Consider the following 56,925-nt stretch of genomic DNA (forward strand, 5'->3'; position numbering starts at 1 on the left):
GACAGTGACGAGGCCCTCGACGCCCTCGCCATCGAACTCGACCGCGACGGGTTCTGCATCATCCTGCGTGACCTCGACCGGGTGCCCGCCCACACCCAGGCCGCGATCGCCGACCTGCTGCCCGGCCGGGAGTACGCCGGCTGGCTCGGCGTCACCACCGCCCTGCATTCGGCCGATGCCGCGTCGATGCTGTTGCCCTTCTTCGGCCACACCGTCGAGTTGCCGCCGTTGCGGCACCGCATCGAGGATCTCCACGATCTCGTACCTGCCCTGCTGCGCCAGCTCACCCGTGGACGGGAGCTCACCGTGGCCTCCGACGCCATGGCTCAGCTCAGCAAGTACGGGTGGCCCGGCAACGTGGCCGAATTGCGCCAGACGCTACGAGAGGTGGTCACCCATCAGCGTTCCGGGGTGATCGGCGTTGGCCAGCTCCCGCCACGGTGCCGGACCACGAGTCGGCACACGCTCACCCGCATCGAGGCGCTCGAACGTGATGCGATCGTGCGCAGTCTGGAGGAGAACGGCAACAGCAAAGCTGCTGCCGCACATGCGCTCGGGATCTCCCGCGCCACGATCTACCGCAAGATCAAGGAGTTCGGGATCGTCACCTGACGCCCGGCGGACATCCGAGGACCGACAGCGCGCGACGGGCCGACGGCGTCGGCGTTCACCCGCCATGAACTGCCACATCCCCGCCATGAACTGCACAAAGGCGCTACCGTCAAGGAGTGGACATCGACGATCAGCGCGCATACCTCTGTGCGGCGGCCCACCAACTCGCCTCGGCGGGCCACACGATCGGCACCGGTGGCAACCTCTCGGCCCGCGTCGGCGAACACGTGCTGGTCACCCCGTCGGGCTGCCGGCTCGATTCGGTGTCGCCCGAGCAGCTGGTGGTGGTCGATCTCGACGGGACCGTCGCCGTTCCCACGCCGTACCGCCCGACCTCCGAACTGCGCATCCACCTCGACATCTACCGCACCTCGTCGACCGCCGCGGTCGCCCACGCACACCCGATCGCATCGGTTGCCGTCGGCAACATCGTCGACGAACTCCCGGCGATCCATTACACCGCGGCCATGCTCGGGGGCTCGGTGCGCGTCGCGCCGTACGCGGTCTTCGGCAGCCCCGAACTGAGCACGGGCATCAACGAGGCACTCTTCGAACGCACCGCCGCACTGATGCGCAATCACGGTGCCATCGCCGTCGGCAGCAACATCGAAACCGCATGCGAGCACATCGAACTCCTCGAGTGGCTCTGCGAGGTCTACCTGCGATCGGTCAGCGCGGGCACCCCCGCGGTCCTCGACGAGACCCAGCTCATCGAGGTCGTGGCGACTGCCGCACGCCGCCACTACACCCCGTTCCCCGGCCGCGAGCGGTGATCGGACCGCTCCTGCGCCCGCACCATGCGTGAGGCCATCCGCGCGTAGGCCGCGCCGAGTTGCAGCGGATCACGGTGGGCACGGCTGGGAAACCAGCGACACACGTCGACACACAGCGACGAGATCGCGAGGATCACGTCGTCGGCGTCGTCGGCGAGGAACTCGCCCGCCTGAACCCCTCCGGTGATGATCGTCGTGAGAATCGCCGTCGTCTCGTGCCGTAGGTCGGCGATCGCCCGAAAGTGCTCGGGCCGCAACGCCCGCATCTCGTACTGAACCACCTTGGCCAACTGATGATGACGCGCCTGCCATTCGGCGAAGGCGGCCACCACGGCGCGCAACCGGTCCGAGTACGGTGCGGACGGTTCGTCGGCCGCCCGGATCGCGTCGTTGACCGCCTGATGGCCCTCGAGCGCGATCGAGTACAGCAACTCCTCCTTGGACCGGAAGTGCGGGTACATCGCCGCCGCGCTCATCCCGAGTCGCGCGGTGATCTGCCGGGTCGAGGTCCCCGAGTACCCGAATTCGGCGAATGCCGCAATCGCGGCAGCACGGATGCGTTGCGCCGCAGCCGATTCGGTGGCATGCACGGACGCCATCACCTCACCTCCCGGTTCCCAGGGCCCGCCGATGTTGACGACGAACCGCCACACCAGGCAGTATAAGCAAGTGCTCATAAAATGAGCGAGTGCTTGGCTGCACCCCGGACGAAATGGAGCGTCATGGCCGAACCGCTGTCCCGTCGCGACCTGGAGTTCCTGCTCTACGAATGGCTCGACGTCGAAAAGCTCACCGAGCGTCCACGTTTCGCCGAGCACTCCCGGGAGACCTTCGACGCGGTCCTCGAACTCTCCGCCGACATCGCAACCCGGCGCTACGCGCCCTACAACGCCCTCGGCGACACCCACGAGCCCTACGTCGGCGACGACGGCACCGTGATCCTGCCCGACGAGATCACCTCGGGCATCAACGAGTTCCTCAAGGCCGGGCTCGTCGCAGGCTCCTTCGACGAAGAACTCGGCGGGATGGCACTGCCGACGGTGGTGAACCGGGCGAGCGCCGCATGGTTTCAGGCAGCCAACGCCGCGATGTCGTCCTACACCTTCCTCAGCGTCGGCAACGCCAACCTGATCGCCGAATACGGCACACCCGAACAGATCGACACCTGGGTCCGACCCATCGTCGAGGGCCGCTACTTCGGCACCATGTGCCTGTCCGAACCGCAGGCCGGCTCGTCGCTCGCCGACATCACCACCAAGGCGATCCCCGCGACCGACGGCACGTACCGCGTCACCGGCACCAAGATGTGGATCTCGGCCGGCGACCACGAACTCGGCGAGAACATCGTCCACCTCGTGCTGGCCAAGACCCCCGGTGGCGGGCCCGGCGTCAAGGGCATCTCCCTGTTCATCGTGCCCAAGTATCTCCCCGACGGCACCCGCAACGACGTCGCACTCGTCGGGCTGAACCACAAGATGGGCAACCGGGCCACCACCAACTGCCTGCTCAACTTCGGCGACGGGACCCACTCCCCCGACCCCACTCCGGGAGCAGTTGCGTTCCTGGTGGGCGAAGAGCACAAGGGCCTGTCCTACATGTTCCACATGATGAACGAGGCACGCATCGGCGTCGGATTCCTCGCCACCTCACTGGGATACGCTGGTTACCTCGCATCCCTGGAATACGCCAAGGTACGCACGCAGGGCCGTCCGGTCGACCAGAAGGACCCCACCAGCAAGCCCATCCCCATCGTCGAACACGCCGACGTGAAGCGGATGTTGTTGGCGCAGAAGTCCTATGTCGAGGGATCGCTCGCGCTGGGACTGTACTGCTCCAAGCTCGTCGACCTCCAACAGACCGGCGACGACGCCGAGCAGGCCCGCGCCGGACTGCTCCTCGACGTGCTGACCCCGATCGCCAAGTCCTGGCCGTCGCAATGGTGTCTCGAGGCCAACTCCCTGGCCATCCAGGTCCTCGGCGGTTACGGGTACACACGCGAATTCCCGGTCGAGCAGTACTACCGCGACAATCGGCTGAACCCGATCCACGAAGGCGCCCACGGCATCCACGGCCTGGACCTGTTGGGACGAAAGGTCGTCATGCGTGACGGTGCGGGACTGACCCTGCTGGCCGAGACCATCGGCGACACCATCGCCAGAGCCGCGGCCGATCCGGCGCTCGCCGAATACGCCGCCGCACTGCGCACCCGACTCGACACACTCGTCGCGACCACCGTCGCCGTGTGGTCGGCAGGCGACGTGGCCGTCTCCCTGGCCAACGCGACCGCCTACCTCGAGGCCACCGGGCACATCGTCATCGCCTGGATGTGGCTCGAGCAGCTACTCGCGGTCGGCGCGTCGACCGGCGACTTCTACGACGGCAAACGCGCTGCGGCACAATACTTCTACCGATACGAACTGCCGAAGACCGGGCCGCAGTTCGAGCTGCTGGCCGCACTCGACCGCACCACCCTCGACACCGATCCGGCCTGGCTGTAGCCCACCGGCCACACACCGTCGATCCACCACGCAGTCGACCCACCATCACGAAGGAGCTCCCGAAAGTGTCCGTCCTCGATATGTTCTCCCTGACCGACAAGGTCGTCGTCGTCACCGGCGCCTCGTCAGGTCTCGGCGTCTCGTTCGCCATCGCCTTCGCCGAAGCCGGCGCCGACGTCGTCCTGGCCGCGCGCCGCACCGACCGCCTGGCCGACACCGCGGCCAAGGTCGAGGCCACCGGACGCAAGGCACTGTCGGTGACCGCCGATGTCGCCGACCCGGAGTCGTGCCAGAAAGTGATCGACGCCGCGATCGAGGCCTTCGGTCACGTCGACGTGCTGATCAACAACGCGGGTATCGGCACCGCGGTGCCGGCGACACGGGAGACGCCCGAGCAGTTCCGCAACGTCATCGACGTCAATCTCAACGGCTCGTACTGGATGGCGCAGGCGGCCGGCCGGGTCATGCAGCCGGGTAGCTCGATCATCAACATCTCGTCGATCCTGGGCATCACCACCGCCTCGCTCCCGCAGGCCGCGTACGCAGCGAGCAAGGCCGGGATCATCGGCCTCACCCGCGATCTCGCCCAGCAGTGGGGCTCCCGCAAGGGTATTCGCGTCAACGCACTGGCCCCCGGATTCTTCAAGTCCGAGATGACCGACGGCTACAAGGACGGCTACCTCGACTCACAGATACCGCGCGTCGTGCTGGGACGCACCGGTGATCCGGTGGAGCTGGCCGCGACGGCGGTCTGGTTGGCCTCCCCGGCCGGCGGCTACGTCACCGGCCAGACCCTCGCGGTCGACGGCGGCATCACCGTCACGTAGGTCCGCGTACCCATCACGTCCGGTGCGCGATTACCCGAACGAGCGAAAGGTCAAGGCAGGCAGTGCGGTACGTGGCGGTCGGTGACAGTTTCACCGAAGGAGTCGGCGACGAACCCGATGGCCCCGAGATCCCGCGCGGGTGGGCCGACCTCGTCGCCGAGGGGCTCGCCGCCGCGCACGGCGGGATCGACTACGCCAACCTTGCCGTGCGCGGCCGGCTCCTCGAACCCATCGTCACCGATCAGGTCGACGCCGCCCTGCATCTCGACCCGTTGCCGACGATGATCACCCTCAACGGCGGCGGCAACGACATGTTGCGCACCGGCGACCTCACCGGACTGGTCGAGCTCACCCGCTCCGCGGTACGCCGATGCCGTGACGCCGGAATCCGCGTCGTCCTCCTGGCCGGCGCCGACCCCTCGGATGGTCTGCCCTTCGGGTCGACCATCCGGCGCCGCGGCGAGTACCTCACCAACGAGGTCGCGACCATCGCCATCACCGAGGACGTGGAATTCATCGATGTTTTCCACGACACCGAGATCCGCCGCCCCGAATACTGGTCGCCGGATCGGTTGCATCTCAACGCGATCGGCCACCGCCGCGCCGCCGCACTGATCCTGCGTGGCCTCGGGGTGCCGACGCCGACCCCTGCTCGCCCCGAACCGCAACCGCGTCCCCCGCGCCTCGTCGCGGAGGCCGGGTTCGTTCGCGAGCACCTGTTCCCGTGGGTGATGCGACGCCTTCGCAAGCAGTCCTCCGGTGACGACCGAACCGCCAAGTATCCGGACTGGGTGTCGGTCGACCCCGCCGGCATCGGCTGAGGCGAGCACCGATCACACCATCGACGAATCCCGGCTCGCGTCCGGCGACCGCGCGTCGTCGAGTGCCGCCGCGCGGAAATCCCGGGAGAAATCGATCCCCCGCATCTGCGCGAGGTATTGACTGGCGAACCCCGGATACATGGTGGCGTTGAATCCGTCGTCGGTGAGATACCAACTGCGGCAACCGGAATTCCAGGTGGTGCTCTCCAGGCGTTTCTGGATCGACCGGTTGTAGGCATCTTGGGCGGGCCGGTGCACGTCGAGCAACCGCAATCCGCGGTCGACGATCAGCGAGATGGCGGTGACGATCGCATCGATCTGTGCCTCCATGTACACCAGCGCCGAATTGTGCCCCGGGCCGGAGTTCGGGCCGAAGGTGAAATAGAGATTCGGATACCCCGACACCGCGATCGACTTGTACGCGTATGCGCCACCGGACCATTCGTCGGCCAGCACACGACCGCCACGACCGCGGATCGGGATCGGCGATCCCTGCTTGGACACCTCGAACCCGGTCGCGAACACCAGTGCGTCGAACCGTCGCTCGATCCCCTCCACGGTCCGCACGCCGTGTTCGCAGATCCGCGCGATCGGCCACGTCACCAGGGTGCAGTTGTCGGCTTGCAGTGCGGGATAGTAGTCACTGGTCATCAGCAGCCGCTTACAGCCGGCCCGGAAATCCGGGGTGAGCTGTCGCCGCATCCACGGATCACGCACCTGGGCAACGAGATTGATTTTCGCCACCCCTTCGATGATCCGGGTGAACGGCGTGTTCCACACGGCGCCGAGCGCCACCGACTCGTGCCCGAGGTACCAGAGTTGACGTGCCAGCCCCTGCGAATACGGCACCCTCCGATATACCCGTCTGGTCAACGAGGAGATCCGACGATCGGCTCGCGGCAGCACCCACCCGGGAGTGCGCTGGAACACCGTGACGTCGGCACCGGCGCGCACCAACTCCGGGATCAGTTGCACCGCACTGGCACCGGTGCCGATCACCCCGACCTTCTTACCGGCGAACTCGTAGTCGTGGTCCCACGCCGCAGAGTGCATCCGGTGACCGGTGTACTCGTCGATACCCGGGATCGAGGGATATCCGGGTGTGGAGAGCGGGCCGGAGGCGACGACCACCGCGCGTGTGCGGAGCGACTCCCGATCGGCCAGATCGACGCGCCACGTGCCGCTCTCCTCGTCGAACTCCAGCCCGGTCACCAGATGCGAATACCGGATGAACCGTTCGAGATTGTGGTCGGCGATCATCCGCGCGATGTACGCCAGGATCTCCTCACTTCCCGAATAGGTGTGTGACCATTCGGGATTGGGTGCGAAGGAATACGAGTAGAGCCGCGACGGGATGTCACAGGCCGCCCCGGGGTAGACGTTGTCGCGCCACGTTCCGCCCGGTCGGACGTCGCGTTCGCAGATGATGAAGTCATCGCGCCCCTGCTGCAGGAGCCGGATTGCGGTGCCGATACCGGCGAACCCGGCCCCGATGATGACGGTGGTGGCATCGAGACCGGCGGCATCGGGAGCAGGCGTGTGCGAATCCTCGTGCACGGCGCTCATGCGATCGGCTCGTAGGTCAGTTCCTTCGACCAACTCGGCTGTGACCGAAGGAGAAAGCGCGGGTAGCGGTCGGTCAGCGTGACCATCGCATCGGCGAAGTAGTGATAAGGACTGTCGCGGTTGATGACCCAGCCGGCGTGGTACTTGAGCACCTGGTAGGTGAGCAGCCGGGTGCCGCGCCCCCGGTCGCCGTTCTTGCGGAACCGTTTGATCGCGTCGTAGAGCCGATCCTCCGAGAGTCCCATGTCGACGATGTTGTCGCGCATCTTGTTCAGCAGGGGCACGTACATCAGGGCACCGATGATGAGTCCCGGCGAGGCCACGGTGCCGACGGTTTGGACCAGCAGGGTGCGCAGGCGGGCGTTGCCGATCATGTCGAGTGCGTGGAAGTCGACGGCGAGATGTCGCGACTCGTCGGCGTTGATCTTGCGGAATGCGGCATGGCAGATCGGATCCTCGACCTCCTCGAGGAGGAACTTCAGCAGGGCTCCGTCGAGGGCGACCTCCAACATCGGGATGACCGTGCCCAACACCGACAGTGACATGCGGTCGGCGAAGGTGTCGAGCCATTCGATGGCCAGGCGGATGTTGACATTCGGCTCGGGGACCTCGTCGTCCTCGAGCATCCCCCACCGCCGCATCAGCGCAAGCTCGGCGTTGGCGTGCTTCTGCTCCTCGGCGTGAAAGTAGCGATAGATCTCCGCGAGCGTCTCGTCGGGCGCCTTCTTCGCCAACGCCGCGAACCCGCGGGCGCCCACATTCTCGATCCACACGAGATCGGCCATGAACGCCTTGAGCTTCGGCTTCTGCTCCTCGGTGATCAACTCGGCACCGGGAGCATCCCAGTCGATGTCGGCCAGTGCCCACTGGCGATCCTTGATGGTCGCCAGCATGTCCTCGAGAACTATCGGCATGTCACACTCCTTCTTCGATTCGCGGTTGTGCAGCAACGGTTTCCGCATCAGACGCCAGGCTGTTGTGCTCGGGTACCCCCGGCTCGAGTATCTCCGGGTCCACGGCAGCGATCGCCGGGGCCAGACGATGCAGCAGACCCGCTCCGAGGGTGTAGGTCCGCGGGAACAGTCGCTTCATCAGCCAGATGGCCCTGGCGTCGAGTTGGGGTACCACGTACAGCCGTCCCCGGTCGTTGGCGTCGAGGGTCGCCCGCGCGACCTGTTCTGCCGACCGCCCGGAGTATCGCATCAGGGTTTGCGCGAGTTTCATCGCGTCACCGGTGATCCGACCGTCCACGGCGACATTGGTTTTCACGAAGGTCGGGCACAGCACGGTTACCGCGAGGTCCGTGCCCGACAACTCCGCGGCAATGGTCTCCGAAAGTGCCAGCACCCCCGCCTTGCCGACGTTGTAGGCGCCCATCCCCGGCGCCGCGGAGAACGCGGCGGCCGAGGCGACGTTGATGAGACCACCCCGGCCGGCCGAGCGCAGTTGGGGCAGAAAGAGTTCCGACCCGAGCACCATTCCGCGCAGGTTGATGTCGAGGGCCCAGGTCCAGTCATCGAGGCCGATGCTGCCGACGCAGCGCCCGCCGATGCCGACGCCGGCGTTGTTGATCATCAACGTGGTCGGGCCATCGAGCAGATCCGGTGCGCGGCCGGCGAGGGTGCGCATGTCGTCGATCTCGGCGACGTCGCAGAACAGCGCAATGCCCTCCCCGCGCCCACCCGCGTCGATCATGGCGACCGTCTCCTCGGCCCGGTCGATGTCGATGTCGGCACAGACGATGCGGCCACCACGGCGCGCGAGTTCGAGAGCGAAAGCGCGCCCGATGCCGCTACCCGCGCCGGTGACGACGGCGCGTGCACCCTGTGATCGTCGAGATGTCATGTCGTGGCATACCTTTCCGTATCAGCGTGTTCGGTATCAGCGTGTGCCGTCGCAGCGTTCGTCGCCGCAGCTTTGCCACCCGGTTCCGGGCACTCGGTGATGAACCGTGCGGCCGCCGCCAGGGCGGGGCCGGCTTCCGGGATCATCGTCGGCAGTGCCTGGAAGACGTGCATCTGTCCGGGCCAGATCTGCAGTTCACTGTCCCCACCGGCGTCGGAGATCATCCGGTGCGCGGCACGTGCATCGCCGAGGAGCATCTCTGCCCCGCCGACCTGGATCAGTGTGCGAGGCAGGTCGTCGGCGCGATCGAGTGCCGGCGCGAGGCGAGGCAGGTCGGCCGGATGGCCCCTGGTGTAGTGATCGACCAGACGCTGCGCGGCGACGGCCGAGATCAATGGATCGGGCCCGGTGTCGCGTTCCTGCCGGCGGGCCAGTTCTAGAGTGAGATCGACCAGCGGCGACATCAGTACCATCGCGCGCGGCTGTGCACGCCGGTGTCGCACATTCTCGGCGAGCAGATCCAGGAGGAGATGGCCGCCTGCCGAATCACCTGCGACTGTGATGTTCTCGGGCCGATAGCCGATGTTCTGCAGCCAGGCGTAGGCGGCCTCGACGTCGTCGGCGGCAGCAGGAAAGACGTGCTCGGGGGCGAGTCGGTAGTCGACACTGAACACCGGCATCCCGGTGAGATGCGCGAGTCGGGCAACGAGTCCGCGATGCGTGCGCGCCGAGCAGATCGCATACGCACTGCCGTGGACGTAGAGGATGACGCGCCGGGACTTCTCCGATCCCGGGGCATACACCCACTCTCCGCGGAAGCTGCCGGTGGACAGGGCATCGACGCGGACCCGATAGGGCGGCGGTGACCCGAGCAGCATGGCCGTGGCGACGATGGCACGGGAGACATGTACCGCGAGGACACCGCCGGGCAGGACGTCGGCGAACGGCCGCAACGTGCGTCGGGTCAGCCACGCCGCACACCGCGACTGTCGTGAGGTGCGAATCACACTACCGATGGCATCACCCATGATGCCATTTGTCAATGGCACATTGATCAATGTTGCAAATACTTCGGCGCTGCTGCCCAACCGGCCCCCGTGTCGGCGTGTGTCCACTCGCCGGGTGGCCGCGCACGACGTAGACTCGGACGTCCTGGCAATCGTTTCCATTAATCGGTCAACTCATCGAGTTGAGCGCGAAAGGACCGAGATGGCACTACACGGCTTCCTGACCAAGGCCGGATCGACGGTCGCGACCGGCCTCGTCGGCGCCGTCGCATACGACGTCGCCCGCAAGGCCATCGCCAAGGCACCCCTACGGCAGGGCGCCGTGGTGGTCACCTCCTGGGGCCTGGTGGGTACCCGAAAAGCCGAAGCCATCGCCGAGGACGCGCGCCTGCGGACCGCCGACATCGTGGCCGAGGCGAAGGACCGTATCGGCGAGGAAGCCAGTCCCCCGGGAACAGCCGAGCCGCACGACCACGATCACTGACGCCCGCCGTGCAAGAAACTGTGCGGTCCGACGCCGCGGGTCGTCTCCGTCTGGTCGTCGAGGCGCTGCGCGGAACGTCGGCGGCACGCGCGGTCGCCGTCGAGGATGCTGTGATCGCGGTGGCCGGGGTTCGTGCCGTGCACGTGTATCCACGCACCGGCTCGGTCGTCGTCTGGTATCGCCGGAACACCGACCGTGGCGCCATCGATCGCGCGATCGCCGCCGGGCGGGACACCGATCTCACGACGGTCACCCGGGCCGCGCCGCATTCGGCCGACGTCACCAATTCCGACATCCTGCGGATGGGTATCGGCGCGGGCGCCCTGATCCTTCTGGGGTTGCGGCGCTACGGATTCCGACGACCACCGATGCTCGGACCCGCGTCGCGCACGGTCGCCACCGGCATCACCATCTTCTCCGGCTATCCATTCCTCAAGGGCGCCTTGCGTTCACTGCGCGGCGGCCGGGCGGGTACCGATGCGCTCGTGTCGGCGGCGACCGTGGCAAGCCTGTTGTTGCGGGAGAACGTCGTCGCGCTGACCGTCCTGTGGTTGCTCAACATCGGTGAATTCCTTCAGGATCTGACGCTGCGCCGCACCCGACGAGCGATCTCGGATCTGTTGCGCGGCAACGCCGACACCGCATGGCTGCGGCTCGAAAACGGCACCGAGGTCTCGGTGCCCGTCGATTCGCTGGCGGTCGGCGACGTCATCGTCGTCCACGATCATGTCGCCGTGCCGGTCGACGGGACGGTGCTCGAGGGCGAGGCGGTGATCGACCAGTCCGCGCTGACCGGCGAGAACCTGCCCGTCACCGCACAGGTCGGCGCCCACGTGCACGCGGGCTCGGTGGTGGTCAGCAGGCGGTTGGTGATCACCACCTCGGCGGTCGGCGCCGACACCGCCATCGGTCGGATCATCGCCCGGGTCGAGGAAGCCCAGCACGATCGGGCGCCCATCCAGACTGTCGGCGAACAGTTCTCGGGCCGCTTCGTCCCGGCCTCGTTCCTGCTGTCGGCGGCCACCCTGCTCGTCACACGCGATCTGCGCCGCGCCATGACCATGCTGCTCGTCGCGTGCCCCTGCGCGGTCGGGTTGTCGACACCCACCGCGATCAGCGGCGCCATCGGCAACGGTGCCCGCCGCGGAATCCTGATCAAGGGCGGCTCGCATCTCGAGGCGGCCGGCCGCATCACCGCCATGGTCTTCGACAAGACCGGCACACTGACGACCGGCCGTCCGGTGGTGACCAACGTGATCTCCTTCCACCCCGACTGGTCTCCCGAGGACGTCCTGGCCCATGCGGCGAGTTCGGAGATCCACTCGCGACATCCGTTGGCGCAAGCGGTGATCCGGTCGACGACCGAGCGCCGGATCGAGATCCCCACCCACGCCGAGTGCGAGGTCATCGTGGGTCTCGGCATGCGTACCTTCGCCGCCGACGGCCGCGTCCTGTTGCTGGGCAGCCCCGCCCTGTTCGCTCGACACGAGGTGGCACTGTCCACCGACGCGATCGAGTGGGTGGACAAGCTCCGCAACGAGTGCGAGACACCACTGTTGCTCGCCGTCGACGGCACCCTCGTCGGCCTGGTGAGTCTGCGCGATGAGGTTCGCCCCGAGGCACGCGAGGTGCTCGATGGGTTGCGAGCCAAGGGAATCGAGCGGATCGCCATGCTCACCGGCGATCACCCGGCCACCGCTGCGGCGATCGCCGGCGAACTCGGCATCGACGACTGGCGGGCCGAGGTGCTTCCGGAGGACAAACTCGCCGCGGTCCGCGAGCTGCAGTCCGAAGGTCATCTGGTGGCGATGATCGGTGACGGGGTCAACGACGCACCCGCACTGGCCGCCGCCGACATCGGCATCGCGATGGGCTTGGCCGGCACCGACGTGGCCGTCGAGACCGCCGACATCGCCCTGGCCGCAGACGATCTGCGCATGCTGTTGGCGGTGGGCGACCTGGGCGAGCACACCCTGCAGGTGATCAAGCAGAACTACGGGATGTCGATCGCCGTCAACGCGATCGGGCTGATCGTCGGCGCCGGTGGCGCGCTGTCCCCGGTGGTGGCGGCCATCCTGCACAACGCGTCGTCGGTGGCCGTGGTGGCCAACAGTTCTCGTCTCATCCGCTATCAGGTGGACCAGTCGGGTGCGGAGAAATCCGACACGCACTGCTGCGTTGATGGCGGCGCGCCGATCGGGCGCGCACCGATCACGGGTTCGGCGGGAGGTGCTCGAGTAACCGGTCGATGAAGGCGACCTGCGCCGGATTGAGCTTGCGGCGTGCGTCGTCGGGTGAAAACCATTCCGCACGGTCGATCTCCGGGAAAGCCTGGGTCTTCCCGGACCGCGGCGGCCACGGCATCTCGAAGGTGTTGCTGGTGACGACGGAGACGTCGAGGTCACCGTCGATCGCGAAGGCGACGACCCGTTTACCGCTCTTGAGCCGCACCTCACCGAGCTCGATGACCTCACCATCGGGGGCCGTCTGACCGATCTCCTCGGCGAATTCGCGACGGGCGGCGACGAGGAGTTCCTCACCGTCCTCGACGAGTCCCTTCGGGATCGACCACGCTCCGTCGTCCTTGCGCGCCCACAACGGTCCACCCGGATGGGCGAGCAGGACCTCGACGCCGAGTGCCGTGTTCCGATGGATCAGTAACCCGGCGCTGAGCTGGGGAGTGCGTGCTGCCACATCGATATATTCTGCCGGAAACACCGTCGACACACGATCGCGTCGAATCAGAAATCTCGGACTCGTAGACAGTGTTCATGACGGTTCTCGACACCATCAAGCGCGGCCGTGACGCCGACCATCCGGTCGACGACATCCCGCCGCTGACCAAGCTCTTCCCGCTCGGACTGCAACACGTCATGGCGATGTACGCCGGTGCCGTGGCGGTGCCGCTCATCGTCGGCGGCGCGATGGTCGGCGCCGGTCAGATGCGTTCCGACGAGATCGTCCACCTGATCACCGCCGACCTGTTCGTCGCCGGCATCGCCACATTGCTGCAGGCAGTCGGGTTCTGGCGGTTCGGGGTGCGCCTGCCCCTGATGCAGGGCGTCACGTTTGCCGCGGTTGGGCCGATGATCACGATCGGGCTCAACCACGGCATCACCGCGATCTACGGTTCGGTGATCGCCTGCGGCGTGTTCATGATCCTGGTGGCGCCGATCGTCGGTCGGCTGATCAGATTCTTTCCACCATTGGTCACCGGCACGATCATCCTCATCATCGGGGTGTCGCTGATGAGCGTGGCCGCCGGATGGTTCGGCGGCGGCACCAACAAGGGCGAGGACTTCGGCGCACCCAAGTCGATCGCCTTCGGATTCGGCACCCTGCTGTTGATCATCCTGCTCGAGCGGTTCGCGCCGGCAGCGATCAAGCGGGTGTCGGTGCTCGTCGGACTCATCCTCGGCACGCTGATCTCGATCCCCTTCGGCATGACCGATTGGAGTGGCGTCGGGCAGAGTTCCTGGATCGCTGTACCGCAGCCGTTCTATTTCGGTGTGCCGAGCTTCGACGTCAGCTCCATCATCGCGATGATCATCGTCGCCCTGGTGATCATGACCGAGACCACCGGCGACATCGTGGCCGTCGGCGAGATCGTCGACAAGAAGATCACCCCGCGCAAGCTCGCCGACGGCATGCGGGCCGACGGCGTGGGCACCGTCCTGGGCGGGATCTTCAACACCTTCCCCTACACGGCATTCGCGCAGAACGTCGGCCTGGTGGCGATCACGGGCGTCAAGACCCGACACGTCGCGACATGTGCGGGGGCGATCCTGGTGGTCCTCGGCCTGCTCCCGAAAATGGCCGCGATCATCGAGGGCATCCCCCAGCCCGTCCTCGGCGGCGCGGGTGTCGCGCTGTTCGGCATGGTCGCCGCAAGTGGTGTCCGCACCCTGAGCCGGGTCAAGTTCAACAACACCAACATCCTGGTGGTCGCCATCTCGGTAGGCGTCGCGATGTTGAGCGAGGCGAGCCTGTCGTACACCAACGACAACGGCGAGACCGTGTCGCTCGACCTGTATCACCAATTCCCGGACTGGTTCCAGACGATCTTCCACTCCGGGATCTCCGCGGGCGCCATCACCGCAATCCTGTTGAACCTCTTACTCAATTGGCGCAGCACCTCACCCGATCCGGTGGATTATCACAACACCGGCGAGATCGAGGTGGTCGACGCCGACGGCCTCTCCGGCTCCGACGCACCGCGGTACGGCGCCTTCGATCCGCGGGATGCGCTCGCCGCCGCCGACCCCGACACCGACCCGGCGACGCTACGTGTACTCGCCGAGCACGACGCCGGTCTCCACCGGTTCATCGTCACCAATCCCTCGGCGCCGCAGGAACTGTGCGAGTGGATTCGCGCCCAAGGCGATCCGAAGGTCACCGCACTACTCGACCGGTGGGACGACAAGACGGGCGGGAAGTTCTCCGCTCGGAGCTAGTGCCACCCACACTGGGCCGCTTCATTCCCTTCGGTGTCGCATTGCGGCGATGTCTGTCTGTTGATACCTTTCGCTTCGATAACGTTGCAGTGCACAACAATCGGCAATACGGGGTAATTCGGACATTTCGACATAGGGGGAGTGATGGCTCCGGGGCCACAACGAGAGTTGCATGCAAGCATGCCCGATCTTCTACGTGCAGGTCAGCACATCTCCGATGTCAGCACCGGAGTATCGGACGCAAGTGATCCGACGTGCACCCTGCCGGCGATGCCCGGGTCGACTTCGGACACGGCCGTTGTGCATCTGATGGACGCGGCGAAGAACTCCAAGCAAGTCGTCGCCGGACGGCTGGAGGCCATCGCCGAGGCGGTAGGCGGCACTGGCATCGTCTTCATCGCGGGCGAAGAACAAGGCGAACACGCGTTGGCAGGACTGGGAGACTTCAACCAACCCCTCGCCAGGTAGAGGGCTCACGCACACCACTCATGAGCTATCCCACTCTGCCCCAGCTTCTGCAGGCCCAGCCGGATGACTACCAACAGGCGACGATCTACAAAAGGTTCCGTGGGAGTTCAGCCTCGACGGATATCCCCACTACCAATTGCCCAATTACAACCAGCTCACCGCGCTCACCGACCTCATGCACAAAGGTAGCCCAGCATTACGCGTCAATACCGACATCGACCGCGGAATGCTGAAGCAACTCTCCGAGCTGTCTGCCCTGAATTCCCAAGGGGGCGGGCTGGAGAACGTCACCGTGACCGATGACAACGACCAGATCGTGACAATGCATGATCTCAACGCGAATCTGAACGGAATGCTCGACGTCGCCACGATCGACCATCCGGCAGTGACGGATTTCCTCACCGGCAACAACATGGGAGCAACGGTCACAGCCGGCGGCACGTACGATCCGAATTCTCACTTTCTGGCACTCGCGACCCACCATTTCGACCCCGGCGAGAATGGTGTGGAGCGCATGTTCGACTGGATTGGTCCGAACGCCGGCACACCAGGACACGAAGGCGACCTGGCCGCGATCGCCGCCAATGCCTACGCACACCGCTTGGCCGACAACTCCCTCGCACTATCGTTGGACACCAACGGGTCCGGTCCTGGTCATCCGACCTTGGGAAGTATCAACCCTGAGCTCAACCAAACCCTGACCAAGAACATCATTCCGTATCTCGGAGCACTGAATGGGGTCCCTGACACCGGCATCCACACCTGGGCAGTCCAAAACTTCGGGTTCGACGACATCACGCAGATGGAAGGGATGATCAAGGCCCTGGAGTCCGATCCGACGTCGGGATTCGCGATCAACCACGCCGGAGCGGAGTGGGAGAATTACATGACAGCGCTTTATGGTGCGCATGGGGGTGACCCCTCGTACGCCGCGGCGGCGGGCCGCTTTCATCAGATGTTCAACGATGCAGATCACGACTTCGTGCAGGCGAACAAAGATCAGGGCACCTGGGATCGGATTGTCCAGTACAACCAGGACAGTGCGGCGTGGGACTCCAGTAAGGCTCTCGTCAGCGCCGGATTCAAGTTTCTCCCTCCCCCGTTCGACGCGGTTGGCCCGGTACTCATCGACCTCGCGAATCCGGAAGTCAAGCTCGACGGTCTCGGAATCGCCAACGATCCCTCAGAGATCCCCAGCAACCCGACGACCGACGCGATCTCGGCTGCGAACAGTTACTACAACACGGATACGAATGGCCTGTATCAGCAATATGACGTTGCCACTGGCTACTTTGCGGCACACGGTGTCCCCGACGATCCCCGGTGGAACCAATTCCTCGCCAGCGACGGCCAATTGTCGTGGTCCTCAATTCGGGCCGACTCAAGAAAGTTCAGTACTCTGGTCGATACCCTTCCCGTCACCGACTCCTGGAACAATTCCATGGACGGCTACGGCAGCGGTGCTCGCGCGGGCGCGAACATCAATCCAAAGGCACTTCCCGCACCCGGGACCGACCCCACGCGGCGCCCCGGATGACGCGCCGCAGACTCGCTCGAAGAGCGGCGCTATTGACGATAATCGCGTCTACTTTCCTGGCGGCATGCGCGAGCCCCTCGGATCCGACGGTAACGAGTTCTCAAGTTTCTCCGAGTCGCGTCACCGACGGCTATCAACGCCCACCCAACGTCGCCTGGACAAACAACTGGAACCCCAGCCCGGCCACCGACCTCATGAGCGCCGACGCCACCTTCCTCCGCGCCTACGAAGAAGCCCAAGACATCGCCATCATGAGCGGATACACCGCAAGCGGCGCCTACCCAGGCTTCGCCACCGCCGACCGCAGCGACAAGAATCCCCGCCTCTACGTCGGCGGCCCCAACCCCGGCATCTACCGCGGATTCGCCACCCGAACCGTCCTATCACTCACCGATGTCACCCCGGAGACACGCACAGCCACAATCTGCGTCGCCCTGAGCATCAACCCCATCAACAAACTGTCCCTCAGTTACGGCATCGACACCGTCACCTACCGCCATACCGGAACACCGCCACCCACCAACCAACACGGCATCCGCCAAGCACCGACCGGCAACGTCTTCGGCGACTGGTACGCCACCGACGACGACATCGGCGTCTCCAACTCCGACCCGACATGCACCCACGAACCCGTCAACCAGCAAGCCACCCCCACCCCCGGCTGGCCCGAATACGGTGTCTGACACCACCATGGCTCATCGCAAACGAACGCTGACCACCACACTGACTCCCCTGATCGTGCTCACCGCCTTATCCTTATCGGCCACCGTGTTATCAGCCTGTGCCACAACACCATCCAGAAACACGCACGCATCGTCCACCACGACCAGCCCGCAATCGGCCGACGGCTATCAACGCCCACCCAACGTCGCCTGGACAAACAACTGGAACCCCAGCCCGGCCACCGACCTCATGAGCGCCGACGCCACCTTCCTCCGCGCCTACGAAGAAGCCCAAGTTATAGCAGCACTGAGCGGGTATACCGCGTCCAGGTCCTACGTCGGTTTCACCGTCGCGGACCGCACCATCAAGAATCCCCGTCTGTACGAGCACGGCGTTAAGGAATGGACATATACCGGATTTGCCACCCGCACCATCCTCACTCTCAGCGCGCCCACTGCTGACACTCGAGTCGCCACAATCTGCGTGGCCCTGAGCATCAACCCACTCAACAAAGTGTCCCTCAGTTACGGCACCGACACCATCACCTACCGCCATACCGGAACACCGCCACCCACCAACCAACACGGCACCCGCCAAGCACCGACCGGCAACGTCTTCGGCGACTGGTACGCCACCGACGACGACATCGGCGTCTCCAACTCCGACCCGACATGCACCCACGAACCCGTCAACCAACAGGCCACCCCCACCCCCGGCTGGCCCGAATACGGCGTCTGACACACCATGGCTCATCGCAAACGAACGCTGACCACCACACTGACTCCCCTGATCGTGCTCACCGCCTTATCCTTATCGGCCACCGTGTTATCAGCCTGTGCCACAACACCATCCAGAAACACGCACGCATCGTCCACCACGACCAGCCCGCAATCGGCCGACGGCTATCAACGCCCACCCAACGTCGCCTGGACCGAGAACTGGAACCCCAGCCCGGCCACCGACCTCATGAGCGCCGACGCCACCTTCCTCCGCGCCTACGAAGAAGCCCAACAAATCGCCATCGTCAGCGGATACACCGCAACCGGCGCCTACCCAGGCTTCGCCACCGCCGACCGCAGCAAGAAAAATCCCCGCCTCTACGTCGGCGGCCCCAACCCCGGCATCTACCGCGGATTCGCCACCCAAACCGTCCTATCACTCACCGATGTCACCCCAGAGACACGCACAGCCACAATCTGCGTCGCCCTGAGCATCAACCCCATCAACAAACTGTCCATCAGCTATGACATCGACACCATCACCTACCGCCACACCGGAACACCGCCACCCACCAACCAACACGGCACCCGCCAAGCACCGACCGGCAACGTCTTCGGCGACTGGTACGCCACCGACGACGACATCGACGTCTTCACCACCGACCCGACATGCACCCACGAACCCGTCAACCAGCAAGCCACCCCCACCCCCGGCTGGCCCGAACGCGGTGTCTGACTGTGGTTCCCCCGGAATCGTGGAGGACTCCTCTATGCGGCTTCGGGCTCGGTGACTGCGGTGTTCTCGTAGTCGACCGGACTCATCATCCCGATCGCGCTGTGGCGACGCTGGTGATTGTAGAAGCCGTAGCACCACTCCAACACGACCGCCTGCGCCTCCATGATAGTATGGAACTCGTTGCGTGACAACACTTCCCACTCCAAAGAAGAGAAGAATGCCTCCGCTGCGGCGTTGTCGAAACACGATCCGACCCGGCCCATCGACTGCCGGATACCCATCTTCTGGCACAGCCTGGTGAACCGTCTCGCGGTGTACGTCGACCCACGATCGGTGTGGAAAATCAGCTTCTGCGCATCGTCATCACGCCATATCGCCTGCATACCGCCCCGCGTGGCGACCCCCATCTCGATCGCCGCACACGCCAACGCTGCATCCGGGTGACGACTGGTGGCCGCCCCCAGCAGGCGGCGACTGTAGAGGTCGATGACCGTGGCCAGATACAGCTTGCCCGCCGCGGTCGGGATCTCGGTGATGTCGCCGACCCACCGCTGATCGGGGCACTGTGCGGTGAAATCGCGACCCAACAAATCGGGGAACTTCGGGGCGGTCTTGTCCTGACGGGTCAGCCCGTTGCGCCGGCGGATCCGCCGCGCGACCAGGCCCTGACGACACATCGAATCAGCGACAGTCTTCTCGGTCACCGTCCACCCGTCAGCACGCAGATCCGCATGCAGGCGCGGTGACCCGTGCAGGCCGCGGGCCTTGTCGAACGCCACCGCCACGGCCCGGTCGATGGTGTCCCGGCGATAGTCGCGGGTGGTGTGCAAACCCGTTGCCGCACCCGGCGATTGGGTCCGCTTATGCCATTTGTAGAACCACGCCTCGCTGACCCCGAGCAGCCGGCAGGACACCGCGTGTGGCACCCGATAGTTGGTCCTCTGGTCGGCGATAAAGCGTGCCACGCTCACTTCGTCGCCTCCTTCACCCACAGGACCACTGATCGCTTGAGGACATCACGCTCCATGCGCAGCTCGGCGACCTCGTCACGCAACCGTTTGAGCTCAGCAGCGTCATCAACGGTCAGCTCGCCGCGGCCCTCCCGCTCGGCGCGCGCCCGGTTGACCCAGTTACCCAAGGTGCCCTCGTTGACCCCCAGGTCTCGAGCGACCTGGGCGATCGGCTTACCTGTCTCCTCGACGATCCGGACCGCCCCATCACGAAACTCCCGGTCGTACTTCTTCCGCTTCTCTGGCATCGTGCTCCTCATTATCGATGCCTCTACGGTTCGGGGGGAACCTCAGACAACCATGCCCGCATCCTTCAGCGATCCCTTCGAGTCATTTGCCTCTCCGGAGATGAGGGCCGAACGAGCCCGAAATTCAGCGCGTCTCGACGAGCGTCTGCACCAGCGCGCCGATGAACTCCGCGCCGCGGGCGAGGAAAAACCTCGGACCTCGCGTACCCCGACGGACGGAAGCAACGCGGCCTCGGACGACTTCGAGCGCTTCTGCGCCGACCCGGACGCTCGTCTCGCCGAGTTTCGTCGCCGGGTCGACAGTGCGATCGACGCAGAGCTCGACGCCGATGCCCATGCGCGCGCATTCGGCATCGGCGAGCAGCGACGCCACATCATCGTCGAGCAGGAGCGAGCCACGTTCCTCGATCAGTTGCGACGCTTCATCCGTACTCATCCCGATGCGCAGTGGGTGGAACCAGCGTGACGCCGGCAATCCGGCGCCACGTGTGAGCCACGGCCGTATCGTTGTCCCATGAACAGCCCACAGCCCGAAGAACTCGACGACCCGGACATCCCGCACGACTACCCGCACGAATCCGCCTTCGCCTTCGGAGACGCCGAGCCGATCGGTGAGACCGATCGCATCGCCCGGGAGAAGGCGATCTACGAGGCGGGCCGTCATGGCAACGACCTCAACCGCGGTCACGCGCTCGGCGGGTCGGACGGCACCACCGAAGGCCAGTGATCCGAGCGCACCGGACCCGCGACGCGCCGGGCGTATTGTCCTGTCCGACCGATCGGTAGCGGTGTAGACACAAGGCATGGAGGTCCTCAGTAGTCGCGTCGTGCTCCGTTCACGAGACCCGGAATCGTTGCAGCATTTCTACCGTCATCAGCTGCGTCTCGCCGTTGCGCGGGAGTACCCGGGCGGCATCGTCTTTTACGCCGGTAACGGCCTGATCGAGGTTCCCGGGCACATGAGTTCCGATCTCGACACCACCATCGAACCGTCGGGCGCACTGTGGCTGCAGGTACGCGACGTCTCGGCCGCCGAACGTGAACTGCGGTCGGCGCACGTCACGATCGAGCGCGAACCGCTCACCGAGCCGTGGGGCCTGATCGAGATGCATGTGCGCGACACCGACGGCCGGCTACTCATCATCGTCGAGGTCCCGCCGACGCACCCCCTGCGTCTGGACAACCGCTGACCGGGACGGGACCGGACGTGGCAGGCCCCATGACAGACTGGACCGCATGAGCACGTGGAATGCGCCCGTCGTGTCGGGGCCGGTGAACGCGACCGTGGACCTGCCCGGGTCCAAGTCGATCACCAATCGGGCGTTGCTGCTCGCCGCGCTCGCCGACGGCCCGTCGACCCTCACCGGCACACTACGAAGCCGCGACACCAATCTCATGCTCGCCGCTCTGACCGGACTGGGCATCGGCATCCGTGTCGACGCCGCCGACCCGACGACGGTCTCCATCGAACCGCGACCCATGCACGGCACCGACGTCTATTGCGGGCTCGCAGGCACCGTCATGCGATTCCTGCCGCCGATGGCGGCGTTGGCGTCGGGACCTGTCGACTTCGACGGCGATCCGCAAGCGCGTCAGCGACCGCTCACGACGATCCTCGATGCCCTGCGTGACCTCGGTGTCACCGTCGAGGGCGACTCCCTGCCGTTCACGGTGGTGGGCACCGGATCGGCTCGCGGCGGCGAGGTCACGATCGATGCGTCGGGGTCGTCGCAGTTCGTGTCCGGGTTGCTGCTGACCGGCGCACGATTCGACGAGGGACTGACCGTGCGGCACGTCGGAGGTCCGGTTCCGTCGATGCCCCACATCGAGATGACCATCGCGATGCTCGCGACAGCCGGTGTGAAAGTCGTTGTCGACGAACCGAATATCTGGCACGTCGATCCGTCGCCGATTCGTGCGGTGGACTGGGCGATCGAACCCGATCTTTCCAACGCGGCCGCCTTCCTCGCCGCGGGCGCCGCGACCGGCGGGGCGGTCAGCGTGCCACGCTGGCCGGCCGTCACCACCCAGCCCGGCGCCCAGATCGCCGACATCCTCGCCGAGATGGGTTGCACCGTCGAACTTCTCGACGGTGCGCTCACCGTGCGCGGACCGCTTCGACTGACCGGTATCGACCGCGATCTGCGCGAGGTCGGCGAACTGACACCGACGATCGCGGCACTGGCTGCCCTCGCCGAGAGTGAGTCCCGGCTGACCGGCATCGCCCATCTGCGCGGCCACGAAACCGATCGCCTGGCCGCACTGGCCACCGAGATCGGGCGTCTCGGTGGCGATGTCACCGAGCTCGACGACGGCCTGATCATCCGGCCGGCCCCGTTGCACGGCGGGCACTGGGAGTCCTACGCCGACCACCGGATGGCCACCGCAGGCGCGATCATCGGCTTGCGCGTGCCCTCGGTCACCGTCGACGACATCGAGACCACGTCGAAGACCTTGCCGGACTTTCCGGGTATGTGGCAGAAGATGATCGGGCATCCGTGAGCCGTCGCGCGGACAGTTACGACGAGTCCGATGTCCGGGTCCGCCCCGGCAAGGGGAGTCGTCCGCGCACCAAAACCCGTCCGGCACATGATGATGCGGAGTCGGCAATGGTCGTCTCGGTCGATCGCGGCCGCTGGGGTTGCGTACTCGATGGCGATCCGGATCGTCGTGTGGTGGCCATGCGCGCACGTGAACTCGGCCGCACCCCGATCGTGGTCGGCGACGATGTCGGGGTGGTCGGCGACCTGACCGGGAAACCGGATTCACTGGCTCGGATCGTGCGAGTCGACGAGCGGCGAACGGTCCTGCGGCGCACCGCCGATGACACCGATCCGTACGAGCGGATCGTCGCCGCCAACGCCGATCGCCTCCTGATCGTCACGGCTATGGCCGATCCCCCACCCCGGACCGGATTCGTCGAACGCGCCCTCGCCGCGGCGTATGTCGGTGGGCTCGAACCCATCTTGTGTCTCACCAAGTCCGATCTGGCCGATCCCACCGAGTTCACCAGTGCCTTCGACGGACTCGACCTGATCATCGTGCGGGCTGGTCGTGACGATCCACTTGACGACGTCCTCGGCTTGCTGCGCGGGCACCTCACCGCATTGATCGGGCACTCCGGCGTGGGCAAGTCAACCCTGGTCAACCGCCTTGTGCCCGAAGCCGAACGGGCCACCGGTGTGGTCTCGGGGGTCGGCAAGGGCCGACACACCTCCACCGCGTCGGTGGCGTTGGTGTTGCCGCCACATCCCGATGACGCGCGAGGTCCCGAGGACCAGGGCCGACGGTCGTGGGTGATCGACACCCCCGGCATCCGTTCGTTCGGTCTCGCCCATGTCGACGCCGACGACATCGTCGACGCCTTCGACGATCTGCGCGATGCCATCGAGAACTGTCCGCGCGGTTGCACCCACCTCGGACCGCCTGCCGATCCGGAATGCGCACTCGACGACCTCACCGGCGCCTCGCATCGTCGCGCGATGGCGGTGCGGCGCCTGCTCGTCGCGGTGGGTGGCGGCGGGAGCGAACCCGAGCCGGAATCGACGAGCGTCGACTCGGAGTAGGTTGGCGGTGGGGGGTGGGGCCGGTGGGTGGTGGTCGGTGGTTACGAAACCAGCGTCGGCGCAAGCGGTCTCGAGGCTCGGCGCACGCGCCTCGCACCTCGACCATCGGGCTTGGAACCATCGGGGGAACGGCCTGCCCCCCCCCCCGATGGTCGAGGTGCCCGGCGCCCCCGGCGCCGGGCCTCGAGACCCGCCTCAGCGATCGACGACGGTTGTCTCGAAGAAGTAGCGGTCTGCGCGGTAGGCGTGGCGACCCACCTCGACGACCTTGCCCGCGTCGTCGAATGCAGTGCGCTGCATGGTCAGCAACGGCGCACCCGGCTCCACGTCGAGCAGAGTGGCCTCCTCGGCGTCGGCGGCTTTCGCGCCGATGACCTGGCGGGCAAGCCGAATGTGGACGCCCTTGGCGCGCAGCCCCTTGTAGAGGCCGCCGTCCTCGAGATCGCCTGGCGGCGGGCAGATGTCGGCGGGTAGGTGATTGGTCATCACCGCCAGTGGCTCGCCGCCTGCGCTGCGTAGCCGTCGGATGGTGACAGCCTCCGCGTCTGCGTCGAGACCGAGATCGGTGCGCAGGTCGTCGTCGGGCACCGACCGCCGGTACTCGAGAAGCTGTGTCTCCGGGTGCATTCCGGCCGTGCTGAGATCGTCGAACAGGCTGGTCAGTTCCACCGAGCGGTTCACCGGGCTCTGCACCACCTGGGTGCCGACGCCCCGTTTGCGCACGACGACCCCTTTGTCGACGAGCTCCTGGATCGCCTGGCGGATCGTCGGGCGGGAGAGCTTGAGCCGTTTGGCGAGATCGAGCTCGTTCTCGAGGCGATCACCCGGAGCGAGCTCGCCACCGATGATCGCGGCCTCGATCGCGCGGGCGAGCTGGTGATACAGCGGCACCGGGGTCGACCGATCGAGATCGATCTGGAGCTGCGTGGTGGCCTGTGTCATGCCTCACAGTATGTCATAACAACCAAACATGTGTGTCTTTGACAGGTCGATCAGTCGCCCGGGATGTTGTGCGGCGTGATGACGGCGATCTCCGACACCTGCGGACGATAGCCCCCGGCGAGAGCGCCGTGATGGCTCATCACGGTCTGCGCAACCTGCCGCATGTCCGAGCGCAGGTCATGGTGGAGCACCGCGGTGATACCGCCGCTGCGCAGCAGATCCCGATTGGCGGGGCCGAGATCGTGACCGAGGAAGACCTCGCAATCTCGGTGGCCATCGGCGAAGGCTGCGACGATGCCCTTGTTGCCACCGCCGATCGAGTACACCGCGCCGATACGCGGATTGTCCTGTAGCGCACGGTATGCCAATCGCCGACTGGTGGCGTCGAGCCCGTCGGAACCGGAGACGTCGATGATGCGCCGTGTCGGATCGTCTCGTCGCATGATCGCCCGGAACCCCATCTCACGCTCTTCCTCGCCGCGGAACATCTCACTGCTCGTCATCACCAGGATGTCGACGTCGGTGTGCCGCAGCCACTGCTGCATCAGGTAGGCCGCGGTGGCCCCTGCCGCCCGGTTGTCCATGCCCACATATGCCAGGCGGGTGCTCATGGGTACGTCGGTGACGAGCGTGATCACCGGGATACGCACCCCGGTGAGGCGTCCGATCGCCTCGGCAACCTCGGGGGTGTCCGGCGCCTTGAGCACCACGGCCTGACTCCCCTGACGCGCGATGGCATCGAGGGTCGCGATCAGGTCCTCGACCGGCCACGTCTCGTGCAGGTGATATCGCGCCCGGAAGATCGCCGGTCGCAGGCCCGGCAACTCGGCCTCCAGTGCCGAGCGCACCATCGACGAGAATCGCCGCGGCGTCTCCATGACCAGGTCGATCATGAATTGTCGCCCCGACAATCGCAGTTGCGCGCGCTGCCGGTCGAGGTCGGCGATGGCCTGCTCGACCTGGCGCACCGTGCCCTCCCGGACACCGGGCCGGCGGTGCAACACACGGTCGACGGTCGCCTCGGACACGCCAGCCTGCCGAGCTATTTCCCGTACCGGATAGCGATGCGGCATGAACCCTCCTGAGGGATTCTTGATGGGAATCTGATCTTGTTCGGACAATGCGATCTTGCCATTCTGAGGACCATGCACCTCGCCACCAGTCTTCTCGCCCACCGCGTGACCCCGGACGACTGCCGGATCGACGACTTCGTCGCCTCGATCGAGCAGACCACCGACCTCGCCGACTATCCGCACGCCACATCCGTCGCGCGCAACGTCCTCGTCTACGACGCGGCCACGCTGCGCCCGCTGATCGCCGACCCCGAGGCACGCGCCGCCATCGGCGACGAACTCGCCGACGCGCTGCTCACCGGTCCGGGTATCGTCGTTTTCTCGGGAGCGTTCGACGAGAGCAATGCGCTGGCCGAATCGACTCGGATCTATGGGGACATCATCGCCGAGCAGCATGCCGCCGGAGAATCCTTCGGCGATCACTTCGCCGCCCCCGGCGCCAACGACCGGATCTGGAATGCGTTGCAGAAGCTCGCTCTTCGCGATCCCCAGGTGTTCGTGCAGTACTACCGCAACGACATCCTGGCGTTGATCTGCGAGGCCTGGCTCGGACCGATGTATCAGGTGACCTCGGCGATCAACGTCGTCAATCCCGGTGGAGCCGCCCAGAACCCGCACCGCGACTACCACCTCGGCTTCATGTCGACCGGTACCGCCGAACGTTTCCGCGCCCACATCCACCGTCTCTCACCCGCTCTGACATTGCAGGGCGCGGTCGCGCACGTCGACATGCCGCTGGAGTCCGGTCCGACGATGTATCTGCCGTATTCGCAACGGTACGAGCAGGGGTACGTGGCATTCGGCCTTCCGGAGTTCCGAGAATACTTCACCGCCAACCACATCCAGTTGCCGCTGCGTGCCGGCGACGCCGTGTTCTTCAATCCGGCACTGTTCCACGCTGCCGGCCACAACACGACGACCGACGTCCGGCGCATGGCGAATCTGCTGCAGGTGTCCTCGGCTTTCGGACGGGCGATGGACGCCGTCGACCGCTCGGCGATGCTGCGCGCACTGTATCCGTCGCTACTCGCCCTGGCCGCCCAGGGCGAGAGCACCGCAGTCGCGAACGTGATCGCCTCGGCGGCCGAGGGATACGCCTTCCCCAGCAACCTGGATCTGGATCAGCCACTGTCGGGGTTGGCCGGCGAGACACAGGCCGAATTCGTTGCCCGCGCCCTCGATGGACGTTTCACCACAGCACATTTCGAACGCGAACTCACCGAGCTCGATCGCCGTCACACCCCGTAAACGCCACATCCCTTGACCGCCACATTCTTTCCCAACCCAGAGGTGACACCATGACCAACGACCCACGAATCGCCGCCGCCCCCATCTCCTGGGGTGTGTGCGAAGTACCTGGCTGGGGCCTGCAACTGCACCCCGCACGCGTTCTCGGTGAGATGCGCGAACTCGGGATGAGCGCCGCAGAGACCGGCCCGGAAGGCTTCCTGCCCGACGACCCTGCCGCCCTGCGCGACACCCTGAACTCCTATGACCTGCGCTGCGTCGGGTCGTTCGTTCCCGTCGTCCTGCACGACGCCGACCACGATCCGGCGCCTCAGGTCCGCGCGGCACTCGAACGCTTGGCCGTCTCCGGCGGCGACGTCCTGGTGCTGGCGGCGGCGACCGGCACCGACGGATACGACTCCCGGCCGGTGCTCGACGCCGACGCCTGGCGCACGCTGCTGACGAACCTCGATCGGATCGACGCGCTCGTCACCGAGCAGAACATTGTCGCGGCGCTGCATCCCCATGTCGGCACGATGATCGAGAACCGAGCCGAAGTGCTTCGCGTGCTGGAGGATTCGTCCATCGGCCTGTGCCTGGACACCGGCCACCTGTTGATCGGAGGCACCGACCCCGGCGAGATCGCCGAGAACTTCGGCGACCGCATCCGGCACGCCCACCTCAAGGACGTCCGCGTGGATCTCGCACAACGGGTCCAGCAGGGTGCGGCGACCTACACCGAGGCCGTCGCCGCAGGAATGTACGTGCCGCTCGGCGCCGGTGACGCCCGGATCGAACACGTCGTGAGCACGCTGCGCGAGAACGGATACAGCGGCTGGTTCGTCCTCGAGCAGGACACCATCCTCACCGACGAGGCCGCCGCCGACGACGCGGCAGCCGACGTCGCGGTGTCGATGTCGTTCCTGCGGCGGATCTGCCGACCGGCGGTGGTCTGAGTACGGTCGGGGTATGACCGCACCGCCGCTGCGTATCGGGATTCTCGGGGCGTCGCGGATCGCCGAGAACGCCATCGTCGGGCCTGCCCACGAACTCGGACACCGACTGACCGTGGTCGCCGCCCGCGATCGGCATCGCGCGGAGTCCTTCGCCGCCACCCACCGCGTCGAGCGCGTCGTCGACTCCTATGCCGAGGTGATCGGCGATCCGGAAATCGATCTGATCTACAACCCGCTTGCGAATGCGTTGCACGGGCCGTGGAATCTTGCGGCGATCGCGGCGGGCGTGCCGGTGCTCAGCGAGAAACCGTTCGCCCGCAACGCCGTCGAAGCGCAGCAGGTAGCCGCGCAGGCACGCGCGGCCGGCGTTCTGGTGCTCGAGGGATTCCACTACCGGTTCCACCCGCTGATGCATCGCACCCTCGACGTGCTGCACGGCGGGGTGTGCGGCGATCTGCAAACGATCGAGATCACGATGGGCATGCCCGAACCGGCGCCTTCGGACCCACGCTGGGAGTACCGACTCGCCGGCGGTTCCGTCATGGATCTCGGCTGTTACGGCCTGCACCTGTTGCGCACCCTCGGCCGGTTCGCCGGCGGTGCGCCGCGCATCACCGGAGCGTCGGCGATCGTGCGAGGTGACCAGATCGACGCATCGAGCCGGATCGAGGTCACCTTCCCGAACGGCGCCACCGGCGTCAACACCAACACGATGCTCGACGACCACTACACATTCCGCGCACACATCGTCGGCACCACCGGATCGCTGACCCTGCACGACTTCTTGTCGCCGACCCGTGACAACCGCCTGAGCATCACCACGGCATGGGATACCCGCGTGGAGGAGGTGACCCGCCGCAGCACCTACACCTTTGCGCTCGAAGCGTTCGCGGCGGCACTGCGCGACGGCGCGTCCCTGCCGATCGATCTCGACGACGCCGTCACCAACATGGCCTACATCGACGACGCGTACCGGGCGGCGGGACTCGAACCACGCTGAGGTCCACACCAATTGGTGGACCGCCCGGTCCCATTCGGGGCCGGGCGGTCGTCTCTGGTGCGGCTGTCACCGCTGGGGTGGATTCAGTGTCGTAGTTCGTGGCTGAGGGTGTCGAGTTCGTCGCCGCCGGCCATTTGTTGGGTGAGTTCTTCGAGGGTGATCTGGTCGTAGGTGCAGTCGAGTTTTTGTTGTCCGCGGTTGAGGAGGACGAAGTGGTCGCCGACGAGGTGGGCGTGGTGGGGGTTGTGGGTGATGAACACGACACCGAAGCCTTGGTCGCGGGCTGCGGAGATGTAGCGCAGGACGGTGCCGGATTGTTTGACGCCGAGTGCGGCGGTGGGTTCGTCGAGGATGAGCACGCGTGCGCCGAAGTAGATGGCGCGTGAGATCGCGACGCATTGGCGTTGTCCGCCGGAGAGTGAGCTGATGGGGGCGTCGACGTCGGGGAGGTCGATTCCCATTTTCATGAGTTCTTCTTTGGTGGTGGCGCGCATGGCTTGGATGTCGAGCATCCGTAGTGGGCCTTTGCGGAGTTCTTGGCCGAGGAAGAAGTTGCGCCAGACCGGCATCAGGCCGACGACGGCGAGGTCTTGGTAGACGGTGGCGATGCCGAGGGACAGGGCGTGTTTGGGTGATTGCAGGACGGTGTCGTTGCCGTCGACGAGGAGGGTGCCTTCGGTTTGTTGGTGGAGTCCGGCGATGATCTTGATCAGGGTGGATTTCCCGGCGCCGTTGTCGCCGAGGACGCAGGTCACCTCGCCGGCGTTGACGCGCAGGCTGATTCCGGTGAGTGCGATGATGGTGCCGTAGGATTTGCCGATGTCGCGGAGTTCGACCAGCGGTACTTTCCCGCCGTGGGAGTCGGGTTCGACGCGGTCTTCGATCACTGTGCTCATGGTGTCACCTCTTGGCCGCGAATGTGCGGAATGTGTTGTTGGCGAGTACTGCGAACAGCAGCATCACGCCCATGAAGAATTTGAACCAGTCGGGGTTCCAGCCGGCGTAGACGATGCCTTGGTTGACCATCCCGAAGATGAATGCGCCGATCGCGGCGCCGATGGCGGTGCCGAAACCGCCGGTCAGTAGGCATCCACCGACGACGGCGGCGATGATGTAGAAGAACTCGTTGCCCACGCCTTGCCCGGATTGCACGGTGTCGAAGGCGAACAGCAGGTGCATGCCGACGAACCAGGCGCAGAATCCGACGAACATGAACATGCCGATCTTGACTCGGGTGACCGGTACGCCGACCGCGCGGGCGGAGTCCTGGTTGCCGCCGACGGCGAAGATCCAGTTGCCCACGCGGGTGCGCATCAATACCCAGGTGGCGATCAGGGTGAACACGATCCACCACACCACGGTGATGCGTACCGATACCCCGAACAGGTCGAAGGAGGAGGCGAAGACTGCTTTGGCGGAGTCGAATCCGGCCATGTCGGAGATCGAGGGGGTTGCGACCTGCCCGGTGACCAGTTTGGTCACGGCCAGGTTGATGCCGGTGAGCATGAGGAATGAGGACAGGGTGATCAGGAACGACGGGATTTTCGTTTTCATCACGAGGTAGCCGTTGAAGAACCCGACCGCCAACGCCAGCACCAGCGCGAGTACGCCACCGACCCACACGTTGAGGTGCAGGTTGTAGGCCAGCATCGAGGCCATCAACGAGGAGAACGTCACGGCCACACCGGTCGACAGATCGAACTCGCCGCCGATCATCAAGACCGCGACCCCGCACGCCATGATCCCGATCGTCGAACTCGCATACAGGATGGTGGCCAACGCCTCGGGGGTGCGGAACGGTGGGGCGACGATGCAGAAGAACACGAAGATCGCGATCGCCCCGACCAACGCCCCGATCTCCGGGCGAACCAACACCCGCTGCAACGGTTTCCGACGCTTGATCCGCTCATCGGTGACCACCGTATGCGTCGACAGATCCAAGTCTGTTCGAGTACTCATCAGTTTTCCTTTCGCCTCAACGGGTTCCACGCTTGGCGTACTCGGCGACCTTGTCGATGTTCGACTTGTCGATGAAGGACGGACCGGTGAGCACCGCGTTGCCACCACCGATGGTGTTGCGGTTGGTCAGGTACAGCCACAGGGCGTCCACCGCGAGGTACCCCTGGAGATAGGGCTGCTGGTCGACGGCCCAGGCGACCTGGCCATTCTGGATCAGCGGCACCAATGCCGCATTGGTGTCGAAGGTGACGATCGTGGCGTTACTACCGGCGTTCTGCTTGGACTGCACGGCAGTCTGGGCGATCGGGGCACCAAGGGTGACCACATGATCGATGGACGGATCCTGTTGCAGCTTGGCAGTCAGCGTGCTCTCCACCGACGGCATGTCCTTGCTGTTGACGTAGAGGGTCTCGGTGCTACCACCGGTGAATCCCTTTGCGACACCGGCACAACGGGATTCGAGGGCCACCTGCCCTTGCTCCTGGATCACGCACAGCACCTTCTTCGCACCCTCTTGTGTGAGGCGCTGACCGGCCTGTGCGCCGGCAATGGTCTCGTCCTGCCCGAAGTATTGGGTGATACCCATTGCTTTGTAGTCGCTGATCCCCGAGTTGAAGGCGTCGACCGCGATACCCGCGGCCAGCGCGTTCTTCACCGCTACCGACATCGCGTCCGGCTTGGCCAGCGTCACCGCGATGCCGTCGACCTTCGAGTCGATCGCCGACTGGACCAGGTTGGCCTGGTTGGGCGCTTCCGGGTCTGAGGAGTATTGGAGTTTGACGTTGTCCTTCTTCGCCGCCATCTCGGCGCCCTTACGGATCAGATCCCAGAAGGTGTCACCGGGTACCTCGTGGGTGATCATCGCGATCGTCAGTTCCGCGGTGCCGGCGCTGCCGACCCCTCCGCCGCCTCCGCTCTCATCAGGTTTGCCACCCGTACTCGAGCACCCACCGACAACCATCACGGCTGAGACTGCGATGGCCGCGAACACGGCTGCTCTTCGAGGCCGACCGAGCCCGCGCTGAATGGAGTTCATCGTCGTTGCTTCCCTTTCGTCACCACAGCAGCTGCATGAGAAGCCACTGTGCGCCCCTGATGTAATACCCGTCACATCGCGATTGTCAAGACTTTGTCAAGACATTCGCATGTACTTCCCGAGTTCATCTCTCACGTCAGGCGCTCTGCAGGATGTCGCGCCGACCCTGTCGCGCTTGTCAGGACAAACTTTCGCGGGCCACATGGCGATCGCGTCAAGCCGCGGCCGCATGCCAACACCCCGCAGACGATCACGGGTTTCGGGACGTCGCAGGTGTCGGGGCCACACACCGAACATCGAGAACTTTTGTTAGGACATTTGCACATACTGGGTTACGATCACGGATGTGACTGCCATCACTGATGGTGGTAGATGTAAGTCAAACCAAGGAGTGCCATGTCCACCACAGACGACCACCCGGGTCTGAAACATTCGATTCTCCCGCCGCTGGGAACGGGACCGTTCCGGCGGCGTCTGCACGCCGTGGCGCTGATCGCCACGCTGGGCGGCCTGCTCTTCGGCTACGACACCGGCGTCATCAACGGTGCTCTCGAGCCGATGAAGACCGAGCTGGGACTGACCCCGTTCACCGAGGGCGTCGTCACCAGCTCACTGCTGTTCGGCGCGGCGTTCGGTGCCATCGCCGGCGGACGACTCTCCGACGCAATCGGCCGCCGCAAGTCGATCACACTCCTCGCGACCCTGTTCCTCATCGGAACCCTCACCTGCGTCTTCGCGCCGGGCTTCGGGGTGATGGTCATCGGCCGCGTGATCCTCGGCCTGGCCGTCGGCGCCGCGTCGACCGTGGTCCCGGTCTACCTCGCCGAGCTGGCCCCATATGAGATCCGTGGCTCGCTCGCCGGTCGCAACGAGGTGATGATCGTCGTCGGTCAGCTCGCGGCCTTCGTCATCAACGCCATCATCGGCAACATCTGGGGCGAAGAGGACGGCGTCTGGCGCATCATGCTCGCGGTCGCCGCGCTCCCGGCGGTCTGCCTGATGGTCGGTATGATCCGCGTGCCGGAATCCCCCCGCTGGTTGATCTCGCAGAACCGCCGGGAAGACGCCTACGACGTGCTGAAGACGATCCGCTCGCAGCAGCGCGCCCGCGCCGAGGTCGACATGGTCGAGGAACTCCACGAGATGGAGGAGACCGCGATCCGCGGCAGCTGGACCGCCTTGCGCGACAACCGCTGGATTCGACGCATCGTGCTCGTGGGTATCGGACTCGGTGTGGCACAGCAGCTCACCGGCATCAACTCGATCATGTATTACGGCCAGTCGGTGCTCAAGGATGCCGGATTCGCCAGCAACGCCGCCCTCATCGCCAACATCGCTCCCGGCGTGATCGCGGTCATCGGCTCCACCACCGCACTCTGGCTGGCCCAGAAGATCAATCGCCGCACCACCCTGATCCTCGGTTACAGCCTCACCACCGTCTGCCACTTCCTCATCGGCATCGCGTCCCTCGCACTGCCGGAGGGCAACGCGGCACGACCGTGGGTGATCCTGACACTCGTGGTCCTGTTCGTCGGATCGATGCAAACCTTCCTCAACGTCGCCACCTGGGTGCTGCTGTCGGAAATCTTCCCGCTGCACATCCGCGGTCTGGCGATCGGCATCTCGGTGTTCTGCCTGTGGATCACCAACGCCCTTCTGGGACTGTTCTTCCCGACGCTGGTGGCCGCCACCGGCATCACCGGCACCTTCTTCCTCTTCGGCGGCGTCGGCATCCTCGCTCTGCTCTTCGTCTGGACACAGGCGCCCGAAACCCGGGGTCGCACACTGGAAGAGGTCGAGGAAGACGTCACCACCGGCCGCATCTACCCCAGTCGCAAGATCAAGGAACTCATCTGATCGCGACGTGAACATGCGGTTGTGAACACGGGACGAGCTCCCGCACCGGGTCACCGGTGCGGGAGTTCGTTCGTCGGTGAGAGTTCTGGTGATACCGGCCTCAGCGTTCGCGCGGCACAGACGTGGTGCCGCGCACGACGAGTTCGGGTACCAACGTCACGACCGACCGCTCGGTGCGGTGACCGTCGAGGCGTGACACCACCGCATCGATGGCGCGATCGGCCTGCGCGTGCGGTTGCTGGCTCACAGTGGTGAGATCGACGTTACTCAAGCGGGCCATGACGCTGTCGTCATAGCCGGTCACCGAGACCTGCTGTGGCACCTCGGCTCCCGCTCGGCGCAGTTCGTCGAGCACACCGATCGCAAGTCGATCGTTGGCACACACCACCGCGGTCGGCAACTCGCGGGACAGCAGGGCTCGCGACGCGGCCATCCCCGCGTCCTCGGTGAACGACTCCGCTTCCACCACGGCGTCGGCGGCGGAGATACCGTGATGCCGCAGTGCACGCAAGAACCCTGCGCGACGGTCCGCGGCGATGGACCCCGGCCCGCCGGCCACATGCACGATCTTCGTATGACCGAGGTCGACGAGGTGATCGACCACCGCCGCAATACCCTTGCCGTCGTTGGTGCGAACGACATCGACTGACCCGGAGGCGATGCGCCGGCCGAGGACCACCGTGGGCACCTCTGCCGCGAACTCCTCGATCGATGCGGTGTCGAGCTCCGGGCCGATGAGCAGCATTCCCTCGCAACGAAAGTCGCGCAGCGTCTCGACGACGCGTGTTTCGCCGTGCGTCGGGGTCACCGCGCCCAGGACGATCTCGTATCCCGCGCGGTCGGCCGCCGTGACCAGCGCCTCGGCGATCTCGGCGTGAAAGCTGTTGCTGATCTGGGCGACCACGCCGATCAGATGAGAACGCCGGGCCGTCATCAGCGCCGCAGTCCGGTTCATCCGATAGCCGAGCTCGTCCGCTGCGGCCATCACCGCACGGCGGGTGTCGTCGCCGACTCCGGGAGCCTTGCGAAAGACCAGGGACACAGTCGCTTTGGACACCCCCACCTTATCGGCGACGTCCTGCATGGTCGGTCGATTCGACGACGATCGCATCGCACACTCCCCCTTCTCTACCTGGGCTCTCCACCCGTGCCCGTCAAGGCTTGACACCGTGACGTGACGGCGTTCATAGTAGACGAACTAGACCGGTTTAGTAGACCGGTACAGCAGACCTCCCATCCACTATTCGTCACCAACCCCGGAGATCCCATGTCCTCGAACTCCCTCGGCGTCGCCGTCATCGGCGGCGGTATGGCCGGCCGCGCGCACGCCGCCGGCTATCGGACCGCGTCCACCCTGTTCGGCACCGACCGGCCCGACGTGCGTCTGGTGGCGATCGCCGACGCGAATCCCGCGATCGCCGATGACAACGCCAAGCGCTACGGATACGAGCGGGCCGAGTACGACTGGCAGTCCATCGCCGCAGCCGACGACATCGACGTGGTCAGCGTGGTCGTCGCCAACCACCTGCACCGCGAAATGGTCGAGGGACTACTGGCCGCCGGCAAGCACGTGCTGTGCGAAAAGCCGCTTGCCGGTTCACTTTCCGATGCAGAGGCCATGCTGTCGGCGGCCCGCGACGCCTCGACGCAGGCCGCGGTCGGCTACACCTACCGTCGCGCGCCGGCCGTCGAGCAGATCCGTCGCGAGCTGGCCGCCGGAACCGTCGGCGACCTGGTGCACTTCAACGGGCACTACTGGTGCGACTACGCGCTCGACCCGACCTCGCCGATCACCTGGCGCTATCAGGGCGAGCCCGGCACCGGCGCTCTCGCCGATGTCGGCAGTCACCTCATCGATCTCGGTGAGTTCATCTGCGGACCCATCGCGTCGATCTCCGGCGCACGCTTCCACACGGTGATCACCGAACGTCCGGTTCCGATCGGCACCACCTACGGTCACACGAAGGGCGCGGTCTCCGACGAGATGGAGCCCGTCGGCAACGAGGACATCGCAACGTTCACCGCGACCTTCGCCTCCGGTGCGATCGGTACGTTCTCGGCGTCGAGGGTGGCGCACAGTCTGCCCGACGGACTGGGATTCGAGCTGTTCGGCACCGGCGGATCGGCGTCCTGGGAGCTCGCGCGCATCGCGGAATTCCACCTCGCCGCCGACGACGTACGCGCCGATCTCAACGGTCCGCGTCGCATCACCATCGGTCCCGATCATCCCTACATCCGCGGTGGCCTGCCGATGGATGCCGGCGGCGTCGGCCACGGCAAGGCCGAACTGTTCGCCTACCAGGCTCGCGCCTTCCTCGACCAGGTGGCCGGCATCGACGTCCTCGGTCCGCTCCCGGACTTCGAGACCGGCCTGCATTCGATGCGGGTGGTTGCCTCGATCGCCGAATCCGCGGCCAACGCGGGAGCTACCGTCGACGTCAAGCCGCTCGAGAACGCCTGACCGTCACCAACTTTCCACGACAACAAGGAGACACAACACCATGAAGCTCGGTGTCTACAACGCCATCCTGCACGACCGCCCACTGCCCGAAGCACTGAAGGTGATCGGCGATCTCGGCCTCACCGGTATCGAGATCAACACCGGCGGATTCCTTCCCGCGGTGCACGTTCCGACGTTCGACGAAATCCTGGTCTCCGACGCTGCACGCGACGACTACCTGGCACTCTTCGACGGCACCGGGGTCTCGATCGCCGGTCTCAACTGCAACGGCAACCCGCTGCACCCCAAGCCCGAGATCGGTGAGCGCCACGCCGAGGACATCCGCCGCTCCATCCGTCTGGCCGAACGGCTCGGCCAGACGCGTGTGGTGACGATGTCGGGCCTGCCCGGCGGGGAACCCGGTGCCACGGTGACGAACTGGATCGTCAACGCCTGGAATTCGGCAGCACTGGACGTCCTGGACTACCAGTGGGAAGTGGCCGCACGGTTCTGGCGCGAGACCGACCGACTCGCCGCCGATCACGGCGTGAAGGTCGCACTCGAACTCCACCCGCAGAACCTCGTCTTCAACACCGCCGATGTCCGCAAGCTCGTCGAACTCACCGGCGCCACCCACGTCGGCGTGGAACTCGATGCGTCGCATCTGTTCTGGCAGCAGATGGACCCGGTGGCCGTCGTCCGCGAACTCGGCCCACTCGTCTTCCATGCGGCGGCCAAGGACGTACGGGTGAACACCGAGAACGCCGCACTGTACGGCGTTCTGGACAACCGGTTCCGCCGACTCGCACCCACCGAGGAGCGCACCAACCTCGGTGGCGACGAATGGGCCAACGAGTGGCCCAAGGACTCGGCATGGGATTTCGTGGCACTCGGTCGCGGCCACGACACCGCCTACTGGACCGAATTCCTTCGCGCTCTGCGTGACGTCGATCCCGACATGATGGTCAACATCGAGCATGAGGACGTCTCACTCGGCCGCATCGAAGGCCTCGAGATCGCCGCCGGTGTGCTGCTCGCCGCCGACCGCGCGCTGGAACAGGAGAAGGTCTCCGCTCACGGATAACACTCGGCAGACGGGCTTTCCCCGATGGTGGAGAGCTTCCATCACCCGACGCTCACTCCCTTCCCCCCGATGGTCGAGGTGCGAGCCGCGTGCGACGAGCCTCGAGACCGCCTGCGCCGGAGCTGGTTCCAGCTCGACGTGTGATGCGGATACCTGTCGGCGAGCGGGGTCTCGAGGCCTCGTCGCTGGCGCTCCTCGGCACCTCGACCATCGGATGGAAAGGTCCGGAGTAAAGCGACGGGGCGTTTTCTGACCGACGCTCGACCCTTTCCCCGATGGTGCAGCGCTTCCATCACCCGACGCTCACTCCCTTCCCCCCCGATGGTCGAGCGCTTCCATCACCCGACGCTCGCTCCTTTCCCCCGATGGTCGAGCGCTTCCATCACCCGACGCTCGCTCCTTTCCCCCGATGGTCGAGGTGCGAGCCGCGTGCGGCGAGCCTCGAGACCCTGGTGAGATGACAAGTATCGCAACCACATCCACTACCCACTCGACGTGATTGACCGCCCAGTCGACGCGCCCGAAAGAAGTTGTCCACAGATTTCTCTGGTCTGGCGATCATCGGACCGGTTTTGTCGGTACCCCTTCGTACACTTGTTCTCATCAAGTCCGATCGCGGGAGGGGAGGTACCTGGTGTCGACGACGTTGACGTTCACCGACCCGGAAGCCGACGCTGCCGCGATCACAGCCATGTCGCGCGACGAGCTCATCGAGACCGGCCCGGACCTGCTACGCGAGTCCCGCAAACATGAAGCGCGCGCGGTCCTGGCAGCCGCCGCGCTGGCAGATCGCGTGTATCGCGAGCGTTTGGCGGGCCAGTCGGAGGTCGAGGTGTGGGGCTCGGTGATCGAGCACGCCGACAAACTCGCACGCGCCGAAGTGTCTCTGCAATTCACGATCTCCCGCAGCAAAGCCGGCAGCTGGATAGCGCTGGCGGACCTCCTCAAAGAACTCCCCCTGATCCGCGCTGCGTATTTGAACGGGGAACTCTCCACCAACCGGGCCTCGATCATGGCGCGCGCCGCCCAACGTGGCGCGGACATCGACACCGACACCGACAGCGTCGACACCGGTGACGAGTCCGAGATGTCGTTCGAGGAGATCGTCCTGGATTACGGATCCCGTGCCACGACCGATCCGGTGCTGTCGCAACAGCTCGACGCTGCGTTGATTTCAATGAACCCCGACAGTGTCACCGAGGAACGCGAAGACATCGCCGACCTGGTGGGACACGTGACCATCACCCCCGATGTTGCGGGGCACTCCTCTCTGGATGCGGTTGTTCCCGCCCATTACGGGGTATTTCTCACGACGCAGATCAACGCCCTGGTTGACGAACGGACCTGCCGCAAGGACCCCCGCCGCGTGGGATCGCTGCGCGTGATCGCACTCGGGGAGATCACCGGTGTGCCGGGAGCGCACCTCGACTGCGAATGCGGCTTGGCCGATTGTGCCAAGGGCCGCACTGGCGACAGCAACGACTCGGCCGAAACTCCCTGCGATGCCGAGGATGCGGCAGGCTGGGACGACCTGCTCCCCGAACCTGTCGACGCCGACGCGCCTGAAGTCGAGGATGTCGAACCTTCCGTCGCGCCGGAGCCCTGCGCTGCGCAGGAGGTGGTCGATGCGGAGGAGCCGGTCGTCGAACCCGAGATCCCCGACCCGATTGATGAGCCGACGCCGGATGAGGTGCCGGTGGCGTTTGGACGGGCCCTGGTGGTACCCGGGGCGCCCATGTTGACGGTGGTCACTGACCCCGACGGTGTGCTGGTGCCCCGGTTGCAGGGATATGGGCCCATCGACCCCGACTACGCCACCACCCTCGCCGAGATAGCGAAAACGATCCACTACCCCGAATCCGCCCGCGCGGCTGGTCCGTTGATCCCGCAGATCTCCGACCGGCCCCAAGCGCCGCCGGCGGATCCGACCGGGCACGGCGGTCACACCGTGCCACCCCCTGGGGCATTGACCTATGCACCCAGCGCCACACTGCGCGCGGAGGTGCTCGCCAACGACGCCTGGTGCCGATACCCGTACTGCGGGATGCCCTCACACCTGTGCGACCTCGACCACTGGCGACCCTTCAACCACACCGACCCCGAAGCCGGAGGCTGGACAGTGCTCGGCGACCTGATCCCGCTATGTCGGGCCGATCACCAACGCAAACACCTCGCCGAATGGGTACCGACGCTCCTTCTGGATCGGAGGGTGGAGTGGCGGAGTCGACGGAGCGGGCAGGTAATTGTCACCTACCCACGGTGACGGGGTTCCGCTGTGGGGTGGAACCAGCTGCGGTGCAACGGGTCTCGAGGCTCCTCGCTAGCGCTCATCGCACCTCGACCACCAGAAAAGGGGGCACCTCGACCACCAGAAAAGGGGGCACCTCGACCACCAGAAAGTGGCTCGACCACCAGAAAAGGGACACCTCGACCACCAGGAAACGACGTCTCGACCGCCGGGAAGGGCCTCGACCATCGAGGGGAAAGGTATCTGAGTTGCCCGGGCTATGCCCCGATGGTCTCGCGATCGTAGGCCACCGGAACCACTTGCCCATCGTGGGTCATCGATTCGATGACGGCTTCGGCGACGATCGCGGCGCGTAGGCCGTCCTCGGCGGTTGCCAGGCGCGGGGCTCGGCCGGTTTCCAGGGCGCGGACCCATTCGCAGAGTTGCTCGCGGTAGGCGTCGGCGTAGCGCGGACGCCAGTCAGCGGGGTAGGCGAGCGATCGGGCGCGCCCACGGTCGGTGACCACGGTGGAGGGCAAGGTCAGCGCGGCAACACCCTCCTCCCCGACCACCTCGCACCGGGTGTCGTATCCGTACTGCGCGTTGAGGAACACCTCCACGGTGATGAGTACGTCGGATTCGGTGCGCATCACCAGGATCTGCGGATCGATGCGACGACCGGCGTGCCGCGAGGAGCGTCCGGCGTGCCAACTCACCTCGGCGATCGGCGAACCGATCAGCCATGGCATCACATCGAGTTCGTGGATGGCCGAGTTGGTCACCGTCGACGCCGAATCGCCGTCGGGATGGGCCTCGACCGTACGGCTCACACAATGCGCGACGAGCACCTCGCCGAGTTCGCCCGAGGTGACGCTGCGTCGCAGGTCCACATACGAGGGGTCGAATCTGCGCATGAATCCGACGCTGATCAGGGAACGGCCACTGCGCTTCTCGGCCGCGCACACCGAGCGTGCCTCGCCGACCGTCGGCGCGAGCGGCTTCTCACACAGCACCGGCTTGCCCGCATCGATCGCCGCGAGGGTCAGCGCAGCGTGGGTCGAATCGTGCGAGGCGATGATGACGGCGTCGACGTCGTCGGCGGCGATCAGAGCCTGCGCGTCGTCCACCACGCGGGCGGAACGCAACTGCGCAGCAACCGTATTCGCCGACGCAGCGTTCACGTCGGCGATCGCGGTGACCTCCGCGCCGTTGACATAGCGATCGAGGGTATGGGCGTGATCGGCGCCCATGACGCCGACGCCGATGATGCCGGTACGAATGGTCATGCGTGCTGCTCCCCGGGGAAAACGATGTCGAGACGTGCGCGGATGGCGTCCATGGTGGTCAGGGTCGAGATCACGTCGTCGAGCGGGTGGAGGGTGGATTCGCGGTTGCCCGAGACAATCTCACGGGCGGCGTCGGCCGCCGAGTAGTGCAGCCCGTCCTCATGGCCGCCGTGTTCCTCGTCGTGTCGCAGTACACCGCCGTCGCGCAGACGCACCTCGAACGGTCCCGGCTGATAGAAGGGCCCGGGAATCCGCACCTGTCCATCGACTCCGCAGATCGCCGCCGATGTCGGGGTGTCGGAGAGGATGGTGGTGTTGAGCACCGCCTGCGCACCGTCGACGTTGCCGAGCACCGCCGAGATCTGGCCGTTGAGTTCGGCATTCGCCGGGGTACCGAGGGCGGCGATGTCGGTGGGGGCGCCGAGGACCCAGTGCGCGAAGGCCACCGGGTAGGAGCCGAGATCGAGCATCGGACCGCCGGCCAGGGCCGGATCGTAGATGCGGTGATCTGTGGTGAAGTACTCGCCGTGGTCGGCCATCACCGTGCGGATCTCACCGAGCATCCCGGAGTCGAGTACCTGCCGCAGGACATCGAACTTGGGCAGGAATCGCGACCACATCGCCTCACCGGCGAACAACCCTGTTCGCGTGGACTTCTCGGCGATCTCACGCGCCTGCTCGGCGTTGATGCCCAGCGGTTTCTCCACCAAGACGTGCTTTCCGGCGTCCAACGCGGCGAGTGCGCCGGGCCGGTGCTCGGTGTGCGGGGTGCACACGTAGACGATGTCGACCGACGGGTCGGCGAGCAGCGACTCGTACGACCCGTGATGAGCGGCGATCCCGAAGCTCCGCGCGAACTCCTCGGCGCGGTCGGCCGATCGCGAACCGACGGCAACGACCTCTTGGGAGGTGTGTTTCTGCAACGCCGCAACGAACCTCGAGGCGATCCACCCGGGGCCGAGGATGCCCCAGCGCATGGCGGGTGCCGACCGGGGGTCGGGGGTACGGGCAGCGGGAAGATGCACGGGCACAGGTGTCCTTTCCGACAACGATGCGAGAAGTGTTGGGAATCAGCCGATCCGGTAGACGTGTTTGCCGACCTTACGGGCCTTGCGGGCCCAGTCGTCGCCGAGATCGCCTGGCAGTGCCACGAGTACGGCGTCGATGTCGGGATCCTCGAGCAGATCCTCATACAGTCCGTAGCTGGCCATGATTCCGAGCCGATCGGCAATGCGCCACGCCGTCAACGTCGATGCGCTGGCGACGACCTCGATGGACCCGGTAAGCAGCCCCGGGGTACCCAGCGCCCGCTGCACCTCATCGCCGAGGTCGTCGAGCATCAGTCCCCACCGGCGCCGGGCCGGAACGTCGGGGCGCTCCGGGGTGGGTGCCACCGCGATCTCCTTGACCGCGGCCGTCGTCGACCGGACCACCAGTTGCGGTTCCAGGGCCACCTCGCCATGGAATCCGCAAGCAGCAGAAGCCACCTCGACACCGGCCAGGATGCGGCCGAGGGCCTCGATCGCGGCGTCGGCGAGACCAGGCACGTCCTGACGGACCGTCGTCAACTCCACGCCCTCGACACCGGCGAGATGTCCGTCGTCGTAGCCCACCACCGACATCTCGGCCGGGATCTCCACCCCCTGCGCGCGCATGACGTCGACGAAACCGAACGCCATCCGATCGTTGGCGAGGAAGACCGCGGTCGGCCGTGGCAGTCGTTCCAGGATCTCGTGGGCCACCCGGGCCCCGGCCTCTTCGGTGTAGTCGCCGCGCAGGATCTGGCAATGCTGCTGCAGTCCGGCCGCGGTCATTGCACCGATGTAGCCGCGCTGCCGCTCCGCGGCGCAGGGGTGGTCGCCGCCGCCGATGTGGACGATCGCGTTGTGCCCCAGATCGATCAGGTGCTGCACCGCCAGATGGGCGCCCTGCCATTCGTCGGTGCCGACGGTCACGCGGCCCAACCCGGGGACACGCTCGCCGATGACCACCGAGGCCGCCGGGAGGTCGAGATCGTCGTCATGGGTGGCGCCGATGACGATGATGCCGTCGCAGCCCATGCCGACCAGATCGGTGACGGCGCGTCGGCGGGTCCGTGCACGCCCGTGCCCGCTCAGCGCGAGGCGATACGACGACTGTCCGGGCGTGACCGCACGCCGGTCGGCCGCGGCATAGAGCGCGTCGACGAGGTCGGCCTCGAACGGGTTGGAGGCGTCGAACACGACGCCGACCAGCGCACACCCGACTGCTGCATCGACCGACCGGTCTGGCGTCGTACTCGACGACGGCGACTCCACGCTGCTGGTCATGGGGTGATCCTCTGGTTGGGGGCGAACGAATCGGCCAACAAGCCGCACCGGCGTCGTTGATTCACTGTCGATGTAAGTCGGATCACACCCAAAAGTCAATACTTTGTCCGGACATACTGAGAAATCAGCGAGTGCCGAGCGCGTGCGCACCCACCCGCGAGGGCAGAGCGCTCGCGCCGACCGCGCAGACCACCATCACGACGGCCAGAATCACGAAGACAGCGGAATACGCCCCGGCCGGGAGCACCGCTGCCGTCGTGCCGAGCAGTGCGATCGCCATCGACGCCAGCGCAACACCGAAGGCATTGCCCAGTTCCTGCACGGCAGCGTGCAGGGCATTCGCGTCACCGAGTCGCACTTCCCCCACGTCGGCGAAGGCGAGCGTGTTGTACGCGGAGAAACCGATCGACCGCAGCATCCCGGACACCACCAGCACGAGCGCCAGCAGCCACGCCGGCGTCGCTGCACCGACCGCGGCCAACGCCACGAACGTCACCACCGACGCCGCCGACACCACCAGGAGAACGCGGCGGATTCCCCAGCGGCGCATCAATGGTGTGGTCAGGGGTTTGATGACGACGTTGCCGGCGAAGAGCGCGGTCACCATCGCGCCGGCCGTCACCGGCGACCAGCCGAAGTGCACCTGCAGCATCAGCGGCACCACGAAGGGCACCGCGCTGATCGCAAGCCGGTACGCCGTGCCGTATCCGATCACCGAGGCGAAGGAATGCATGCGCAGCACAGCGAGATTCAGCAACGGATCGCGCGCCGAACGCAGATGTACGACGGTGCCGACGCCGACGACAATGGCCACCACCAGACCTGCCACGACGATCACCCAGCGCACCGGCGTCGCGGAGAGCACCTCCGCCACGGTCATCGCCGCACCGACCGCCACCATCGTGCCCAACGCCCCGACCACATCGAGCCGACGAATCGGCCGCCCAACGTCGGGTCGCAGAATACGCAGTGCGGCAACGACTCCGATGATGCCGATCGGAATGTTGAGGACGAAGATGACCTGCCAGGAGGCGTGCTCGACGATCAGCCCGCCCAGCAGCGGTGCCACCACCGGCGCAACGAGCGCAGGCCAGGTCAGGTAGGCGATCGCCCGAGCCACATGCCCCACCGACACCGCCCGCAGAACCGCGAGCCGCCCGATCGGCACCATCATCGCCCCACCGGCCGCCTGGACCACCCGCATCCCGATCAGCACCGGAAGTGACGGCGCCAGAGCACATCCCACCGACGCGAGGGTGAACACCACCAGTGCGAGCACGAACACCCGGCGCACACCGAAGCGCTCGGCGATCCAACTGCTCAACGGGATGAGCACCGCCAACGTGATCAGGTAGGCGGTGACCACCCCGGCCGCATCGAGCGCTCCCACGCCGAAGCCCGCGGCGATGGACGGCAGGGCCGTGACGACGATGGTGGCGTCGAGGATCTCCATGAACATCGCGCCCGCGCCGAGCAGTGCCAACGCGCGCGGAAAATCCCCACTCGGCTGCGGTGGTGAGGTCACGAGGCGCTCGAGACCGCCTCCACCGGTGCGGGCGAGACCCATCGACCCTCGCGCACCGAGGCCGTCATGGCGTCGAGCGCCTCGGCGGCACGCACCGCGTCGTCGATGGTGGCACCCGGCCCCACCTGGGCGAGTGCGTCGGGGCCGGCGATGGCCGCGGCGAATCGGGCGGCCTCGATCACCTTGAGATCGTCGTAACCCATGGCGTTGGCCGAGCCCGGCTGGAAGGCGCCGTACTGTCCGTGGCCGGGGCCCACGAACAGCGTCGACACCGACAGATCCTGGATCACCCGGGACGCGCCGCTGCGCCCGATCTCGAGTTCACCCATGCGGCGATAGTCCCACCGCACGATTCCGGTGGTGCCGTGGATCTCGAATCCGTACGAATTCTGCTCGCCCACCGACACCCGACTCGCCTCCAGGACGCACCGCGCGCCCGAGGTCATCCGCAACTGCGCCGACAGGTAATCCTCGTTCTCCACCGGCCCGCGCACACCCCCGGTGGCCAGCTGGTGGCCCGACGTCGCGCCGGTCGGCTCGGGCCGCGTGTCGATGAAGATCGCGGTGTCGGCGATGAGTGAGTCGATACCGCCGAGGAGATACCAGACGAGGTCGACGCCGTGCGAGGCGAGATCACCGAGGACCCCGTTGCCGCCGCGTTCACGCTGAAAGCGCCAGCTCAGCGCGCCGTCGGGATGGGCGGCGTAATCGCTGAAGAACCGGAAACGCGCGTGGGTGACCTCGCCGATCTCCCCGGCTGCCACGATCTCCCGTGCCAACGCGACCGCGGGAGCGTTGCGATAGTTGAACCCGACCGCGGTGCTCACCCCGGCCCGGTGCGCCGCGTCGGCGACGGCACGGGCGTCGGCCGACGACAGCCCGACTGGCTTCTCGATCCACAGGTGCTTGCCGGACTCGACCACCGCACAACCGATTTCGCGGTGCAGAAAGTTCGGTGCGGTCACACTCACCCCGGCGATCGCGGGATCGGCCACGAGGTCGCGCCAGTCGGTGACGCCCCGTGCGTCGAACTGTTGCCCCGCCGCGTCGGCCCGCCCGGGCACGTCGTCGGCGATGGCCACCAACCGGGGTGCCGGGCGCAGCTGCGGATAGTGGTGCGCCACTCGGGCGTACGCCTGCGCGTGGGCTCGGCCCATCCAGCCGAAACCGATGATCCCCACCGGCAATTCGGCGGAGGACCCGGACACTGCACTCGTCGTCATGGGAATCCCTTCCTGGTTGCTGCATTCGGCACCGCACTCGTGGCGGCTGTGATCCGCGCCACCCACTATGCCAGGTAAGAATGTCAGGACAAAGTCTTGACATTGCTCTGTGGTGTGCCGCACAGTGGAGGAGCGAACACCGCGAACGACTTACGAGCAGGGAGCAGTCCGTGACCACAGCCCGACCAACACCCGTCTTCGACGTGCTGGCGATCGGCCGCAGCGGCGTCGACATCTATCCGCAGCAGATCGGCGTCGGCCTCGAGGAGGTCACCAGCTTCGGCAAGTTCCTCGGCGGCAGCGCCGCCAACGTGACCGTCGCGGCCGCCCGGCTCGGACACTCCGCGGCTCTGATCTCCGGCGTCGGCGACGACCCGTTCGGCCGCTTCGTCCGTGCCGAGCTGGCCCGACTCGGCGTCGACAACCGCTTCGTCGGCGTCGACGACGTGTACGCGACACCGGTGACGTTCTGCGAGATCTACCCGCCTGACGACTTCCCCCTGTACTTCTATCGCAAGCCCACCGCCCCCGACCTGCAGGTCGCCGTCGCCGATATCGACACCGTCGCCGTCGCCGATGCTCGACTGTACTGGTCGACGGTGACCGGACTGTCCGAAGAGCCTTCGCGCAGCGCGCATTTCGCAGCATGGGAGGCTCGGGCCCGTCGACCGCTGACGGTGCTCGATCTCGATTACCGCCCGATGTTCTGGGAGTCACCGGCCGCGGCCACCGAGCAGGTGCAGCGCGCACTGACCGAGGTGACCGTCGCGGTGGGCAACCGCGAGGAGTGCGAGGTCGCCGTCGGTGAGACCGATCCGCACAAGGCTGCCGACGCACTGCTCGACCTCGGTGTCGAACTCGCGATCGTCAAGCAGGGACCGCGCGGAGTGCTCGGCAAGACGCGTCACGAGACCGTCGAGGTCGCCCCGCTCCCGGTCGACGTCGTCAACGGACTCGGCGCCGGTGACAGTTTCGGTGGCTCGCTGTGCCACGGACTGCTCTCGGAGTGGCCACTGGAGAAGATCCTGCTGCACGCCAACGCCGCCGGCGCGATCGTCGCCGGTCGCCTCGAATGTTCCACTGCCATGCCCACCGCCGACGAGGTCGCCACGTTCGCTGCCACCGCAGCATCCACCGGCACCGACAACGCCCAGGAGAGCCTCCATGTCTGAACTCGCCACCACGATCACCCCGACCGACCTGCTCACCGAGTTGCCCACCTGCACCTCCTACGCCGAGGTGACCGCCGTCCGCGCACAGCGCCCCGAGATCATCGGACAGGCCTGGGCTCGCCGGCGTCGGCGCGACACCGTCAACGGTGACGAGCGGCTGATGATCGTCGCCGCCGATCACCCGGCCCGCGGCGCGCTGTCGGTGGGCAAGAACCCGACCGCCATGAACAGCCGTACCGATCTGTTGGACCGCCTGCGCGTCGCGCTGGCCAACCCCGGCGTCGACGGCGTCCTCGCCACCTCCGACATTCTCGAGGATCTGCTGCTTCTCGGGGCGCTCGAGGACAAGGTGGTGTTCTCGTCGATGAACCGTGGCGGACTGGCCGGCTCCTCGTTCGAACTCGACGACCGGATGACCGCGGCCACCGCCTCCTGGACCGTCGAGGCCGGCCTCAACGGCGCAAAGATGCTCTGCCGCATCGATCTCGACGATCCCGGCACCCTGAACATGTTGACCTCGTGCGCCGCCGCGGTCGACGAACTCGCCGCGGGCGAGGTGATCGCGATGCTCGAGCCGTTCATGTCCCAACGGATCGAGGGCAAGGTCCGCAACGACCTGAGCGCCGATGCAGTGATCAAGTCGATGCACATCATCCAGGGCATCGGCTCGACGTCGGCCTACACCTGGCTGAAGTTGCCGGTCGTCGACGAGATGGAGCGCGTCATGGACGCCACCACGATGCCGACGCTGCTCCTCGGTGGCGACCCGCAGACCGCGCCCGAAGAGACCTTCGCGAGTTGGGAACGGGCACTGGCGATTCCATCCGTTCGCGGACTCATCGTCGGCCGCACCCTGCTGTATCCGTCCGACGACGACGTCGCCACCGCGGTCGACACCGCCGTGAACCTGGTGAGCTGAGGCAACACCATGAACAGCAAGTACTACATCCCGGCCGGCAGCGCCGCCGCGCCGCTGAGTGTCGACGTGACGCCGGAGTCCGCCGGTTGGAGCGAATCCTCGCTCTGGGTGGCGCAATTGGGTCCGGGTGACTCGATCACGCGCAGCTCCGGGCCCGACGAGATCATCGTGATCCCGCTGTCCGGCTCGGCCGTGGTGGCCTGCGACGGAAGACAGTTCGAGCTCGAGGGTCGCCAGAGCGTCTTCGACGGGCCGAGTGACTTCGCCTACGTCGGCCGGGACTCGGAGTTCACCGTGACCAGTGCCGACGGTGGCCGATTCGCACTGTGCGGCGCACGGGCGTCGACGACGCTGCCGTTCCGGTACGGTCCGAGGGCCGGCGTGCCGGTGGAGCTTCGCGGTGCGGGCAATTGTAGCCGGCAGGTCCACAACTTCGGCACCGCCGACGTGTTCGAGGCCGACTCGATCATCGCCTGCGAGGTCATCACCCCGGGCGGCAACTGGTCGAGCTACCCCGCGCACAAGCATGACGAGAACTCCGAGGTCGAATCGCAGCTCGAGGAGATCTACTACTTCGAGTTCAGTCAGATAAGTGGATCCGGCGCCGGGAGCGAAGCGAGCGGGCCAAATGGATTCGGCTATCACCGGGTGTACGGAACGCCCGAGCGCCCCATCGAGGTGCTCGAGGAGGTCCGCTCGGGTGACGTCGTCCTCGTACCGCACGGCTATCACGGACCGTCGATCGCCGCTCCCGGCTATCACATGTACTACCTCAACGTGATGGCCGGACCGGGCCCCGAACGGGCCTGGAAGATCTGTGACGATCCCGCCCACACCTGGCTGCGCGGCAGCTGGGAACATCAGGAGATCGATCCGCGTCTCCCGCTGCACGACAACAACTCCCACTGACCACCACCCACCACTGAGAAAGAAGTCATCGTGGCACCGATCAACCAGGGGCGCGCCGGCGGCGTGACCGGCGTCCGCACCCCGCACGGTGAACCGACCGTCCGGCTGACCGTCGCGCAGGCGACCGTGCGCTTCTTGGCCAACCAGTACGTCGAGCGTGACGGCGAGCGGTCGAAGTTCTTCGCCGGCTGTTTCGGCATCTTCGGTCACGGCAACGTCGCCGGACTCGGACAGGCGTTGCTGCAGAACGAGATCGACGACGTCGATGCCGGGCGCGAGCTGTCGCTGAAGTACGTGCTCGGACGTAACGAGCAGGCGATGGTGCATTCGGCCGTCGGCTATGCCCGGATGAAGGATCGTCTGCAGTCGTGGGCCGTGACCGCCTCGGTCGGACCCGGTGCCACCAACATGCTCACCGGCGCCGCACTGGCCACCATCAACCGGATTCCGGTGCTGCTCTTGCCGGCCGATACCTTTGCCACGCGTGCCACCTCCCCGGTGCTGCAGGAGCTGGAGTTGCCCTCGTCGGGTGATGTCACCGTCAACGATGCGTTCAAGCCGGTCTCGCGGTACTTCGACCGCGTGTGGCGGCCGGAGCAGCTGGCCGGCGCGTTACTCGGCGCAATGCGAGTGCTGACCGACCCGGTGGAGACCGGCGCCGCGACCGTCGCCATCCCGCAGGACGTGCAGGCCGAGGCGTTCGACTTCCCCGAATCGCTGTTCGCCGAACGCACCTGGCATGTGGCGCGCCCGCTGCCCGAACGTCGCGTGATCGCCGAGGCAGCCGAGATCATCCGCTCGGCCCGCCGACCGCTGATCGTCGCGGGTGGCGGGGTCATCTACTCCGGTGCCACCGAGGCGCTCGCCGACTTCTGTTCGCGCACCGGCATTCCGGTCGGCCAGAGCCAGGCCGGCAAGGGCTCGCTGCCCTATGACCACCCACAGTCGGTGGGTGCCATCGGCTCCACCGGCACCACCGCCGCCAACGCGCTCGCCGCCGACGCCGACGTCGTCATCGGGATCGGCACGCGCTACAGCGATTTCACGACCGCCTCGCGTACCGCGTTCACCGGCGAGGGCGTGCGTTTCGTCAACATCAATGTCGCATCCCTGGATTCGGTCAAGCATGCCGGCTACAGCGTCGTCGCCGACGCCCGGGAGGCCATCGAGGCGCTCGACGAGCTGCTGGCCGATCACCTCGTCGAGCAGTCCTACCGTGACCGGGTCGCCGAGCTCGCCGCCGAGTGGGATCGCATCGTCGACGACGCGTACTCCCCCACCGCCGTCGGCGTCAACGTCGCCACCGGCGAGGAGGCGCTGACCCAGGGCTCGGTCATCGGTCTGGTCAACGAGACCTCCGATCCGCGCGACGTGGTGGTGTGTGCCGCCGGATCGATGCCCGGCGATCTGCACAAGTTGTGGCGGACCCGCGATGCCAAGGGCTATCACGTCGAATACGGGTATTCCTGCATGGGATACGAGGTCGCCGGTGGTCTCGGCGTCAAGATGGCCTGCCCGGACCGCGACGTGTTCGTCATGGTCGGCGATGGTTCGTATCTGATGATGGCCACCGAATTGGTGACCGCCGTCCAAGAGAACCTGAAGGTCATCGTGGTGCTCGTGCAGAATCATGGCTTCGCCTCCATCGGCTCGCTCTCGGAGTCGTTGGGGTCGCAGCGATTCGGCACCGACTACCGCTATCGCGGTGAGAGCGGACGCCTCAACGGGTCCACGCTTCCGATCGACCTGGCGGCCAACGCCGCATCCCTGGGCGCCGACGTCATCCGTGCCGGCACCGCCGCCGAATTCGCCGACGCCATCAAGACCGCGAAGGCCGCCGACCGCACCACCGTCATCCACGTCGAGACCGATCCGCTGATCGGTGCCCCCGACAGTGAATCCTGGTGGGACGTCCCGGTATCGGAGACCTCGACCCTGGAATCCACCCAGCAGGCCTACGGCGTCTACGAGCAGTGGAAAGCCGTCCAGCGCCCCTATCTCGCCCCCACCACGCCGGCCGACTCCCCTGCGCCGTCGAACAATCCCGCCCCGTCGAACAATGGAGTTCAGTGATGTCGAAGATCCTCGTCGGTTCCGCCCCCGACTCGTGGGGCGTCTGGTTCCCCAACGATCCGCAGCAGACCCCCTACACCCGCTTCCTCGACGAGGTCGCCGCGTCGGGTTATGAGTGGATCGAGTTGGGCCCGTTCGGTTATCTGCCCACCGATCCACAGCAGTTGCGCGACGAGCTCGGCAGTCGTGGACTGAAGCTCTCGGCCGGCACGGTGTTCGAGCATCTGCACCAGGACAATTCGTGGGATGCGGTGTGGACTCAGATCGAGGACGTCGCCAAGTTGACCGCAGCCGTCGGTGGCAAGCACGTCGTCGTCATCCCGGAGATGTGGCGCGACCCGGCCACCGGCGAGGTGCTCGAGGATCGCACGCTCACCGATGAGCAGTGGCGCAAGAAGACCCAGGGCATGAACGAACTGGGCAAGGCGATGTTCGAGAAGTACGGTGTGCGAGCGCAATACCACCCGCATGCCGACTCCCACGTCGACACCGAGGAGAACATCTACCGGTTCCTGGAGAACACCGACCAGCAGTTCGTGAACCTGTGCCTGGACACCGGTCACGTCAGCTACTGCGGAGGCGACAACATCGCCATCATCAACGCCCACCCCGACCGCATCGGGTACCTGCACCTCAAGCAGGTCGACGAGCAGGTTCGGGCCAAGGTCGCCGCCGATGACCTGCCGTTCGGCGAGGCGGTCCGCCTGGGCGCGATGACCGAACCGCCGCGTGGCATCCCGGAGATGCCGCCGCTGCTCGAGGCCGTCGCCGCTCTCGACATCGACATCTTCGGCATCGTCGAGCAGGACATGTACCCCTGCAGTCCCGATGCCCCGCTGCCCATCGCCCAGCGCACCCAGAAGTATCTGGGATCGTGCGGTGTGCCGGCCGTCCGTTTCAGCTGATTCTCTCTCCCTCCAACTTATTTCACCCCGAACTATTTCACGGAGTACACCATGACCGACTTGCGTATCGCCGTCCTGGGCGTCGGGATGATGGGTGCCGACCACGTCGCCCGCATCACCGAACGCATCAAGGGCGCCACCGTCACCGTCCTCAACGACTACTTCCCGGAGAAGGCCGAGGAACTCGCGGCGACGATTCCGGGCTGCCGGGTGATCAACGATCCGCTCGACGCGATCGCCGATCCCGATGTCGACGCCGTCATCCTCGCCACCCCCGGTCCCACCCACGAGAAGCAGTTGCTGGCGTGCCTGGAGGCCGGCAAGCCGGTGATGTGCGAGAAGCCGCTGACCACCGATGTGGCCACCTCCCTGGAGGTCGTCAAGCGTGAGGCGGAGTTGGGGCGCAAGCTGATCCAGGTCGGGTTCATGCGGCGCTTCGATCACGAATACGAGCAGCTGAAGTCGCTCATCGACGACGGCACCTTCGGGCAGCTGCTGGTGGCGCATTGCGTGCACCGCAACCCGATGGTCCCACCGGGTTTCGACTCGGCGATGATCGTCAAGGATTCGATCGTCCACGAGGTCGACGTCACCCGGTTCCTGTTCGACGAGGAGATCGTCTCGGTGCAGATCATCGCGCCGGGTTCCAATCCGCAGGCGCCCGAGGGCCTCAAGGACCCGCAGATCGCGATCTTCCGTACCGCGTCGGGTCGCCACATCGACGTCGAGTGCTTCGTCACCACCGGTGTCGCCTACGAGGTGCGCACCGAGGTCGTCGGTGAATTCGGTTCTGCCTTCATCGGTCTCGACCAGGGCGGCGTGGTGCGCAAGCAGCGCAACCCCGTGCAGTCCAGTGCCGGAGGAAGGAAGGTTGCGGGGATCTGGGGCGGCGATATCACGCCGTCGTTCGTGGAGCGCTTCGGCGCCGCCTACGATGCCGAGATCCAGCGGTGGGTCAACGCGGTCAAGGCCGGCATCAACGTCGACGGCCCCGGTGCGTGGGACGGTTATGCCGCGGCCGCGGTGTGCGCGGCGGGTGTCAAGGCTCTCGAGACCGGCGAGATCGTCACCGTCGACATGGTCGACCGCGCATCGATTGCGGGGGCCTGATCCATGAAGGTCGCCCTCGATCCCACGCCGTTCCATCATTCCCATTCGCTGCTCGAATTGCCGGGCGTGGTCGCCGATCTCGGGTACGAGTACCTGCAGCTGACCCCGCACGTCGACATGATCCCGTTCTTCAATCATCCCAAGGCCGACGACGATCTCGTCGCGAGGTTTCGCCGGGCGTGCAAGGACGCCGGCGTCGGAATCGCTTCGGTGCTACCGGTATTGCGGTGGTCCGGGCCCGACGAGGATGCCCGCGAGGCGGCCGTGCGCTACTGGAAACGCGCCATCCAGATCACCGTCGATCTGGGCGTGAACGTGATGAACACCGAGTTCTCCGGTCGTCCAGAGAAGCCGGAGGAGTCCGAGCGGGCCTTCTACCGGTCGATGGAGGAACTCGTGCCGATCATCGAACGTGAGGGCATCGACGTCCGGATCGATCCGCACCCAGATGATTTCGTGGAGGACGGGTTGGCCGCGATCCGCATGATCCGCGGGATCAACTCGAAGAACTTCGGTTTGGTCTACGTCGCCTGCCACAGCTTCCACATGGGCGGCAACATGCGGGAGATCATGACGACCGCCGGTGACATGCTTCGCCTGGTGCACGTGGCCGACACCATGGATCATCATGCCTCACACGGGCTTCGCTACATCACCAACCCGCCCGGTAACGCCGTACGCGTGCACCAGCACCTCAAGATCGGCGACGGCGACGTCAATTGGGACGAGTTCTTCGGCACACTCGGCGAGATCGGCTTCTACGACCGCGACGACTCGGTCATGGTGTCGAGTGTGTTCGCCGAGAACGAGAACGCCGACGAGGTGTCCCGCTACCAGCTCGCCACGATGAACGACTACGTCGCCAAATTCCGTCCCTGACCCCGTTCACCGACATACCCCGCTCACTGCCCACACACCAAGTCCCCCACTGATTTCGGCGTCGCGTGACAGCACGCGACGCAGAACAGGAGTACCTCCATGTCCACCACCGTCTCCCACTGGGCCAACAACAAGCCCTACCCGGGTACCTCGAATGCCACTGCGCCGGTGACGAATCCGGCGACCGGTCAGGTCACCGGGCAGGTCGCGTTGGCCAATGTCGCCGACGCCCGCGCGGTGATCGACGCCGCCGCGGCGGCGTTCCCCGCCTGGCGTGACACCTCGCTGGCCAAGCGCACCTCGATCCTGTTCCGCTTCCGGGAACTGCTCAACGAGCGCAAAGGCGAGCTGGCTCAGATCATCACCGCCGAACACGGCAAAGTCCTCTCCGACGCCCTCGGCGAGATCTCCCGCGGCCAGGAAGTCGTCGAATTCGCCTGCGGCATCCCGCACCTGCTCAAGGGCGGATTCACCGAAAACGCCTCCACCAAGGTCGACGTCTTCAACATCCGCCAACCCCTCGGACCCATCGGCATCATCTCCCCCTTCAACTTCCCCGCCATGGTCCCCATGTGGTTCTTCCCCATCGCCATCGCCGCCGGCAACACCGTGGTCCTCAAACCCTCCGAAAAAGACCCCACCGCCTCGATCTGGCTGGCCGAACTCTGGAAAGAAGCCGGACTGCCCGACGGCGTGTTCAACGTCCTACAAGGCGACAAGACCGCCGTCGACGAACTCCTCACCAACCCGTCGATCAAATCCATCAGCTTCGTCGGCTCCACCCCGATCGCCCAATACGTCTACGCCACCGGCACCGCCGCGGGTAAACGCGTCCAAGCCCTCGGCGGCGCGAAAAACCACGCCATCATCCTGCCCGACGCCGACCTCGACCTCGCCGCCGACGCCATGGTCAACGCCGGCTTCGGCTCCGCCGGCGAACGCTGCATGGCCATCAGCGTGGCCGTCGCCGTCGGCGACATCGCCGACGAACTGGTCGCCAAGATCACCGAACGCGCCCGAACCATCACCACCGGTGACGGCACCAAGAACTCCGACATGGGACCGCTGGTCACCGCCGCCCACCGCGACAAGGTCGCCTCCTACGTCGACGCCGGCGAACAAGCCGGCGCCACCATCGTCCTCGACGGACGCGGTGTCGAAGCGGACGGCGGAGCCGACGGGTTCTGGTTGGGGCCCACCCTGTTCGACAACGTCACCCCCGACATGAGCATCTACACCGACGAAATCTTCGGACCCGTCCTGTCGGTCGTGCGCGTCGACTCCTACGACCAAGCCCTCGAACTGATCAACTCCAACCCCTACGGCAACGGCACCGCCATCTTCACCAACGACGGCGGCGCCGCCCGACGCTTCCAGAACGAAGTCGAAGTCGGCATGGTCGGCATCAACGTCCCCATCCCCGTCCCCATGGCCTACTACAGCTTCGGCGGCTGGAAAGCCTCCCTCTTCGGCGACACCCACGCCCACGGCACCGAAGGCATCCACTTCTTCACCCGCGCCAAAGCCATCACCAGCCGCTGGCTCGACCCCTCCCACGGCGGACTCAACCTCGGCTTCCCCCAGAACGCCTGAGATCAACTCCCCGGAGGATCACGCCTGTGCGATGAGTCGGCGTACGGCGGCTACCTGAGTCGACGCATCCACACCCGGGAATCCCGCTCGCGGCACGCCCCCGCTGCGAGCGGGATTCTCTGTGTGGTGGTCCGGAACCAGCACCACGGCAAGCGGTCTCGAGGCTCGGCGCACGCGCCTCGCACCTCGACCATCGGGAGGGGGACACCACCCCGATCGAGGGGAACGCCCCGTCCGCTCTCTCGATCGAGGGGGAAACGTCCCGTCGTCTTTCCCGAACGAAGGGGAGCGCACCGTCACCTTTCCCCGATGGTCGAGGTGCCGAGGAGCGCCAGCGACGAGGCCTCGAGACCCCCGCTGCGAGCGGGATTCTCTGTGTGGTGGTCCGGAACCAGCACCACGGCAAGCGGTCTCGAGGCTCGGCGCACGCGCCTCACACCTCGACCACCGGTCCGGTTGGGGGCGACCATCCGGGGGGCTCGGCGACCGATCGGTTGGGGAAGGCCAACCCGGGGCGCTCGGCGACCACCCGGCACTACCGCTGCTCGCGGGGTGGAGCCGTCGTGCCGCGCACTTTCAGCGAGGGTTCGAGCACGACGTCATCGCCGCCGTCGGACTGGTCGGTGAGCATTGCGACGGCGAGATCGACTGCGGTGGTAGCCATTCCCGTTGCGTCCTGGTGGATCGTGGTCAGATCGATCCGGGGGTTGTCGGACAGCAGGCTGTCGTCGTAGCCGACGAGCGAGATGTCGCCGGGGACGTCGACACCGGCTCGGGTGAACACGTCGAGCAGCCCGAGCGCGCAGCGGTCGTTGCCGGCGAGGATGGCTGTCGGTAACCTGCTGCGCCCCAGGAGTTCTCGTGCGGCGCGCGCACCCGCATCCTCACGATGCGCGCCGGCCACGATCGCGATGTGCTCGGAGAGCCCGTGTCGTTGCATCGCCGTGCGGTAGCCGAGGGTACGGTCGCCGGCCCCCGGACCGTCACCGCCGTCGACGTGCAGGATGTCCCGGTGACCCAGTCCCACAAGATAATCCACGGCCTGCGCCATGCCGAGATGGTCGTCGGTGCGCACCGTCGCCACTGCGCCCGCATGCAGTACGTCCTCGGTCAACGTCCGGCCCACCACCACCATCGGTGCGCGTGCCGCCACCGGGAGCAACTCGGCGCCGTCGGTGTGCGGCCCCAGCACGATCAGGGCACCGCAGCGGTGATCGATCAGCCGCTCGAGCGAGGACACCTCCGAGCGCTCCGGCAGGTTCGCCGTCAACAACACGTCGTGGTTCAGCGCCTCGGCCGCCGGATACATGTGGGTGACGAGCTCGGACTGGAACAACTGCGACATGTCGACCAGCACGCCGAGAGTGCGGCTCCGCCCCCGGGCGAG

The 56,925-nt window shown here is 66.1% G+C and carries 53 protein-coding genes (2 of these 53 only partly in view); 33 read left to right on the plus strand and 20 right to left on the minus strand.

Annotated elements, in window-relative coordinates; genetic code table 11:
* Positions 1–612 carry the 3' end of a sigma-54-dependent Fis family transcriptional regulator gene (locus AC5ZH6_RS18540; protein WP_172398873.1) on the plus strand. It extends 1,161 nt beyond the left edge of the window, so the window shows 612 of its 1,773 coding nt (coding positions 1,162–1,773); the start codon falls outside the window, past its left edge; its stop codon occupies positions 610–612.
* Positions 613–728: 116 nt separating this feature from the next.
* Positions 729–1,385, plus strand: a complete 657-nt coding sequence (locus AC5ZH6_RS18545) for a class II aldolase/adducin family protein (RefSeq protein ID WP_006370691.1) — start codon at positions 729–731, stop codon at positions 1,383–1,385.
* On the opposite strand, the gene AC5ZH6_RS18550 is transcribed toward AC5ZH6_RS18545, so the two are convergent.
* The gene (locus AC5ZH6_RS18550; RefSeq protein ID WP_006370690.1) at positions 1,355–1,984 is read right to left on the minus strand and encodes a TetR/AcrR family transcriptional regulator; all 630 of its coding nucleotides are present in this window, start codon (positions 1,982–1,984) and stop codon (positions 1,355–1,357) included. The genes AC5ZH6_RS18545 and AC5ZH6_RS18550 overlap by 31 nt on opposite strands.
* A gap of 123 nt (positions 1,985–2,107) precedes the next feature.
* Between AC5ZH6_RS18550 and AC5ZH6_RS18555 the strand changes: the two genes are divergently transcribed.
* The 3 genes from AC5ZH6_RS18555 to AC5ZH6_RS18565 all read left to right on the plus strand — a co-directional run bounded on the left by AC5ZH6_RS18555 (position 2,108) and on the right by AC5ZH6_RS18565 (position 5,531).
* Entirely contained in the window at positions 2,108–3,883 is a 1,776-nt protein-coding gene (locus AC5ZH6_RS18555) for an acyl-CoA dehydrogenase (RefSeq protein ID WP_288337596.1), read from the plus strand.
* Positions 3,884–3,948: 65 nt separating this feature from the next.
* Positions 3,949–4,710: an SDR family NAD(P)-dependent oxidoreductase gene (locus tag AC5ZH6_RS18560; RefSeq protein WP_020170540.1), complete on the plus strand. Its 762-nt coding sequence runs from the start codon at positions 3,949–3,951 to the stop codon at positions 4,708–4,710.
* 62 nt (positions 4,711–4,772) lie between these two features.
* A complete protein-coding gene (locus AC5ZH6_RS18565) occupies positions 4,773–5,531 on the plus strand; it encodes an SGNH/GDSL hydrolase family protein (RefSeq protein WP_020170539.1) in 759 nt (252 codons plus the stop codon).
* A 12-nt stretch (positions 5,532–5,543) separates the two neighbouring features.
* On the opposite strand, the gene AC5ZH6_RS18570 is transcribed toward AC5ZH6_RS18565, so the two are convergent.
* From AC5ZH6_RS18570 to AC5ZH6_RS18585, 4 genes are read right to left on the minus strand one after another with little or no spacing between them, the layout of a single operon-like run.
* Positions 5,544–7,097, minus strand: a complete 1,554-nt coding sequence (locus tag AC5ZH6_RS18570; RefSeq protein WP_288337595.1) for a flavin-containing monooxygenase — start codon at positions 7,095–7,097, stop codon at positions 5,544–5,546.
* Positions 7,094–8,011, minus strand: a complete 918-nt coding sequence (locus AC5ZH6_RS18575) for a ferritin-like domain-containing protein (protein WP_276114155.1) — start codon at positions 8,009–8,011, stop codon at positions 7,094–7,096. Before AC5ZH6_RS18575 ends, AC5ZH6_RS18570 begins: the two co-directional genes overlap by 4 nt.
* Position 8,012: 1 nt before the next feature.
* Positions 8,013–8,942, minus strand: a complete 930-nt coding sequence (locus AC5ZH6_RS18580) for an SDR family NAD(P)-dependent oxidoreductase (RefSeq protein ID WP_288337594.1) — start codon at positions 8,940–8,942, stop codon at positions 8,013–8,015.
* Entirely contained in the window at positions 8,939–9,970 is a 1,032-nt protein-coding gene (locus tag AC5ZH6_RS18585; RefSeq protein WP_288337593.1) for an alpha/beta hydrolase, read from the minus strand. The genes AC5ZH6_RS18580 and AC5ZH6_RS18585 overlap by 4 nt, the downstream gene beginning before the upstream one ends.
* 181 nt (positions 9,971–10,151) lie before the next feature.
* On the opposite strand from AC5ZH6_RS18585, the gene AC5ZH6_RS18590 reads away from it, so the two are divergent.
* Positions 10,152–10,433, plus strand: a complete 282-nt coding sequence (locus tag AC5ZH6_RS18590; protein WP_006370682.1) for a DUF1490 family protein — start codon at positions 10,152–10,154, stop codon at positions 10,431–10,433.
* A 20-nt stretch (positions 10,434–10,453) separates the two neighbouring features.
* Positions 10,454–12,685, plus strand: a complete 2,232-nt coding sequence (locus AC5ZH6_RS18595; RefSeq protein WP_288337599.1) for a heavy metal translocating P-type ATPase — start codon at positions 10,454–10,456, stop codon at positions 12,683–12,685.
* Here AC5ZH6_RS18595 and AC5ZH6_RS18600 read toward each other — a convergent pair.
* Positions 12,645–13,127: an NUDIX hydrolase gene (locus AC5ZH6_RS18600; protein WP_155828305.1), complete on the minus strand. Its 483-nt coding sequence runs from the start codon at positions 13,125–13,127 to the stop codon at positions 12,645–12,647. The two genes, AC5ZH6_RS18595 and AC5ZH6_RS18600, sit on opposite strands and share 41 nt — an antisense overlap.
* A 77-nt stretch (positions 13,128–13,204) precedes the next feature.
* On the opposite strand from AC5ZH6_RS18600, the gene AC5ZH6_RS18605 reads away from it, so the two are divergent.
* From AC5ZH6_RS18605 to AC5ZH6_RS18630, 6 genes are all read left to right on the plus strand, one after another.
* A complete protein-coding gene (locus AC5ZH6_RS18605; protein ID WP_288337592.1) occupies positions 13,205–14,887 on the plus strand; it encodes a nucleobase:cation symporter-2 family protein in 1,683 nt (560 codons plus the stop codon).
* A 180-nt stretch (positions 14,888–15,067) separates the two neighbouring features.
* A complete protein-coding gene (locus tag AC5ZH6_RS18610) occupies positions 15,068–15,355 on the plus strand; it encodes a hypothetical protein (RefSeq protein ID WP_020170531.1) in 288 nt (95 codons plus the stop codon).
* A gap of 136 nt (positions 15,356–15,491) precedes the next feature.
* Positions 15,492–16,892, plus strand: coding sequence for a TPR repeat domain-containing protein (locus AC5ZH6_RS18615; RefSeq protein ID WP_496167627.1), 1,401 nt, complete (start codon positions 15,492–15,494; stop codon positions 16,890–16,892).
* A gap of 194 nt (positions 16,893–17,086) precedes the next feature.
* Entirely contained in the window at positions 17,087–17,575 is a 489-nt protein-coding gene (locus tag AC5ZH6_RS18620) for a hypothetical protein (RefSeq protein ID WP_020170529.1), read from the plus strand.
* Positions 17,568–18,293, plus strand: a complete 726-nt coding sequence (locus AC5ZH6_RS18625) for a hypothetical protein (protein ID WP_496167629.1) — start codon at positions 17,568–17,570, stop codon at positions 18,291–18,293. Before AC5ZH6_RS18620 ends, AC5ZH6_RS18625 begins: the two co-directional genes overlap by 8 nt.
* 6 nt (positions 18,294–18,299) lie before the next feature.
* Complete coding sequence (locus AC5ZH6_RS18630) at positions 18,300–19,010, plus strand: hypothetical protein (RefSeq protein WP_020170526.1); 711 nt, start codon at positions 18,300–18,302, stop codon at positions 19,008–19,010.
* Positions 19,011–19,042: 32 nt separating this feature from the next.
* Here the strand turns inward: AC5ZH6_RS18630 and AC5ZH6_RS18635 are convergent, their stop codons facing one another.
* Both AC5ZH6_RS18635 and AC5ZH6_RS18640 read right to left on the minus strand, forming a co-directional pair.
* Positions 19,043–19,981, minus strand: coding sequence for an IS3 family transposase (locus AC5ZH6_RS18635; RefSeq protein ID WP_496167630.1), 939 nt, complete (start codon positions 19,979–19,981; stop codon positions 19,043–19,045).
* Positions 19,978–20,268: a transposase gene (locus AC5ZH6_RS18640; RefSeq protein WP_005195137.1), complete on the minus strand. Its 291-nt coding sequence runs from the start codon at positions 20,266–20,268 to the stop codon at positions 19,978–19,980. Before AC5ZH6_RS18640 ends, AC5ZH6_RS18635 begins: the two co-directional genes overlap by 4 nt.
* Positions 20,269–20,368: 100 nt before the next feature.
* Between AC5ZH6_RS18640 and AC5ZH6_RS18645 the strand changes: the two genes are divergently transcribed.
* The 5 genes from AC5ZH6_RS18645 (at position 20,369) to rsgA (ending at position 23,834) form a co-directional block, all read left to right on the plus strand.
* On the plus strand, positions 20,369–20,734 hold the full coding sequence (locus AC5ZH6_RS18645) for a hypothetical protein (protein ID WP_020170525.1): 366 nt from the start codon (positions 20,369–20,371) through the stop codon (positions 20,732–20,734).
* 48 nt (positions 20,735–20,782) lie between these two features.
* Positions 20,783–20,995, plus strand: coding sequence for a hypothetical protein (locus AC5ZH6_RS18650; RefSeq protein WP_006370671.1), 213 nt, complete (start codon positions 20,783–20,785; stop codon positions 20,993–20,995).
* Between the two features lie 76 nt (positions 20,996–21,071).
* A complete protein-coding gene (locus AC5ZH6_RS18655) occupies positions 21,072–21,458 on the plus strand; it encodes a VOC family protein (RefSeq protein WP_020170524.1) in 387 nt (128 codons plus the stop codon).
* A gap of 46 nt (positions 21,459–21,504) precedes the next feature.
* The gene (gene aroA / locus AC5ZH6_RS18660) at positions 21,505–22,770 is read left to right on the plus strand and encodes a 3-phosphoshikimate 1-carboxyvinyltransferase (RefSeq protein ID WP_020170523.1); all 1,266 of its coding nucleotides are present in this window, start codon (positions 21,505–21,507) and stop codon (positions 22,768–22,770) included.
* The gene (gene rsgA, locus AC5ZH6_RS18665) at positions 22,767–23,834 is read left to right on the plus strand and encodes a ribosome small subunit-dependent GTPase A (protein ID WP_020170522.1); all 1,068 of its coding nucleotides are present in this window, start codon (positions 22,767–22,769) and stop codon (positions 23,832–23,834) included. The genes aroA and rsgA overlap by 4 nt, the downstream gene beginning before the upstream one ends.
* Positions 23,835–24,029: 195 nt before the next feature.
* Here the strand turns inward: rsgA and AC5ZH6_RS18670 are convergent, their stop codons facing one another.
* Both AC5ZH6_RS18670 and AC5ZH6_RS18675 read right to left on the minus strand, forming a co-directional pair.
* Positions 24,030–24,776, minus strand: a complete 747-nt coding sequence (locus tag AC5ZH6_RS18670) for a GntR family transcriptional regulator (RefSeq protein WP_006370667.1) — start codon at positions 24,774–24,776, stop codon at positions 24,030–24,032.
* 50 nt (positions 24,777–24,826) lie between these two features.
* The gene (locus AC5ZH6_RS18675) at positions 24,827–25,849 is read right to left on the minus strand and encodes a LacI family DNA-binding transcriptional regulator (RefSeq protein WP_288338424.1); all 1,023 of its coding nucleotides are present in this window, start codon (positions 25,847–25,849) and stop codon (positions 24,827–24,829) included.
* Between the two features lie 72 nt (positions 25,850–25,921).
* Between AC5ZH6_RS18675 and AC5ZH6_RS18680 the strand changes: the two genes are divergently transcribed.
* Genes AC5ZH6_RS18680 through AC5ZH6_RS18690 form a run of 3 tightly spaced genes read left to right on the plus strand, consistent with a single transcriptional unit; the run spans position 25,922 to position 29,032 of the window.
* A complete protein-coding gene (locus tag AC5ZH6_RS18680) occupies positions 25,922–27,097 on the plus strand; it encodes a phytanoyl-CoA dioxygenase family protein (protein WP_288338423.1) in 1,176 nt (391 codons plus the stop codon).
* A gap of 50 nt (positions 27,098–27,147) precedes the next feature.
* Entirely contained in the window at positions 27,148–28,032 is an 885-nt protein-coding gene (locus AC5ZH6_RS18685) for a sugar phosphate isomerase/epimerase family protein (protein ID WP_006370664.1), read from the plus strand.
* 13 nt (positions 28,033–28,045) lie between these two features.
* Positions 28,046–29,032 carry a Gfo/Idh/MocA family protein gene (locus AC5ZH6_RS18690; RefSeq protein WP_288338422.1) on the plus strand — a complete coding sequence of 329 codons (987 nt, stop codon included), beginning with the start codon at positions 28,046–28,048 and terminating at the stop codon, positions 29,030–29,032.
* Between the two features lie 83 nt (positions 29,033–29,115).
* Here AC5ZH6_RS18690 and AC5ZH6_RS18695 read toward each other — a convergent pair whose 3' ends face one another.
* From AC5ZH6_RS18695 to AC5ZH6_RS18705, 3 genes are read right to left on the minus strand one after another with little or no spacing between them, the layout of a single operon-like run.
* The gene (locus AC5ZH6_RS18695; RefSeq protein ID WP_020169801.1) at positions 29,116–29,928 is read right to left on the minus strand and encodes an ATP-binding cassette domain-containing protein; all 813 of its coding nucleotides are present in this window, start codon (positions 29,926–29,928) and stop codon (positions 29,116–29,118) included.
* Positions 29,929–29,932: 4 nt separating this feature from the next.
* Positions 29,933–30,991 (minus strand): ABC transporter permease, encoded by a 1,059-nt coding sequence (locus tag AC5ZH6_RS18700; protein ID WP_026919952.1) that lies wholly within the window; start codon positions 30,989–30,991, stop codon positions 29,933–29,935.
* A 16-nt stretch (positions 30,992–31,007) separates the two neighbouring features.
* Positions 31,008–31,952 carry a substrate-binding domain-containing protein gene (locus AC5ZH6_RS18705; RefSeq protein WP_370530147.1) on the minus strand — a complete coding sequence of 315 codons (945 nt, stop codon included), beginning with the start codon at positions 31,950–31,952 and terminating at the stop codon, positions 31,008–31,010.
* 471 nt (positions 31,953–32,423) lie between these two features.
* On the opposite strand from AC5ZH6_RS18705, the gene AC5ZH6_RS18710 reads away from it, so the two are divergent.
* Positions 32,424–33,884, plus strand: a complete 1,461-nt coding sequence (locus AC5ZH6_RS18710; RefSeq protein ID WP_006370659.1) for a sugar porter family MFS transporter — start codon at positions 32,424–32,426, stop codon at positions 33,882–33,884.
* Positions 33,885–33,984: 100 nt separating this feature from the next.
* On the opposite strand, the gene AC5ZH6_RS18715 is transcribed toward AC5ZH6_RS18710, so the two are convergent.
* Positions 33,985–34,995, minus strand: a complete 1,011-nt coding sequence (locus AC5ZH6_RS18715) for a LacI family DNA-binding transcriptional regulator (protein WP_496167635.1) — start codon at positions 34,993–34,995, stop codon at positions 33,985–33,987.
* A 156-nt stretch (positions 34,996–35,151) separates the two neighbouring features.
* Between AC5ZH6_RS18715 and AC5ZH6_RS18720 the strand changes: the two genes are divergently transcribed.
* The 3 genes from AC5ZH6_RS18720 to AC5ZH6_RS18730 all read left to right on the plus strand — a co-directional run bounded on the left by AC5ZH6_RS18720 (position 35,152) and on the right by AC5ZH6_RS18730 (position 39,671).
* Positions 35,152–36,345, plus strand: coding sequence for a Gfo/Idh/MocA family protein (locus tag AC5ZH6_RS18720; protein WP_496167637.1), 1,194 nt, complete (start codon positions 35,152–35,154; stop codon positions 36,343–36,345).
* A 40-nt stretch (positions 36,346–36,385) separates the two neighbouring features.
* On the plus strand, positions 36,386–37,408 hold the full coding sequence (locus tag AC5ZH6_RS18725; protein WP_496167638.1) for a sugar phosphate isomerase/epimerase family protein: 1,023 nt from the start codon (positions 36,386–36,388) through the stop codon (positions 37,406–37,408).
* A gap of 634 nt (positions 37,409–38,042) precedes the next feature.
* Positions 38,043–39,671, plus strand: a complete 1,629-nt coding sequence (locus AC5ZH6_RS18730; RefSeq protein ID WP_496167639.1) for an HNH endonuclease signature motif containing protein — start codon at positions 38,043–38,045, stop codon at positions 39,669–39,671.
* A 242-nt stretch (positions 39,672–39,913) separates the two neighbouring features.
* On the opposite strand, the gene AC5ZH6_RS18735 is transcribed toward AC5ZH6_RS18730, so the two are convergent.
* From AC5ZH6_RS18735 to AC5ZH6_RS18755, 5 genes are all read right to left on the minus strand, one after another.
* Positions 39,914–40,921, minus strand: coding sequence for a Gfo/Idh/MocA family oxidoreductase (locus AC5ZH6_RS18735; RefSeq protein ID WP_288337932.1), 1,008 nt, complete (start codon positions 40,919–40,921; stop codon positions 39,914–39,916).
* Entirely contained in the window at positions 40,918–41,952 is a 1,035-nt protein-coding gene (locus AC5ZH6_RS18740) for a Gfo/Idh/MocA family protein (protein ID WP_288337931.1), read from the minus strand. Before AC5ZH6_RS18740 ends, AC5ZH6_RS18735 begins: the two co-directional genes overlap by 4 nt.
* Before the next feature lie 39 nt (positions 41,953–41,991).
* On the minus strand, positions 41,992–43,230 hold the full coding sequence (locus AC5ZH6_RS18745) for a substrate-binding domain-containing protein (RefSeq protein ID WP_288337930.1): 1,239 nt from the start codon (positions 43,228–43,230) through the stop codon (positions 41,992–41,994).
* 124 nt (positions 43,231–43,354) lie between these two features.
* Positions 43,355–44,797 carry an MFS transporter gene (locus tag AC5ZH6_RS18750; RefSeq protein WP_288337929.1) on the minus strand — a complete coding sequence of 481 codons (1,443 nt, stop codon included), beginning with the start codon at positions 44,795–44,797 and terminating at the stop codon, positions 43,355–43,357.
* Complete coding sequence (locus AC5ZH6_RS18755) at positions 44,752–45,978, minus strand: Gfo/Idh/MocA family protein (protein WP_006370333.1); 1,227 nt, start codon at positions 45,976–45,978, stop codon at positions 44,752–44,754. Before AC5ZH6_RS18755 ends, AC5ZH6_RS18750 begins: the two co-directional genes overlap by 46 nt.
* Positions 45,979–46,148: 170 nt before the next feature.
* On the opposite strand from AC5ZH6_RS18755, the gene iolC reads away from it, so the two are divergent.
* From iolC to AC5ZH6_RS18795, 8 genes are all read left to right on the plus strand, one after another.
* Complete coding sequence (iolC, locus tag AC5ZH6_RS18760; protein ID WP_288336379.1) at positions 46,149–47,150, plus strand: 5-dehydro-2-deoxygluconokinase; 1,002 nt, start codon at positions 46,149–46,151, stop codon at positions 47,148–47,150.
* Complete coding sequence (locus AC5ZH6_RS18765; RefSeq protein ID WP_035728038.1) at positions 47,143–48,069, plus strand: Cgl0159 family (beta/alpha)8-fold protein; 927 nt, start codon at positions 47,143–47,145, stop codon at positions 48,067–48,069. Before iolC ends, AC5ZH6_RS18765 begins: the two co-directional genes overlap by 8 nt.
* 9 nt (positions 48,070–48,078) lie before the next feature.
* On the plus strand, positions 48,079–48,978 hold the full coding sequence (gene iolB, locus AC5ZH6_RS18770) for a 5-deoxy-glucuronate isomerase (protein WP_288336381.1): 900 nt from the start codon (positions 48,079–48,081) through the stop codon (positions 48,976–48,978).
* Between the two features lie 30 nt (positions 48,979–49,008).
* Positions 49,009–51,051: a 3D-(3,5/4)-trihydroxycyclohexane-1,2-dione acylhydrolase (decyclizing) gene (gene iolD, locus AC5ZH6_RS18775; protein WP_288336383.1), complete on the plus strand. Its 2,043-nt coding sequence runs from the start codon at positions 49,009–49,011 to the stop codon at positions 51,049–51,051.
* A complete protein-coding gene (locus tag AC5ZH6_RS18780; RefSeq protein WP_288438586.1) occupies positions 51,051–51,956 on the plus strand; it encodes a sugar phosphate isomerase/epimerase family protein in 906 nt (301 codons plus the stop codon). The genes iolD and AC5ZH6_RS18780 overlap by 1 nt, the downstream gene beginning before the upstream one ends.
* A 51-nt stretch (positions 51,957–52,007) precedes the next feature.
* A complete protein-coding gene (locus AC5ZH6_RS18785) occupies positions 52,008–53,066 on the plus strand; it encodes a Gfo/Idh/MocA family protein (RefSeq protein WP_006370339.1) in 1,059 nt (352 codons plus the stop codon).
* A gap of 3 nt (positions 53,067–53,069) precedes the next feature.
* Positions 53,070–53,945 (plus strand): sugar phosphate isomerase/epimerase family protein, encoded by an 876-nt coding sequence (locus tag AC5ZH6_RS18790; RefSeq protein ID WP_014360907.1) that lies wholly within the window; start codon positions 53,070–53,072, stop codon positions 53,943–53,945.
* Positions 53,946–54,044: 99 nt separating this feature from the next.
* A complete protein-coding gene (locus AC5ZH6_RS18795; RefSeq protein ID WP_020170500.1) occupies positions 54,045–55,538 on the plus strand; it encodes a CoA-acylating methylmalonate-semialdehyde dehydrogenase in 1,494 nt (497 codons plus the stop codon).
* 535 nt (positions 55,539–56,073) lie between these two features.
* Here the strand turns inward: AC5ZH6_RS18795 and AC5ZH6_RS18800 are convergent.
* A protein-coding gene (locus AC5ZH6_RS18800) for a LacI family DNA-binding transcriptional regulator (protein WP_020170499.1) crosses the window boundary here: on the minus strand, positions 56,074–56,925 show its 3' portion. Its footprint extends 189 nt past the window's final position; only the last 852 of its 1,041 coding nucleotides appear in the window; the start codon falls outside the window, past its right edge; its stop codon occupies positions 56,074–56,076.

The sequence above is a fragment of the Gordonia sp. YC-XJ4 genome, from assembly GCF_059511865.1.

Excerpts from the sequence above, each read along its gene's own strand:
- AC5ZH6_RS18655 (WP_020170524.1), top strand. The coding sequence starts at position 21,072 with ATGGAGGTCCTCAGTAGTCGCGTCGTGCTCCGTTCACGAGACCCGGAA.
- AC5ZH6_RS18645 (WP_020170525.1), top strand. The coding sequence starts at position 20,369 with ATGAGGGCCGAACGAGCCCGAAATTCAGCGCGTCTCGACGAGCGTCTG.
- AC5ZH6_RS18790 (WP_014360907.1), top strand. The coding sequence starts at position 53,070 with ATGAAGGTCGCCCTCGATCCCACGCCGTTCCATCATTCCCATTCGCTG.
- AC5ZH6_RS18785 (WP_006370339.1), top strand. The coding sequence starts at position 52,008 with ATGACCGACTTGCGTATCGCCGTCCTGGGCGTCGGGATGATGGGTGCC.
- AC5ZH6_RS18700 (WP_026919952.1), bottom strand. The coding sequence starts at position 30,991 with ATGAGTACTCGAACAGACTTGGATCTGTCGACGCATACGGTGGTCACC.
- AC5ZH6_RS18605 (WP_288337592.1), top strand. The coding sequence starts at position 13,205 with ATGACGGTTCTCGACACCATCAAGCGCGGCCGTGACGCCGACCATCCG.
- AC5ZH6_RS18755 (WP_006370333.1), bottom strand. The coding sequence starts at position 45,978 with ATGACGACGAGTGCAGTGTCCGGGTCCTCCGCCGAATTGCCGGTGGGG.
- AC5ZH6_RS18750 (WP_288337929.1), bottom strand. The coding sequence starts at position 44,797 with ATGGGTCTCGCCCGCACCGGTGGAGGCGGTCTCGAGCGCCTCGTGACC.
- AC5ZH6_RS18610 (WP_020170531.1), top strand. The coding sequence starts at position 15,068 with ATGCCCGATCTTCTACGTGCAGGTCAGCACATCTCCGATGTCAGCACC.
- AC5ZH6_RS18585 (WP_288337593.1), bottom strand. The coding sequence starts at position 9,970 with ATGGGTGATGCCATCGGTAGTGTGATTCGCACCTCACGACAGTCGCGG.
- AC5ZH6_RS18670 (WP_006370667.1), bottom strand. The coding sequence starts at position 24,776 with ATGACACAGGCCACCACGCAGCTCCAGATCGATCTCGATCGGTCGACC.
- AC5ZH6_RS18735 (WP_288337932.1), bottom strand. The coding sequence starts at position 40,921 with ATGACCATTCGTACCGGCATCATCGGCGTCGGCGTCATGGGCGCCGAT.
- AC5ZH6_RS18675 (WP_288338424.1), bottom strand. The coding sequence starts at position 25,849 with ATGCCGCATCGCTATCCGGTACGGGAAATAGCTCGGCAGGCTGGCGTG.
- iolB (WP_288336381.1), top strand. The coding sequence starts at position 48,079 with ATGAACAGCAAGTACTACATCCCGGCCGGCAGCGCCGCCGCGCCGCTG.
- AC5ZH6_RS18720 (WP_496167637.1), top strand. The coding sequence starts at position 35,152 with ATGTCCTCGAACTCCCTCGGCGTCGCCGTCATCGGCGGCGGTATGGCC.
- AC5ZH6_RS18725 (WP_496167638.1), top strand. The coding sequence starts at position 36,386 with ATGAAGCTCGGTGTCTACAACGCCATCCTGCACGACCGCCCACTGCCC.
- AC5ZH6_RS18745 (WP_288337930.1), bottom strand. The coding sequence starts at position 43,230 with ATGACCAGCAGCGTGGAGTCGCCGTCGTCGAGTACGACGCCAGACCGG.
- AC5ZH6_RS18680 (WP_288338423.1), top strand. The coding sequence starts at position 25,922 with ATGCACCTCGCCACCAGTCTTCTCGCCCACCGCGTGACCCCGGACGAC.
- AC5ZH6_RS18765 (WP_035728038.1), top strand. The coding sequence starts at position 47,143 with ATGTCTGAACTCGCCACCACGATCACCCCGACCGACCTGCTCACCGAG.
- AC5ZH6_RS18580 (WP_288337594.1), bottom strand. The coding sequence starts at position 8,942 with ATGACATCTCGACGATCACAGGGTGCACGCGCCGTCGTCACCGGCGCG.
- AC5ZH6_RS18555 (WP_288337596.1), top strand. The coding sequence starts at position 2,108 with ATGGCCGAACCGCTGTCCCGTCGCGACCTGGAGTTCCTGCTCTACGAA.
- AC5ZH6_RS18710 (WP_006370659.1), top strand. The coding sequence starts at position 32,424 with ATGTCCACCACAGACGACCACCCGGGTCTGAAACATTCGATTCTCCCG.
- AC5ZH6_RS18690 (WP_288338422.1), top strand. The coding sequence starts at position 28,046 with ATGACCGCACCGCCGCTGCGTATCGGGATTCTCGGGGCGTCGCGGATC.
- aroA (WP_020170523.1), top strand. The coding sequence starts at position 21,505 with ATGAGCACGTGGAATGCGCCCGTCGTGTCGGGGCCGGTGAACGCGACC.
- AC5ZH6_RS18650 (WP_006370671.1), top strand. The coding sequence starts at position 20,783 with ATGAACAGCCCACAGCCCGAAGAACTCGACGACCCGGACATCCCGCAC.
- AC5ZH6_RS18695 (WP_020169801.1), bottom strand. The coding sequence starts at position 29,928 with ATGAGCACAGTGATCGAAGACCGCGTCGAACCCGACTCCCACGGCGGG.
- AC5ZH6_RS18795 (WP_020170500.1), top strand. The coding sequence starts at position 54,045 with ATGTCCACCACCGTCTCCCACTGGGCCAACAACAAGCCCTACCCGGGT.
- AC5ZH6_RS18685 (WP_006370664.1), top strand. The coding sequence starts at position 27,148 with ATGACCAACGACCCACGAATCGCCGCCGCCCCCATCTCCTGGGGTGTG.
- AC5ZH6_RS18550 (WP_006370690.1), bottom strand. The coding sequence starts at position 1,984 with ATGGCGTCCGTGCATGCCACCGAATCGGCTGCGGCGCAACGCATCCGT.
- AC5ZH6_RS18630 (WP_020170526.1), top strand. The coding sequence starts at position 18,300 with ATGGCTCATCGCAAACGAACGCTGACCACCACACTGACTCCCCTGATC.
- AC5ZH6_RS18780 (WP_288438586.1), top strand. The coding sequence starts at position 51,051 with ATGTCGAAGATCCTCGTCGGTTCCGCCCCCGACTCGTGGGGCGTCTGG.
- AC5ZH6_RS18705 (WP_370530147.1), bottom strand. The coding sequence starts at position 31,952 with ATGGTTGTCGGTGGGTGCTCGAGTACGGGTGGCAAACCTGATGAGAGC.
- AC5ZH6_RS18590 (WP_006370682.1), top strand. The coding sequence starts at position 10,152 with ATGGCACTACACGGCTTCCTGACCAAGGCCGGATCGACGGTCGCGACC.
- AC5ZH6_RS18620 (WP_020170529.1), top strand. The coding sequence starts at position 17,087 with ATGAGCGCCGACGCCACCTTCCTCCGCGCCTACGAAGAAGCCCAAGAC.
- AC5ZH6_RS18575 (WP_276114155.1), bottom strand. The coding sequence starts at position 8,011 with ATGCCGATAGTTCTCGAGGACATGCTGGCGACCATCAAGGATCGCCAG.
- AC5ZH6_RS18570 (WP_288337595.1), bottom strand. The coding sequence starts at position 7,097 with ATGAGCGCCGTGCACGAGGATTCGCACACGCCTGCTCCCGATGCCGCC.
- AC5ZH6_RS18640 (WP_005195137.1), bottom strand. The coding sequence starts at position 20,268 with ATGCCAGAGAAGCGGAAGAAGTACGACCGGGAGTTTCGTGATGGGGCG.
- AC5ZH6_RS18715 (WP_496167635.1), bottom strand. The coding sequence starts at position 34,995 with ATGCGATCGTCGTCGAATCGACCGACCATGCAGGACGTCGCCGATAAG.